Genomic DNA, 57,671 nt, shown 5'->3' on the forward strand with positions numbered 1-57,671 from the left:
TTGGGCTAAAGGCAGTCGAATTATAAAATGAGCACCGTTATCATTTCTCGCCTCTATGGTGCCATTATGAGCGGTTATATATTGTTTAACAATGGCCAATCCCAATCCGGTGCCGTTGCTTTTGCCAGAAGTTACAAAGGCATCAAAAAGTGTCGCGAGGATTTGATTTGGTATACCAGGTCCATTATCCTTAATAATTAACACACCATACTGACCTTCTTTTTCGACAGTAATCTCCACCACAGGATTTTGAACTTTGTTATCCTTGAGCGCTTCTAAAGCATTATTTATAAGATTCATGATAACGCGCCTGAGCTTTCCTTTGTCGCCCATAACCATTAATCCAGGCGCTATATTTTCATGAAAAGAAACTTCTTTAGCTTCTAACGCCTGATCAACAAGTGTTATACAATCCTTAATGAGATGATCGACAGCAACCGGTTGCAGACTTAAAGGTGCGTCTCTCAAAAAATCCATAAAATCATCAAATATATCAGACGCCTGAGTTCCGCAAGTGTCGATCATATCTAACCAATCGCTGCTGAATCCTTCATCGCGTATGTAGGCCGTTAATAGCGGGATATTTTTTATCGGTGTTCTTAAGTCGTGAATTAACATACCCACTGCTTTTCCCACAGCCGACAATTTTTCTTTCTGCAAAAGCTCTTCGTTAAGTTCTTTATTTTTGATAGCCTTTGCCGCATTTTGAACAAAGAGCTTTAATAAATATAACTTCTCTGTCTTCAGCTGAACGTCATCACTCACTACTGCAAAAATGGTATAGCCATCCAGTCTGATGAAAACAACCTCAGCGATTTGTTCTACTTCCTGCAGGTTGAATTTGGAGGAAGATATGATTTCGGTTATCTTATCAACATCAACTTCTTTTTCAGAATTACCGGTCGAAAATAATTTTTGATATTCATTGTTTTTAAGCAGTTTGCCCATCAAAGCAGTCTCGCTGCCAATGTACATGGATAATTGATCTAATATGTTCTGTAAAAGGGAATTAAGATGAGCTTCTGACAGATTAATATTGGCGATCAGTTCGATCAATCGTTCGAGATTTCTTAATTTACTGTAATTATTTACAGCCTTGGTGGCTAACTGTAAGATCTCTTCAGCCGCGTATGGCTTACAGTGGTAACCTACATTTTGCCCCGCTTTAGCCACGATCTCTTCAATAGAATGGTCAGTAAATGCCGTTACGATAATAATCTCTGCTTTTATATCGACCTCCCTGATCCTTAACGCGGTCTCCAGTCCATCCCATCCCGGCATTCTCATATCCAAAAAAATAACAGCATAAGGATTGTTATCCGCGATGGCTGTCCTTATTTTTTTCAGGCCATCCATGCCGTTCACGGCTTTGTTTACCGTAAATACAGGTATTTGACTATTTTTAACAGCGCTGATAATGCCTATCGCATCTTCTTCATCATCAAAAAGTATATTAGAGGCGCTTGCAACTTTTCCGCTGGGATGTAAAACAGGCGGAGCCAGAATTTCCTCCATGTTATCCCTTACAATCTCTTCATCATCGATAATCAGTACCCGGGTATTCATTGTTTCCTGCTGCATGTTCTTGTTAGTTATGTTTATAAATGGAAAAGTACCGTGGCGGTTGCGCCTTTGTCTTCTCCATCACTGACGAGGCCAATTTCACCATTATGCGCTTCAATAATACTTTTGCAATTGGCCAGTCCTAATCCAGTGCCTTCTGCCTTGGTTGTATAGCCCCGGTTGAATAAGTTTAACCCCATTGCTGAATTAAAGCCTTTACCGTTATCGGTAATCTCAACTATAATAGCGTACTTGTTTGCTGTAAGACGAGCTGTGATTTTTTTATCCGGCCGTGTAACGGCTTCAACAGAATCAACGGAGTTTTTGAAAAGATTGAGAAACACCTGCATCAATTTTGTCCGGTCCCCTTTGATCTGAGGTATGGTTGCCGGCGCATCAAAGTTAAAGGCGATGTCTTTCTTATCAAGGCTCCCAAATAACATCGAGATAGAGTCATTAACAACTGCACGGAGATTGACGGGTTCCCGCTCCGAACTTTGCCCTTTCATATACTGTCGTTGAATATTCAGTATTTCCTGTATGTGCGAAATAATTTTCATCTGGTCTGATAAAGAACCTTTTATTGCAAGGAGTTGATCTTCCTGATTCATAATAATACCGCTTATGAACTCCAACATCGCATACGCTTTTTGCTCACCGATCGCCGTAATAAATGAAGGCAGATTTTTGTGCACCAATTTTTGAAGTTTCTGCAGTGCAGCAATGTCATTTTGTTCTGCTGAACGTTTGATCTTGATCATATAAGAGCCGAAACCCACTACGGCATTGCCGATATCATGCAATACCCCTGATGCTGTTTCAAACTTGCTTTGTTCAACTGCTTTGTCAAGCTGTATTTGGCTCAACTGTTTTTCTTTATAATACAGTTCTGTAATATCATCAAAGATGTACATCAATGTACCAGCATCCAACTTGTTTACCGTGAACAAGTAATGAAGGATAGCCGGTTCTGCATTTTTTCGTTCCTGGCGGATCTCCTGTCTCAATTGGTTAACTATACAACCCGACTCTGGAGTAAACCCTTTGACTATCACTAAGAGCCCCGGTGCTATGATGGCCAGTAACTCAGTAATATTATCTCCTTGCAATCCGTGGCTATAAAACAAGGGCATAAGCAATTGAACACTCTTGGCATTCATTTGCTTGATGCCACCTGCTATATTCGCCTCGATCAATCCTATTGGGACCTGATGAATGATGGCAAGCATCTTTTGCAACTGGCTATCCCCAGCAAGCTTAGCCATATTAAGCTTTATGAGCTAACAGATACTGGTTGCCATTTTTTGCTTTGATCAGGCGAAGTTCTACTTTTGTGGGCTTGGTAACATAGGTGAACATATAAGGTATCACTTCATCGAGTTCCTCTTCTTTATACCTCTCCGCCACCATGAAATTATTGGTACAAGGGGCGACCTGAGTAAAAAAGTGCTTCCCTATTGCATTTTCTTTGGTAACGCCGCTTAAAGCAGATTCTGCACTGTTGTATGCTGTTATTATTCCCCTATAATCCATTCTTACTATACCAAAGTCTAGATCATCATACGCTTCGTCAGTATTGGCATCAAGCCAAGTCGGTAATCCATTATCACTAATTTTCATATGCTATAGGTTGAAACCTGACTTTTTTCGGAAGAGCCAAATTATTTGAATGTTAGAGTTGTATATAAAGTTAGTCATTATAAAATGGCAAACCTTTTATAATTGAATTAATTCGTGAAGCTTCCTGATGGGCCTTAACAGTATTTCATGTTTTGTTGATCTACCATTTAAACTCTGTATTTGATTTTAAGCAGGACGAATATCATTGTTAAACAAGGAAAATATTATGGAAGATTAGAAACATTGAAGAAACTTAAATCTACATTTAAAAACTTGAAGGAAGAATCACTGTTGACATGATAAAAAGGACACAACAAATCATTAACAGTTGACGAGGAGGATTTGCTAAAGAAAGCTGATGAGCAATTATCAAAGTTGTCCATTGAAATCGAGAATTTGTCAGGTAAATATGCTATTGAATATTCAGGCCAACTTTATGATTGGAAAACAAATACTTTTTACGACAGCAAACCGTCTACTGAGTGTCTAATTTTAGATACCATCTGCGTTATCGATACACAGAACGGAGTGTATTCAGATATGAGTGAAGATAGAATTAAATTATATCATGAAATATACGATTACCTATATCTTACCAAGTATTCAAGATTTAAAATCCTTCGAATAAAGAATATCAAGTAAGATATTTCTAATTTGAAATATGTTATTAAGCTATGAGATAAGAACGATTTAAAGCCCTTCACTTTCTAAGTCAAGTCATAATTGCAAATAAGATAGGGTTTGATATGCAGCCGAATACTGAGTATTCTGGTTCGTGGGGTGCATCTAATAATCTCAAAACAAAACTATTTGGTACAATGTCACATAGAAGTTTATTACATTTTAATTCAAAGTTTATTTTGAAGGATTACAAAAAAAAACTATCTTTGAAGCATCAAATAAGCAGTTATTTATACTCTACTATCGGACGATAGTTTGAAAAAATGTTTTGAGCTGATTTGATTTGAAATGAATTATGCCCTAATCTACTCCCTGATGTTTAAATAGGAGGTAAGTGGTTGTAAATTAGATATATATAACGTTGGTTTGGCATCCTGCCACCCCGACGAAAAAAGCCTTTAAATCTATGATTTAAAGGCTTTTTTGTTTTATGGCCTATTCTACACTCTGTTTTAGTGATATGATTCAAAGAGCCATAACATTTATCTTCAAAATAATTATTTTCCTGTTTCCATATGCGAGGCATCTACTGGTTTGGATTCCGGGGATCCTTTCTGCCTGAGGTATATGGTTAAAAAGACAATTGAAGCAACCGATAGAAATTCGCTTTGCCAGTTTTGAAAGGTTTCGAACCAAAATTCTGGCTCGCCCAAGTAGTCTATTACGCTTTCCTCAGGCAATTGCTTAGTCATTTGCTCTATGTTGTGCGCTTTCCAGCTTCCATATAGGTGCATTGCCCAGCTGAAAAAAAACAAAATACCAAAACAGATAGATAGTGAATTGCTATAAACTTTTAATACCCATCCCCCTTTTTTTACTGCCCATGGAGTATTTTTAGATGGTTTTGGCTCTCTATCGACTTCTTCTGCAATGTCTAACTTTTTGGATTCGGCTGAACCAATTTGGCGTAACGATACAGTAAGTAAAACATACAGCGTCATTTGCAGGAATTCACTTTCGAAATTTTCAAATGTAGCTGAAATAAAATGCCCACTTTGTAGGTAAGTCCCTATTCCAATTTCAGAGGATTTATCTTCTTTTAGTTCCTGGTTGTGCTGCTTCCAGCCCGTAAGGGCTTGCGCGGCAAGGGTGAAGATAAACAAACTCATGAAAACAATTGTAAGTCCATTTCTGTAAAAATAACTGTATTGTTTTGGATCAGGTTTCATGAGTTTGTAATTTCCGGCTAGGCATTTGCAAGTTTTAGATTAAATAATTTAAGTGCCAGACCTCAACCAAAGGCCTGGCACTGTTTAGGCCCTGCGGATCACACCCAAGACAACCGCTATGATAGCGATCACAATAAGGATATGAATGATTCCGCCTGTATAGTAACCACCCAAAAAGCTGATAGCCCAGATGATGACTAAAATGACTGCAATAGTATAAAGTAGATTTCCCATGACACTTATTTTAATTATGTTAAGCTTTTTGATTAAAACGTAATGGCAGCTACTTTTGTTTTTGCTAATTTCCAAGTAAGTAAAATAATACCTTAATAATTTATTCGCTATGTTGCTTGTAAATTGTTAAAAACAATAGATCTGCTTGTCTGTTCCATTGTTGATGCTTCCGATAAGTGATACCTCAGTTTATTATTCAGGCACAAGCGGTTTGTTGCTACCTGTGCCTAATAAATTGTATTACCCTGAAGAATTTATAGATAAAAGTCGGCTTTGTTTCTATGCTTCTATGATGAACAGCATTGAAATTAATAGTTCATTTTATAATTTGCCCATGTCCTCAACTGTGGCGAAATGGGCGAATGATGTGCCGGAAGAGTTCAGATTTACCTTTAAGCTTTCCAAACAAATAACACATAATAGAGGCCTGGCATTTAACCCGGAGTTGGTAACCAGCTTCATAGAAGTGATAGGCGAGGTTGATAATAAAAAGGGTTGCCTGCTAGTGCAGTTTCCGCCCAGTGTGCGGATCGTTCAGTTTAAACAGCTGGCTTTGCTGATGAAAGCATTACGAGATGCAGATCCGAATGCTGATTGGAATATTGCTTTGGAATTTAGACATATTTCCCTCTACCATGATGAGGTATATAAATTGATTGAGGAGCATCGGATGGGGATGGTGATACATGACAAGTCACCTGCATCTACTCCCATTAGGGATACTGAACTTCCCTTTGTTTATCTCCGCTTTCACGGCCCGGGGGGGAGTTATAGAGGTAGTTATGAAAACGAGATACTTTACGAGTATGCTTGTTATATCCGAGAATGGATAAAGGAGGGTAAAACGATCTACACTTATTTTAACAATACGATGGGTAGCGCTATAACCAATTTGTTCACACTCAGGGATATGGTAATGGGTATGGTTTGATCAGAATAAGCAATTCCTTATAAGTATGTATCTTGTAAAAATATTTATCATCACATCTAGCTATGGACAGTTACAACTCGTTAAATGATAAGATCGGTAGCCACAAGCTTAAGGAAATTGAACTGAATGGAAATATCCGGCAACAAGAACTCCTCATAGAAGCAATGCGGCTTGCTGAGGAAAAAAGTGCGATTCTTAATGCCATCATTGAGTCTACGGATGATGCCATCATTAGTAAAGATTTAAATGGCACAATTACCAGCTGGAATAATTCGGCTGAAAGAATATTCGGTTATACTGCTGAAGAAATGATTGGGCAGTCTATATTAAAGCTGATTCCTGCTGATCGCCAACAGGAAGAACCCTTAATTCTCAATCAGCTAAAAAGAGGGCAAAGGGTTGATCATTTTGAAACCAAAAGGAGAACGAAAAATGGATGTTTTATTGATGTTTCCTTAACTATATCACCAGTTAAAGATAAAGCCGGAAATATTATTGGTTTGTCTAAGATTGCGCGAGACATTACCGACAAAAAAATGGCTGAACAACGCAAAAATGATTTTGTAGCCATCGTGAGTCATGAACTAAAAACTCCGCTGACTAGCATGAAATCTTATATCCAATTGGCTTTAGGCAAAATAAAGGAATCAAATGAGAGTTTTATTGAAAGTGTTCTGACACGCGCGCACACTCAGACACAGAAAATGACAATGATGATCAATGATTTTTTAAATCTTTCTCGCATTGAGGAAGGGAAAATGCCTTTGAACAGGTCGAGGTTTGTCTTATCTGAGCTGATTGACGAGGTTGTTGAGGAAGGCTGCATTTTAGCGCCAAATCACCTCATCGAATACCAACGCTGCTCACGATTTATAGTTGATGCAGATAAGGATAAGCTCTGTCAAGTAATGAATAACCTTTTGAGTAATGCCGTTAAATATTCTGACCCAGGCACAGTAATAAGCATTTGCTGCAAAATTGAAATGGATGTGGTAGTGGTTAGTTTTTCTGACCATGGGTTAGGAATTTCAGCCGAAGATCAAAAACGATTGTTTGAAAGGTTCTACAGGGTCTCGGATGAACGGGCAAAAAATGTTTCTGGTTTTGGTATTGGTCTGTATCTTGTGGCCGAAATTCTGAAGTTACATGGTAGCAAGATTACCGTTAGTAGTGAAATAGGAAAAGGTTCTGTATTTTCATTTTGCTTACCAATTGAATCCAAAGAGTTGATTTGAAGGTTAATGAGTTAATTATGATTCCTAAATCTCAGCTGAAAGTCTAATTAGTAAATCGTTAGGGAGTCCTGCAATTTAAAATAAGAAATTTTATGAAACATTCTTAATCTAAGACTGTTAATTTATTCTGCTGAAGGTTACTTTGGACGTTACGCTATGCTATGCCTACCGGGGATGAAATAAGTTGCGTTGCAGCAGAAGATATAAACCTATTAATTTACTACTATGGCAAAAGATAAACCTACGAAGAAACCGGGGATTCAACCAGAAAATGAAAAGACCGAAGCCTTGCAGTTACATACTACTGATGCAAATGGTGAATTGATGACAACGGACCATGGAGTGCGGATTAATGATGACCAAAATTCACTTAAAGCGGGAGAACGTGGGGCGACTTTACTTGAGGATTTTATCCTTCGGGAGAAGATTACTCACTTTGATCATGAACGTATTCCCGAAAGAGTTGTACATGCTAGAGGATCAGGAGCCCATGGGGTTTTTAAGTTGTACAAATCACTCGACAAGGTAACGAAAGCCGCCTTTCTTAATGATACAGAAACGGAAACACCTGTATTTGTGCGCTTCTCTACTGTTGCCGGATCTAAGGGGTCTACAGATTTAGCCAGAGATGTGAGGGGTTTTGCAGTGAAATTCTACACCCAACAAGGTAATTTTGATCTGGTAGGTAATAATATGCCGATATTTTTTATCCAAGATGCGATGAAATTTCCCGATCTGGTTCATGCCGTTAAACCAGAACCTGACAATGAAATGCCACAGGCGGCCTCAGCGCATGATACTTTTTGGGACTTTATATCATTAATGCCAGAATCTACCCACATGGTCATGTGGCTAATGAGTGACCGCGCCATTCCTCGAAGCTTGCGCATGATGGAGGGTTTTGGTGTGCACACGTTTCGGTTCATTAATCGAAACGGTGAGGCTTGTTTCGTGAAGTTTCATTGGAAACCTTTGCTTGGTGTGCATTCAGTTGCATGGGATGAGGCACAAAATATTTCGGGTAAAGATCCTGATTTTCACCGAAGAGACCTATGGGAGGCAATTGATAGTGGTGCATTTCCTGAGTGGGAGCTGGGCGTACAAATTGTGCCTGAAGCGGATGAGTTTAAATTTGAATTTGATTTACTGGATCCTACCAAGCTGATACCCGAAGAATTGGTGCCGGTACAGCGTATTGGTAAAATGACGCTTAATCGTAATCCTGATAATTTCTTTGCTGAAACTGAACAAGTGGCTTTCCATGTTGGGCATATTGTACCCGGTATAGATTTTACCAACGATCCACTTATGCAAGGAAGATTGTTTTCATATACAGACACGCAATTGATCCGTTTGGGAGGCCCTAATTTCCACGAGATTCCAATAAATCGACCAGTAGTTCCTGTTCATAATAACCAGAGGGACGGTTTTATGCGTCAAACCATTAACAAAGGGAAAACTAGTTATGGGCCTAATTCTTTGGGAAATAATGCCCCACAACAGGTGAAGGCGGCAGATGGTGGTTTCACTTCCTATCAGGAAAGGATTGATGCCAAAAAAGTTAGGGCAAGGAGTAAAAGTTTTTTTGATCATTTCAGTCAGGCAACATTGTTCTTTAACAGCCAGTCTGATCCTGAAAAGAAACATTTGGTTGATGCTTTAAGTTTCGAGCTGGGTAAAGTGAAAACAGTTGCCATCCGTCAGCGGATGGTTGGAATTTTGTCGCTTGTTGATCAAGGGCTCGCCACTGAGGTAGCATTTGCACTTGGGTTAAAAGTTCCTGCCAAACCGCAACAACCGATAAACCATAGCGTTCCGGCAGATGGTGATCCGTTGGATTATCAGCCTTTAAAGGTAGAAGGGAAGCTCTATAAGTCTACTGCGTTAAGCATGGCTGGGACTTTAAAGGATACCATTAAAACCCGTAAGATTGCCATACTTGCCGCGGATGGTGTTGATGCAAAAACATTAAATACGGTTAAATCTGCAATTCTTGCTGAGGGTGGGGTAGTTCAGGTGATCGCTCCTAAATTGGGCGTCGTAGTTGCTGCTGATAAATCCGAGGTAGCTGTAGATGAGAGTTTTTTAACTGCTGCATCGGTACTATATGATGCGGTATATGTTCCAGGAGGATTAAAGAGTATAGCCACTTTGGAAGCGGAAGCAAATGCGATTCATTTTTTAAATGAAGCTTTTAAGCATTGTAAGGCAATTGCTGCCGATGATCAGGCTAAACAGGTACTAGAATCGACTTATTTTTCTAAAAAGCTGCCTAAAGATTTTTCGGATGAGACTGTATTTAAAGAAGGTATTGTAATAGGTGCTGATGCGGCGAAACTGGCCAAACAATTCATTAAAGCCATTGCTCAACATAGGTTTTGGGATCGAGAAAAAAAACGACAGGTTCCAGCTTAATATAATTCAAAAAAAATACCCGGAAATGCCGGGTATTTTTTTGTGCCATTCATATTTAATTTTGGAGTATATCCAGAGCTTTTTCATTTCCTTGTTGAGCGGCCAAATCAAATACAGAAAGACCGCGCACATCCAGTATCGTCTTATTGGCACCGTGAGTCAGCAAAAGTTGTAATACATCATTTCTGCCAAACATGGCCGCAAACATTAAGGCTGTTCCACCATTGCCGTGTTGAAGGTCTAAATTAGCTCCATAATTGATTAATAATTCCACAATATCCAAATAACCTTTAAATGCTACCCCCATTAATGCGGTATTACCCCCATGATCTTGAGCATTTACCTCTGCACCGGAGTCCAATAATAATTTGGCAGCTTGATATTGATTATTGTAGCAGGCGATAATCAAAGGGGTATATCCTTTTTCATCTTTTGCATTAAGATCAGCTTTCTGTCTGATCAATTCCTGAATGACTTCAATGTTGCCAAGTCTTGCTGCGTGAATTATAATCTGGGTCGGTTGTGTCATAAATTATATGTTTCTGATGAGGTAAGTATGCTTTTTTGTGTTCTTTCAATGTCTAACAGCTGTAGAGGAATAACAGCCGAAGCGAATTATGGTTCTGATTTTTTCATAACTTCCAAAATCCTTTTTTATGCGTTTCAGCAGCAACAGAATTAACAGGTAGTAAACTTACCCCGCCTAAGATGACCGAGGTTTTTAAAAACTCATCTCTTTTCATTACAAAAGTGTTTTAAGTATGATTCCAATTATAGCTGATGCCAATATGAGATGTGGTTCTTTTATTTTTTTTAGGTAGATCAAAGCAAGCATACTAAATATAGCGATTAAGGCAGTCGGAATATCTACAATTGCCCGTATAGCGATAATAATTACAGCGCCTACAAGCGCACCAATCACCACTGCTGTAATGCCATCCACAAATGCTTTGATACTGGTGTTTTTTGCAATCTTTTTAAAGGAAGGGGCCAGTGCTACCGTAAAAATATAACAAGGTAAAAAGGTAGCGAGCGCGGCTACACAGGCTCCGGGAAAACCAGCTACCAGATAACCGATAAATCCAACAGTGATCACGACAGGCCCAGGAGTGATCATTGCTACAGCTACAGAATCCAAAAACTCATGTTCGGTAAGCCAGCCAAATTCCTGAACCACTCCTCCATGTAAAAAGGGAACAATAGCCAAACCACTGCCAAATACGAATGCACCCGCTTTTAGAAAGAACCAACCAATTTCCTGAAGGGTCTTTCCATCATAATGCCAAAATCCAATGCCAAGTAATATTATTGATGGCGCAGCAGTAGGGCGTTTGATCCATTTTGGAGGTGACTTAACTACCATATAGATCAGGCCACAGCCTGCAAAAAGCAAAACATCTTCTTTTTCAGTAATCACCGTGACAGCAATTCCAACCAAATAAAAAATCCATAAGAGCCATTTAGATTTGATGGCTGCAAAGTCAAGGCTACTCACTGATTTAATGGTCAGTTTATAGGCACTAATGGCAATGATGCCAATTACAGCAGCACTTACTCCATAAAACACGGCCAGCATCCCTGGCAATCCGCTATAAAGCTTATATGCAATACCTAATAGCACTACCATGATAAAAGAAGGGAGTACAAAAGCGAGCCCAGCTAAAGTCGCACCTATTAATCCATAGTGGACAAAGCCAACGTAAATACCTAGTTGAGCGGCCAATGGCCCTGGTGCCAGTTGAGCAAGTGCCAGCCCCTCTTTATATTCCTCTTCCGTAATCCATTTTTTGTTTTCTACCAAATCACGATGCATGTAGCCGACAAGTGCCACAGGGCCACCAAATCCCCAGGTACCTAATTTTAAAAAATATGTAGTAAGCTCAATCTTTGAATAAGCAGGTTTTATGATCAGTTCTTTTTCCATGTCTATATATTTAAAATGAAATGCCAAACTGGAAACCAATACCAAAAGAGGAGGGAAGGTCATTCCCAAAACGGGCGGGCAAAGGAAGAGCAATGAAATAACTACTGCCTTTGTTTTTCTTCAGAACTTTATTAAAAACAGGAGTTAGACCATACCTGCCAGATGTTTCAAAAGCAGCTCTGCCTGCAAAAGTAAAACCATTTCCAAGGGCAACAAGTACACCGGGATGGAACAATACATTGTTTACTTTGCTTCCGCTACTTGTAGCTTTTACAAATGGTACAATTTCACTGCTGAAACCAATTTTTGCACTCTTCCAGATGTTTATCCCTATTGGCATCCCAACAACATAGCTGTCTTTAAAATTTGTATGGGTTCCATCCGAACTAAAAGTAACAATGGGATGGACAATTCCAACATACCCGGCAATTTTGGGATAAGTTTGAATAGGCGTTTGTTGGGAATAGCCAGTAATTGAAATCAAGAGGCTACCCATTAACAAGATAGCGAAGCAGGTTTTATAGATTATCGTTTGCATAGCACAAGGCTACGGACGTTATAGAGGATAAAATAGAATGGTTTTAACTATTAGGACGTATTTTACCTTTTTGATTGTTCTTTTTGTATGCAGAAGGTGTTAAACCTGTTTCCAGTTTAAAAATGCGTGCGAAATGACTTTGGTCGGAAAAACCTGTCAGATAGGCAATTTCGGAAAAGGAATAATCAGAAGTTTCAATGAATACGATAGCCTTATCTATCCGAAGTTTTCTAATGTATTCGCCAAATGACAGGTTATCAAAATATTTGGAAAACTCTCTGGAAACATAGGCCGGATTTACATTTAGTTCTTGTGAAATCCCTGTTAAGCTCAGTGCAAGGTTAGTATCAATCTGATCCTGTATAATGGTTTTTAGTTCGGTTGCCCAACTAGGTATTTTTCCAGTAGTGCCTTTTTTCAGAAATTTTTGGTAAACATCAACCAATAACTGTTCTACGGGGCTTTCTGTGTGTTTTACATTTTGTAGATGTTTTGCCCAAGTGTAAAGCGCATCATAGATCACTTTTCCAGCTTCTAATAACTCTAAATCATCTTTAATATTATAAGCCATACCAGCAGCAATCGCCCACAGTCCGGCGCATTGGCTTGATAGATGATGTTGGTCTGTATCTGCACCTCTTACAATGGGAGCCATTACATCGAGCGCCGGGTCATTTAATTTATACTTTTTAATCAGTGCATCAAAAGTACATTGATCATTTTGATGTGTGAGTTCAACACCCGGAACATCAAATGGAATTGCATCCAATTGTTTAGCTAACTCAATAACCTGATCGAATGGTACATAAAAAAAGACTGCATTTTTATCAATGAAATTCTTGATCAGCCAGGGGCAGGCGATACGGTCTATTTTTGGTCTTTCACGGGTGATCCAGTTCATTTTTATCTTTAACTATATATCAAACTTATGATTATTTTTCGATCATTAAATAGTATCCAGTTTTAATCAAGGGAAGGCCAATGTTATCTTTCGATTTCCTGGCGAACATGCCTATAGACATTGTACACGGCGATGGCTCGGACGTCAATGCTGTAGAAGGTTAATCTAAAATTGATGCATGAATTATTCTTCTGGTAACCTATGTATAATATGGCCCCTGCATTTTTGTATTAAATGTTGATCCAAATTAAACAATGCCCCATATATTTTGGGCTGCTTTCATTGATGTTAGTAGTCTTGGCAGTTTACTGTTGCTTGTTTTCCAAGTTGGATATATTTATAGCATTAAACAGTTTCCATTGGATTGGTCTGGATTACTTTTTTAGATTCTATACTTACCTCGGAGATGGAATATGCTCTATGTTCGTTATACTATTATTTGCTGGGCTGAAAAAAAAGCGAATTGTTGGTGCATTATTGTTCGCATTTATAGTTACAGGCATTCTGGTATATGTAATGAAATCAGTTTTTTCAGCACCAAGACCAAATCTTTATTTTCAGGAAATTTCTTTTGCTTATCATCATTTTGTAGCAGGTGTTTCGCTTTACAATTCGGGTTCTTTTCCTTCTGGTCATACAGCTACCGCTTTTGCTATGGCTACTGTATTGACGCTCTTCAGTCGAAAACAAAAAAGAACTTTTTTGTTTTTTCTTGCTGCATTATTGGTAGGTTATTCCAGAATCTATCTTGCACAACATTTTTTATTAGATGTAATCGTAGGAATGATGTTAGGAGCGTTGATCGGAATGTTCAGCTTTTACATGATAGTGAATAAGAAGTTTAATATTCGTTTTAATAGAAATTTCCATAAACGGCAAAATGCAATTCTCAGATCATAACAAAATAGTCAGAATAGATCATTTTTTTTCAAAATCGAAAGTAACACAATTGATCAAATTCGGGATTGTTGGTTGTTCGGGCTTGGTTATAGATTTTGCTATTACCTATTTTTTTAAGGAATATTTGGGCTTAAACAGATTTATAGCAAATGCGTTGGGCTTTGGTGCAGCAGTAACCAATAATTACTTCATCCATAGATTCTGGACCTTTAAGAACAACGAAAAACGCGTAGCCCAGCAGTTCCTTAAATTTCTGATGGTCTCAATTATCGGATTAGGTTTAAATACTTTGTGTATCTATACCATTCAACAATGGGGGCATTTGTCATTTTATGTGGCAAAATTTATAGCCATCGTGTTGGTTTTTATATGGAACTATACCGTAAATGCTCAAATTACATTCAAAAAAAATGAAGTTTAGGATAGATAAAATCTGGTTACTTATTCTATTCACAACATTTATAAGGATATTTATAGCATTAACGCTGGATTTTGGAAATGATGAGGTTTATTATTGGACTTATGCCCGGCATCTTGACTGGAATTATTTCGATCATCCGCCTGTTGTAGCCTGGCTGATTAGGCTCACTACGCTGAATCTTTCTCTGCATAACGAATTGTCAGCAAGATTTGGCGCGATCCTTTCTTCTGCGATCTGTACATTTATCATTTATAAAACAGGTGTGTTAATCCATAACAAGAGGTCCGGCTGGTATGCCGCTCTTCTGTATTCTGCTTCTTTCTATTGCAGTATAATAGCTGGTGCCTTTATTCTCCCGGATAGCCCACAAATGGTCTTTTGGTTATTGGGTTTATTAATTTTGATTAAAATTGATAAGTCAACAATAAATGAATCAAAGAATAGTCTGCTCTGGATTTGTTTTGGTATAGTGACTGGGCTCTGTATCATGTGCAAGGTACATGGTGTTTTTTTATGGTTGGCCGTTGCGCTATATGCGGTTATCTGGAGTCCTGCTTGGTGGAGAAATCCATGGATGTACCTTTCCGGGATCATAACATTGCTGATCATTTCTCCAATTGTGATCTGGAATTTTCAAAATCATTTCATTACTTATGCTTATCATGGAGCCAGGGTAGCACCAACAAGTGGATTTAATCCTATCGCTTTTTTTAGGGAAATATTTGGTGAGTTATTTTATAACAATCCTTTTGTGTTCTTACTGGCCTGGGGAGCTGTATGGAGTTGGCATAAAAGTAGATTGGTTATTGCTAAAAAGGAACTTGGTCTATTGATCTGTTACAGTTTGCCATTAATTGTTACCCTGTTTTTTCTGGCCTCATTCAGAACTACATTGCCTCACTGGTCCGGACCAGCATACAGTGTACTCATACTAATTATAGCTGTAAAATTGACTAATTATACAAATAGAAAAGCAAATAGAATTGTGATCTGTTCATTAGGGTTCTATCTGGTTATCGTAGTTGCAGGTCTTTTAATGGTTAATTTTTATCCTGGAACGCTTAGCCCTTCCAATGATCCAAAAATTGTTGGCAAAGGTGATGTAACACTCGATCTGTATGGATGGGAAGATGCGGGGCAACAATTTGAAAAGTTGTATCAAAATGATATCAAAAAAGGCAGGATACTTGGTCACGAACCAATTATCATCAATAAGTGGTTTCCGGCGGCACATATTGATTTTTATTTAGCAAGTATGACCAAGCAGCAAACCTATGGCATCGGACCGATCTTTGATCTTCATCAATATTATTTTTATAATAAATACCACCAAAAACCGATAAAAGGGGCTGATGCATATTATATTACAAGTTCAAATATGTTCTCACAACAAGATATTGATTTCAATAAGGCCTATTTCGAAAAAATAGAAGATCCTGTATTTCTCCCAATAAAGAGAAATGGCAAAATATGCAAAAATTTAGTGATTTATAAATTGAGAAGATTTAAAGGCTTCTAAGAAAGCAATTACGAATGTTATGTTAAAGGCATGTTAAAAATTATTTAACACAATGGTTTTATTTACGTAAAACTAATTGAAGATCTTCATCTTATTTTTGGGGTTTAAATCTACAATGATGTCTGACAGAAGAGAGTTTATAAAGGCTAGTGTAGCAAGCTTAATGCTAGCAGGAATATCTGCTCCGGTAATTGCCCTGACGCGGAACGAAGAATATCCAACATCCGGACCGGAAAAGAAAAACAGGTTGCGCTTTGCTATTGCGTCGGATGGACATTACGGTCAGCCCAATGTAGATTTTAAAAAAGATCATGAAAATATCGTGCGCTGGTTAAATGAAGCTCATGCTCAAAAACCACTAGATTTCGTCATCATCAATGGTGATCTGGTTCATGACAGACCTGATCTGCTGGCCGTTGTTAAGAAAGAACACTACGACCATTTGAAAGTACCCTTTTTCGCAGTTCCCGGAAATCATGACATGGCCGATACGGCGCTCTGGAAATCGGTGTTTGGTTATGAAGACAATTTTTCATTTATCAAAAACCAGGTAGGCTTTGTGCTGGCTAATACTTCCAATACAAAAGGAAAATACCTCTGCCCGAATAATGATTTTTTGAAGACAGAACTCGACAAGCTGACTGCTTTAAAGACAGTCTTTGTTATTCTGCATATTCCGCCGCATTTTTGGGTTCCCGAATCTCCTTTTATCGAATGTCCGGATACTATTAGTCTGCTGCACAGCTACCCAAATGTAAAAGCCGTTTTTCATGGTCACGATCATAGTCTGGATTCGGTATTCTATACCGGCAAGTTGCCGCACTTTTTTGACGCGCACATTGGAGGAAACTGGGGTACATCCTACAAAGGTTACCGCATTGTGGAAGTAGATGAAAATGAAAAGATCTGCACCTTCCAGGTCAATGCAAGCGCAAGTCCCATGCTAAACGAAACTAAATTTTAACTATTTGTCCCTTATTGATATGAAAAAACTACTACTTATTAGCCTGTTGTTTCTGAGTGTTAACTGTGTTGCGCAAACTACCGCACAGCCCTTTCTATTTAATGTAAATACCTTGACTGGTGATAAGCCATATTGGAATCTGCAATATTCTGGAAGCTATGGTGAGCGTGCCACGGGGCAGTTCGGCTATGACGGATTGGGGCAGCAGTTTGGCTTAAAAAGCTACCTGGGTAATCGTTTTACCTTATACGCTACAGCAGCTGTTGGGTTTGCTAATGGGGGTGGGGTGAGTTCAGCACAGCAGGCCGAAGTATTAAGGGACTTTATTGGAGGCAAAAAGGCCGAAGGTTTTAGACTTGGTGCGGGATTGGGTGCGAGTAGGGATTGGTCTAATGTCAAATCGGCGATTAGCAGGATAGCGCTCTCTTTTGATCAGCAAAAATGGCGCGCTGCAGGAAACCTACGTTTTGAAAAAGCATTTGACAGCAGTAGGGATAAACTGGATTTTATCAGCAGTCTTGGCTTTCAATACCGCCTTGCACCCGCATTGTTTTTGGGCTTTGAAGCAGTAGGGCAAGACCTTGAAGGGTTTTGGGATAAAGAAGAAGCTGAAGGGGGCGCAAAACTCATGGTTGGCCCTTCTATCAATTTGAAGCCGCAAAATTCCAGACTCTCCTTCTCAATTGCTGGCGGACCGGTATTTTATGCTACAAGAAGCAATATTATTCCCTCAGAAGCGATCCGTGAGTTAGGTGCTTCGGCCAATGGCTACTCTCTCCGGGCTTTGATTAATTTTGAACTGTATAAATAACAACGACACATGAAGAAGATTTTATATATACTGTTACTCGTTGTTTTTGCACAATCGAGCTACGCCCAATGGCCAGGTAAAACCGGCAAAAGCAACCAAATTCTACTGCCTAATGGCTGGAAGCTTAGCCCTGCCGGGCGCTCAGTTCAGCTCGGTGATCTGCCGCTCAATATGCAACTGAGTTCATCCGGAAAATTTCTGGCCATCACGAACAACGGACAAAGTACACAATCGCTGCAACTCGTCGACCCAAAAACTGAGCAGATACTAGACGAGCGCGTATTGAGCAAGTCATGGTATGGACTAGCGTTCAGTAAAGATGAGCAGCATTTGTATGTGTCTGGAGGAAACGACAACTGGATCCTTGACTTTAAGATAAAAGGCAACAAACTGGGCAATAGTGATACAATCACACTGGGGCCTGTATGGCCAAAAGGTAAGATCTGTCCTGCAGGAATTGTAGTCAATAAAGCCAATAACCGGTTATACACTGTCACGAAAGAAGACAGTACCCTTTATATAATTCATCCCGCTGAAAAGAAAATCCTTCGAAAAATTCAGCTTCCCGCAATCGCTTACAGTTGCACGCTTTCGGCAGATGAAACCAAATTGTACGTATCCTTATGGGGTGGAAAAAGCATAGCGGTGGTTAATCTTGCTGAAGAGAGAATCGCACAGATCGTTCCTGTCGGAGATCACCCCAATGAATTATTGCTAAACAGAAAAGGGACGATCCTATTTGTCGCCAATGCCAGCGACAATACCGTATCTGTGATCAATACGCTTTCAGGTAAGGTCATTGAAACCATAGCAACAACTTTGTACGCTACACAGTTGACCGGCTCTACCACCAATGGATTGGCATTGAGTGTTAACGAGAAAACGCTGTACATCGCCAACGCGGACAACAATTGTCTGGCTGTATTTGATGTAAGCAAGCCCGGAATCAGCCAAAGTCAGGGTTTTATCCCAGTGGGCTGGTACCCAACAAGTGTAAAAGTACTTGGCAACAAGATATTGGTCACAAATGGAAAAGGAAATACCTCGTTGGCCAATCCGCAGGGGCCACAGCCCATTTCCAAAGTGGACGATAGTGGATATCATATGGGTAGCACAGCAAACAGAAGACTGCAATATATTGCCGGTCTGTTTAAAGGTAGCCTGTCTTTCATTGACGCACCTAAAACCGAGCAGCTGAAGAACTACACCAAGGAAGTGTACGCCAATACCCCATTTAGTGACAAAAAAACGATTCTGGCAGATGGGGAGGCCGGAAACCCGATCCCCAGAAAATTGGGAGAAGAATCCCCAATAAAGCATGTATTTTACATTATTAAAGAAAACCGTACTTATGATCAGGTATTAAGTGATATTCCAAAAGGCAACGGCGACTCTTCTCTTTGTCTGTTTGGAAGAAAGATTACGCCAAACCAGCACGCTCTTGCAGAGAATTATGTATTGCTTGACAATTTTTATGTAGATGCTGAGGTGAGTGCCGATGGACATAACTGGAGCATGGCAGCATATGCAACTGATATAGTAGAAAAGACCTGGCCAACGAGTTATGGAGCGCGCGGTGGATCCACCAGTTTTGAAGGAGGCAGACCAGTTACCTATCCGAAAGGCGGGTTTATATGGGATTATTGCCAGCGTGCAGGTGTTTCCTACCGTAGCTACGGAGAATTTGGTAGCTATGCAAAAGCCAATATCAAATCGCTACAGGGGCACATGTGTCCAAACTCTCCAGGATTTGATATGGATATTACGGATCAGGTTAGGGCAGATACCTGGCAGCATGATTTTGACTCTTTGCTCAATGCAGGTAGTGTTCCACAATTCAGTACCTTGAGGATATCAAACGACCATACCAGCGGACAGAAAAAAGGAAAAGTTTCTCCTCAGGCAGCAGTCGCCGATAATGACCTTGCTGTTGGCCGCATCATCGAACACTTGTCTCACAGCCCGATCTGGAAAGAGTCTGTGGTGTTTATCCTTGAGGACGATGCCCAAAATGGCCCTGACCATGTGGATGCGCACCGCTCACCAGCTTATGTGGTGGGACCTTATGTGAAGCGAAATACAGCTATCCATACCATGTATTCAACTTCAGGTTTCCTGCGTACCATGGAACTCATTTTAGGGCTGCCACCAATGAGCCAATACGATGCAGCAGCGATGCCCCTTTACGAATGTTTTACCAGCCAACCGGATCTAACACCTTATACTGTGATTCAACCTTTAATTAGCCTGGATACCCGGAACGTGGCCAACAATGGAAGTAGCAGGCGCTCTGAGCTCTTTAATTTTGCCAAAGAAGATTCTGCACCAGATTTAGATCTGAACGAGGTGGTCTGGAAGTCGGTAAAAGGAGAAAATTCCATCATGCCTGCCCCAAAAAGGAGCGCTTTTGTAATCTTGGAAAAGAAAAAGAAGGATGATGACGACTATTGACCGAATTATAGGAGTTAAAGAAGTGGATTTGTGATGATTTTCAGCTTCGATCAATGGCTGGTCGAGCCCCTTACAACAAGTGTAGAAGGAATCATAAAATCTTCCTTTATTAAACTAAAGTTTCTATTTTCCAAAGCTCTAAATAAGAGCGTAGCAGCCGTTTTTCCCATTTCGAAAGCAGGCTGTGTAATCGTAGTGAGTGATGGATTAAGAATAGCCGCTGTTTCCAGGTTAGAGAAACAAACAATTTTTACATCTTTGGGTACTTTCAATTTCAATGCTTCACAGGCCATATAAACAGGCGTTGTTAATTTTTCAACCGACGCTATGATACCGTTTGGTTTATTTTTTTGTTGCAGTAACTTTTTAATTAACAGATAATTTTGTTCTGCATCATTGCTGCAATGAATGATATATTTTGGATCTGCTTTTATTTGATAATCGTTCAATGCCTGTAGGTATCCCTCCAATCTTTTATTACTGATGGATAAGCTTTTTGAAATACTTAAAAAAGCAATTTGATCACAATTTTGTTGTATCAGATGTGCTGTGGCTTTATAAGCACTTTCAAAATCGTCGGTAGTAATCTTTGCTGTTTCTACATTGTCGCAAGCGCGATCAAAAAAAACCAGAGGTAGACCATTTGCAATTAAATCGCTGATATGATTGCATTGTGTGGTTTCCCTCGAAACTGACAATAGCACGCCATCTACTCTTCCCCCTTGAAATTCCTTTAGAATAGTTCTTTCATTTTCAAAACTTTCATGCGTTAAACAGATCAATACATGATAGCCTTTTTCTTTGGCTACTGATTCGATGCCATTAATGGCCAGTGAAAAAAAACTATCTGCGACTTCGGGTATCACCACGCCAATATTTTTACTTTTCCTGCCCCGTAAGCTGCTGGCATAAGGATTAGGAACATAGTTGAGTCTTGCTGCTGTTTCCAGTACGCGCCGCTTGGTTTCTTCACTTATTTCATAGCTGTCATTTAAAGCCTTTGAGACAGTAGAAACTGAAAGGTTTAGCTCAAGCGCAAGTTCTCTAATATTGATATTCTTCATTGAATGGACATTGTTAATACAACCTACAAAATTTCTTTGATAATTGATGATTTATAGCGAATACGGTTTCGTAAATAAAGCTAATCCGTTATGCAATAAGTGAGTTAAAAAAACTCCAAATTAGAATAACCAAATATGATGTAGTGATGGGAACAAATCAAAACAACCTCAGCTCAAAGGAAGCTAATCCTTTAACCAATCTCGATGAATGGGAGGACGATTTATTGAGACGTTATCCTGAACCGGACAGTATCGCCACTGCGAAAACAACAGAAGAATATCGTAATTACGATGAGCCTGCCAGAGATACGGTTAAAGAATTTTATAGGATAAACCATACTTATCAAACTTATGAGTTTGTAAAGGAAAAACGAAACAACTATTTAAAATTTGATAAAAAGGAAATGCCCATTTGGGATGCTTTCCAATTTTTAAATCAATTGGTAGATGATTCGGATCCCGATACAGACTTAGATCAGTTTCAGCATTTACTGCAAACATCTGAAGCCATTCGTCGCGATGGCCATCCCGACTGGATGGTGCTGGTAGGGCTAATGCACGACATGGGGAAAGTACTTTGTCTATTTGACGAACCACAATGGGCTGTAGTTGGTGATACGTTCCCAGTAGGCTGCGCCTTTTCAGATAAAATTGTATATCCCGAATTTTTCAAAAACAATCCTGACTATTCCAATCCCGAATACCAAACCCAATATGGGATCTATAAAAAAGGCTGTGGTTTGCGCAATGTAACCATGTCATGGGGGCATGATGAATACGTTTACCAGATGCTTAAAGATTATATCCCCGAAGGCGGCCTTTACATGCTCCGTTATCACTCCTTTTATTCATGGCATCGTGAGGGCCAATATGAATACTTACTTGATGATAAGGATAGAGAGATGTTAAAATGGGTGCAACTGTTTAACCCTTATGACCTATATTCAAAAAATCCTGTGCCACCAGATTGGAACAAACTAAAATCCTATTATGAAGACCTTGTTGCAAAATACTTACCTGCAACTTTAAAATTTTAGAATATATCTTCCTTTAACAAATTGGTGTGATTCTAATAACAGAGAGTTAACCTGTTTGCTCTAACTTGTCAATAAGTAATTTCAAAACAATCTAAATTATTTCATATGAGGAAAATTTACTTTTATTATTTACCGCGGTGTCTAAAATTATTTTCTGCTGCGCTAATTATCTGTTTTTGTGTTTTCACACCAGGAAATACTTTCGCAAAAATAGATATTTTAAGTGTTATGAGGCAAAAAACGGTTTCTGGAAAAATCGTAGATGCTGAGGACGGGAAAGCTCTGCCAGGAGCAAGTATCGCAGTTAAAGGGGGGACCCAGGTTACAAGCGCCGATGCAAATGGGGCTTTTACCATTACTGTTCCCGATGACAATTCAATTCTGATCATTAAGTATATTGGCTATGCTACCCAAGAAATTATCGTTGGCAACAGAACCCGAATACAAGTATCCCTAAAAGCTAGTACATCCGATTTATCTCAGGTAGTGGTTGTAGGGTATGGCTCCCAAAACAAAAAAGACGTAACTGGAGCTATAAAATCATTAAAGAGCGAAGAATTTAATAAGGGTATCATTAACTCTCCACAGCAATTGCTACAGGGCAAAGTATCAGGTGTAAATGTAACTTCTGCCAGTGGCGAACCTGGCGGTCCTACCGGGATTAGTGTTAGGGGACCGGGTGGAATAAGATCGGGTAATTCACCTCTTTTTGTAGTAGATGGTTTGCCTTTGGACAATTCAATTACGGGCAGCGGGGATCCATTGAGCTTTATTAATCCGCAGGATATAGAATCGATCGACGTGCTAAAAGATGCATCTGCAACGGCTATTTATGGTTCTCGTGGGGCAAATGGGGTAATCATCATTACCACTAAAAAGGGCAAAGGAGGTGCCTCAACGCTTGCAGCTTCTGCTAGCCTGGGAATTTCATCTCTTGCAAGAGCTTTACCAGTTTTAACAGCAGACGAATTCCGTATTGAAGTACCCAAAGCGGGCGGTGTTCTTGATGACAAAGGCGGTTCTACCGACTGGCAAAAAGAAATAACCAGAGTTGCCAAAACTCAGAACTATAATATTACCATGAGTGGAGGAGGAGATAAACTGGCCTATTTTTCTTCGGTAGGGGTACAAAAACAAGAAGGTATTATCAAGAAAAATGACCTCAATCGGTATTCAGGAAGGTTTAATGCGACCCAGAAATTTTTAGAAGATAGATTAGTGGTTGATATCAATCTGAATGCCAGCAATACCAAACAGCAAAAGCCTCCCATTACGAGTATAATAGGCGATGCGCTCATTAATAACCCAACTTATCCGGCTAATGACGCGAACGGAAGACCTATACTCTATCAGAATATCAACAATCCATCCTTATTTTTTGACTTAGATAAAGAAACCACCACCACAAACCGGGTAATTGGTAACATTTCTCCTTCTATGAAAATTATTAAGGGGCTTGTTTATAAAGTGAATTTAGGTGTTGATAATTCTACTGCAACACGCGATGTGTTGAACTTACCAAATGCAGTTCCCTTACGTGATGGAAGATTAGAGACTTTTTATAACACCAACACAAATACGTTAATTGAAAATTACCTTACTTATAATTGGAGTAACACCAAGCATAATTTATCAGCACTAGGGGGACATTCCTACCAAAGAATCTTTGTACAGCAAAGAAATAATAGCATCAACAAATTTCTAGTGGGTGGGGTAGATCCAATTTATAACCCCGGTGTAGGACAGGAATTAACCTTAGGTAGCAATAGGCCCGGAGGATTTGCATTAATCAATGAGCTGCAATCATTTTTTGGAAGAGTCACTTACCAGTACAACGAAAAGTATTTGTTTACCGCTAATTTTAGAGCAGATGGTTCTACTAAATTTGGAGCCAACAATAAATACGGATATTTCCCATCTTTCTCTTTAGGATGGAAGATTTCGGAAGAGGATTTTATGAAGAATTCGATTTTTAGTAATTTGAAATTAAGAGCTGGTTATGGTATAACGGGTAATCAGGAAATTCCACCTAAAATTACACAGGCCTTATTTGTATCTAATGCAACTGGAAGCTATCCGCTTTATCCAACTGGGGCTTATCCGGCCGGAACAACTTATGCTCGATTTGCAAACCCAGATATCCAATGGGAAACTTCAAAACAGACAGATATAGGCTTAGACTTTGGTTTGTTTAAAGGAGCGCTAACAGGAACAATAGATGTGTTTAACAAAGTTTCGAAGAATATTTTGCTACTGGTAATTCCAGCAGATCCAGTTCAGCCGGCACAAGAAGTATGGTCTAATGTAAAAGATATGACCATCACGAATAAGGGTATAGAATTTGAATTGGATTATCGACATAAATCGGAGTATGGCATAACTTATAATATTGGTGGTAACCTAACTTACATCAAAAACAAGGTGCAACATTCTCCATATTCTTTGATTCCTGCCGGGTCGGTTTCTGGTGCTGGTATTACCTCATCAACCATCAATGGATATGTAAATGATCAGCCTTTGGGAACGTTCTTTTTAAAGGAATTTACAGGCTTTGATGCTGCGGGCTTAAGTACTTACCGCGATACAGACGGGGATGGTCTTGTTACTGATAAAGACAGGATTTCGGCTGGTACAGCTTTACCTAGCACGATGTATAATTTTTATGCCAGTGCTGCATTCAAAGGATTCGATCTCAGTATCAATTTTAATGGTGTGTCTGGAAATAAAATCTATGATTATACACAGAATGTAAGTTTTTCTAAATTAAGGCTCGCAAAAAATGCGAATGCGACCAGAGAAGCTATTGCTAATCCGACAGAGTCGTTAAACAATCCAACTCCTGTATCTACGAGGTACCTTAAAAATGGCGCCTACCTAAGACTGAACAATGTTTCGCTGGGCTATAGTTTCAATACCAAAGATTTAGGGGTAAATAAATGGTTTTCTAACATCCATCTATCTGTAACAGGTCAAAATCTTTTTGTAATCACTGATTATACTGGTTATGACCCTGAGGTAAACAGCGACAGAGCAATCGATGGCGTTTCTTCTTATGGAATTGACTTTTTAAGTTACCCGAAAGCTAGATCCATTGTTTTTGGTTTAAACTTCTCATTTTAATAATTATACAGATGAAAAAGAAAATATTAATGCTGTTACTTGCTTTTATAAGTATGACAGTAATTTACAGCTGTTCCAAGCTAGATGAAAATGTACTCGACGAAAAATCTGTTGCCGGACTTACTAATAAACAACAGGCTGAAGGCATAATAGCACCCGTATATGCAAAATTGGAAGATATCTTTATCCATACCAATTATTTTGCGCTTCAGGAAATTTCAACAGATGAGGCCATTTTACCATTCCGTGGTGGAACCGATTGGGGTGATAATGGTATTTATCTTCAATTACATCAACACCAAAACATAAGTTCAGATGCGAATGTGAGAAATACCTGGAATCATATACTCATAGGGTTATCTAGAAGTGTAACCGCCATTATTGCGCTTTCGACCAATCCAGATCCGAGTGCCAAGCTGTTTTTGGCTGAAGCAAGGGGGATGAGAGCTTATTATTCATTACTTACACTTGATCTTTTTGGATTGGTATTCGTTAAAAATGATGTCAATGAAACCTCGAAAATTTTAAGGGGCGAAGCCGCGATTGAATACATCAAATCAGAATTACTAGCGATAGAGCCTATAGTGGAGAATACCACGGGGCCTGGTAGGATCACCAAAGGAGCGGTGTGGGGCTTGCTCGCCCGTCTATATTTAAATGCAGCAGTTTATAGAGATGTTTATGCGCCAAGCTTTACCTTTAAAGCCGAAGATATGGACAAAGCGATAGAGTATTGCACTAAGATTATTGGTTCGGGTCAATACAATTTAGCCGCCGATTATTTTTCGCTTTTCAATGATAATAACCACACGAATAAAGAATTGATTTTCGCAGTAGATCAGCGTGCCGATTTGAACGGGCATAATCGAATGGCCTATTTCTCTATATCTGGAGATCAATTTCCATTGCCTGCTTATACAGGTGCTAACGGAACTGATGGTCCGGGTATTACGTCTGATTTTTATCGTACTTGGGTAAATGCGTATGCTCCTGTAGATCCTGCAGTTGCAGATCCTCGCTTTTATAAGCAGAATTTGCCTCCGGCTGCAGCCTGCATTGATGCGGCTAGTTTCAACATCAATCGGGGCATATTGCGTGGACAACAATATGGCTTAATTAGAACAAATGGAGTGTTTGAAAAATGTCAGGATGGAAAAATGAGGGTAGATAAACTTTTTTATAACACGCGTAGTAAGCCTACTTTAGCTGTGGATTTTACTGAAAATATTGACTATACTATTGCTGGAAGTAATTACAATACTGGTTTCAGAGTGGAAAAATATGAGTTCAGTAAAACTTCGGTAAGTGGAAGGAATTTTGGAGAACATGACATTATAATCCTGCGTCTTGCAGATATTTATTTAATGCGTGCAGAAGCAAAACTTAGAAAAAACGATGCAACTGCCTTGGCTGATGTAAACATCGTTAGAGCTTCCAGAACAGCTACCACTCCGGCTGCACCACTTCCTGCTATCACGCTTGATCTTTTGTTTCGTGAAAGAGGGTTTGAATTTTATTGGGAAATGGTTAGACGTACGGATATGATCCGTTTTGGGAAATATGAAGGTACATGGACTGAAAAAACGAATACTGACGTCCGAAAAAGAATTTTCCCTATTCCTCAAACGGCAATAGATGGAGCTTCTAATTTGCCTGGGTATTTAATACAGAATTTAGGGTATTAAAGAAATTGTTGTGTTAATGGCTGAATAATTTAATTTGCGAAGCAAATGATTATTCAGCCATTTTTTTTACAACAATCATTATCTTAACTATTCTATTGCTACCTTTTAATTAAGCGAAATACACCAAAATAAAAAACCAAATAATGAACCAATTACAAACCGCAGACTATATCGTCTTTTTTATTTATTTTATTGCCGTATCATCATATGGCTATTATATCTATCATAAAAAGAAGTCGAAAAATATAAGTTCTAAAGATTTTTTTTTAGCCGAAGGATCGCTTACCTGGTGGGCAATTGGCGCTTCATTAATTGCTTCTAACATTTCTGCTGAGCACTTTATCGGCATGTCTGGCTCGGGTTTCGCCCTAGGCTTAGCCATTGCTTCATATGAATGGATGGCAGCTGCTACGCTCATTATTGTGGCCATTTTTATCATCCCGGTATATCTTAAAAATAAGATTTTTACCATGCCGCAGTTCCTTGCCAAGCGATATAATGATAAGGTTAGTACAATTATGGCGGTTTTTTGGCTATTGGTGTATGTATTTGTAAACCTTACTTCTATCATTTATCTCGGTGCATTAGCCATCTCCTCAATCTCTAACATTAGTTTCGAGTGGAGTATTGTTGGGCTAAGCATTTTTTCGATGATTGTAACCTTAGGCGGGATGAAAGTAATTGGTTATACCGATGTTATTCAAGTTTTGGTATTGATTATAGGTGGGCTAATTACCACTTATTTAGCACTTTCTTTGCTTTCTAATGAATATGGTTTTGGAAATGATATTTTTAAAGGTCTTTCTGTGCTACGTAAAGAAGCACCGAGCCACTTCCACATGATTTTTAATTCGTCTGATAAATATTATAAAGAATTACCGGGCCTCTCAGTACTTTTTGGTGGTATGTTAATTAACAACCTGGCTTATTGGGGATGCAACCAGTATATCGTACAACGTGCTTTGGGGGCCGATCTAAATACGGCGCGTAAAGGGATTTTATTCGCCGCATTTTTAAAGTTACTCGTACCTGTTATTGCCGTGCTTCCGGGTATTGTAATGTATGTATTGCACAGCAAAGGTTTGTTCCAGGCAGAAATGGCACACGATGGGGTACTTAAACCAGATCATGCCTACCCTACTTTAATGAACTTATTGCCTCCAGGATTAAAAGGAATTGCCTTCGCTGCACTTACTGCAGCCATTGTGGCTTCTTTAGCGGGTAAGGCAAATAGTATCGCAACTATTTTTTCATTGGATATTTATAGGAAAATTTTCAACAAAGAAGCCTCAGACCGTAAAATGGTTATGGTCGGTCGTTGGGCAGTAGCCATTTCATTGACCATTGCGGCTATTGTAACTCCTGCATTAAAATCATTAGATCAGGCTTATCAATTTATTCAAGAATATGTGGGCTTTATTTCCCCCGGGGTACTTGCTATTTTCTTGCTGGGCTTTTATTGGAAACGTACAACCGCGGCCGCTGCAATGACAGGTGCATTGATTACCATTCCGCTCTCCACCGTGTTAAAATTTTTACCCGTGTGGACAAATGGTGCATTCCCAGATTATCCTTTCTTAGATCGAATGGCAATTGATTTTGTAGTAATTGTGCTGTTAATGATTGGTATTAGTTTAAGCAAACCGCAAACCTTGGCGAATGAACAGGCGATAGAGGTTGATACGTCGATGTTTAAGATCAGCACCAGTTTTGCTATCGGCTCTCTTTTAATTATGGGTATCCTTACCGCTTTATACACCATTTTTTGGTAAATGATTTAATTGTTTATGCCAACCCATCAATTGAAGGAAAGGATTGTAACTTTTTTTATTTTGTTATCTCTAATCTTAAATCAGATAAAAAAATATACGATATGGGATTATTTTCAGCCTTAATGGGCAATGCAGGTGCGGTAAGTCAGGATGATTTAAGAAAAAATTACGGGACACTACTTACGGATAATGAAGAGATTGAATTGGGCTTTAAATTGATTAGGGATACTTTTATTTTTACTAACAAGCGGCTGATCATTGTTGATGTTCAGGGATTGACAGGCAGCAAGACTGAGTATGTTTCTATTACTTATAAGGCGATTTCCAGATTTAGTGTAGAAACAGCAGGCACTTTTGACTTGGATGCGGAATTAAAGATCTGGGTCTCTAGTGAAACTATTCCAAGTATCCGGAAAAAGTTCAATAAATCGGTAAATGTATTTGAGGTACAGAAAGTTCTTGCACACCATGTGCTTGGATAGTATATATTAAAGCAGAAAGGCCAACCAAATTATGGTTGGCCTCAAATATCGTTTTATTACTTATTGCGAAGTTTAAATCTTCGGTAGGAGATGAAGGCTAATACAAAAATCAACCCGACTGTTACATACACCCATGATGGGATGGGAACAGGATCACCCTGCGCATAAGAATGCAATCCGGTTAAGTAGTAATTCACTCCAAAATAAGTCATAATAATCGTTGAAAAACTCAACAGTGATAATAAATTAAATAGATATTTAGTTCTTAAACCTGGGATCAAACGAACATGTAAAACAAAGGCATAAACGATTACGGAGATAAATGCCCAGGTTTCTTTAGGGTCCCAGCTCCAATAGCGTCCCCAGCTTTCATTGGCCCAGATACCACCTAAGAAAGTACCTACGGTTAGTAAGAACAGTCCCACAGTTAAGGCCATCTCGTTCACAATCGTTAATTCTGTGATGGAAGACTTTACTTTAGTACTGATCTTATTGTTGTCCATGATGTATAAAATTAAAACTACAGTTCCCATCAAAGCACTTAGTCCGAAGAAACCATAACTAGAAGTGATAATCGCTACGTGAATCATCAGCCAGTAAGATTTTAGTACAGGAACCAATGGCGTAATCTGCGGGTTCATCTGGGATCCACCATGTGCAAATCCCATTAAAATCACAGCGATTAAACAACCTGCGGCAGGGATAAAAGCATTACTGTTTCTATACATACCAAGGCCAGATAATACCCCGATCCAGCTGATAAACAATACGGCCTCATAACCATTACTCCATGGCTCATGACCAGAAATGTACCATCTTGTAGCTAAACCAAAACCTTGGAGGAAGGCGGCAATGCTGATTAAAATCAAGACAAAAGTCACCAGTTTATCCAGCATTTTGGAATTCTTAAACAATTTAAAGAATGCCAATCCAAGAATTACTGCGCCTAACAATGCATAAGTAATCATCAGGTTTAGGAAAATATTCCATGAGTTATAACTCACTTCCCAGAACACTTTTGTGTCTGAAGGCATCACGTCTTTACCAAATTTTAACTGAATATCTTTGATCTTATCTAAAGCGGTATTCGCTGCATCCCAATTTCCAGACTGCTGGCCATCTTTAATGCTTTTCGCGTAGCGATCAATTGGATTTAACTCTCCAACTAAAGCGGATCCGGGAACAGCAGAAGGCATAGCAATCCAGGTATTGTTTGCATCACCTGCAACTGGAAATATGCGCAAATATTGCCCGTTGATCAAAGCCTGCATCGCCTGCAACTTGTCATTCAGGTCGATAATTTCTTTATCGTAGTTATTTTGCTCTGCTGGTTTTTTAGCAAAAGCTTTGGAATAATCGTCTTTTAAGATAAATTGCAGGGTTCCATCATCACCTACCTTTAACAGATTGATCATGGAAGTATAACCTTCTTCATTTGCTTTAACCACTTTTAATAAATCCGGACCACCTTTAACTCCAATTTTTATCAAGGGAACATTTACCCAAAGGAAAGGAGTTGTGGAAACAGAAAGGAAAAACTGGTTAGCGTTTAAACCATGGAAACGATCTTTACGATGTAGTTTTCTTAGAATTTCCAGCGCCATTGTATTGATTGGCTCTACTCTTCCGTCGATATTTTGCACAGGCAAATGACCGAATTTATCTGCATGTGCCAGGTCGATTTTTATAGTGGAAGCAAACTGTACAGGATCTACCGATTTTGCAGAAAGCAACATTTGCATTTCTGCCTTTGTTGGTTGGGCATGATTGTGTGCCTGAGTGGTTACAGCATTTTGATCTCCGGAATGATCGTGACCATCACCAGGAGCATGGTTATGCCCATCGTCTACAGGCATCGATGCCTGAGGTTTGACAAGTCCCGGGATTGCAGTCGAGCCATTTTTACCGTGCATGTCGATCTTTTGACTAAATGCGGCTCCTAAAGGCAGGAATAGCAGGGCTAGCAAAAGAGATTTTGATTTTGCAGATTTAGAAATGGTTCTCAATTGTTCGTTTAGTTTAGAGAAATGCGTGCCTTTCCAGAATAAAGTAACAAACATGCCCAGGAATAATAAAGTATAACCGATATAAGTCACGTTTGTACCCAGCTCATCATGATTTACAGAAAGGACTGTTCCTTTTTCATCGTCATCAAAACTGGCCTGGAATAAACGGTAACCTGCTTTATCCAACACGTGGTTCATGTATATTTTGTATGGGGTATCTTGTCCACCGTCCTGAATTAACACGTCAGAGGAGTAAGATGCAGGGCTGTTACTACCCGGATATTTCTCCATTTTGAAGTCTGTCAGTTTAACTGAGAATGGAGTTTTGTAAATTTTAGAGCCGTAGGCCATAGAGATTCTAAGTCCACCGATTTCACTTTGATGTTGGAAATTAGTGATTCCTTTTCCTCCATAGAAGGAAACTGTATCTACTGAATTTGCTGTAGTTACTTGTACTTTAACCAGGTCAAGATCGTGTTCATTCTTAGTTTTATCGCCTTCGAAATACATGATATCACCTGGAATAGCTGGCTCAGGAATTACAAAAGCTAAGTTTCCAAAGGTATATAAGCTTCTTAAATTAAAAGGTTGTGCCGGACTGTCAGCTAGTACTGGTTTCTTTTCCTGAGTAGCCATAATCATATAATCACCAGTAAATGGAGTGGCAATTTGTAAAGCACCATTCGCTGCATCTGAGATATTAATCGCTCCAGGTGTTTCCTTATTATAGCTGACCAACATATTTGACATCAACTCCACTTTGCCGGACGGTACATACTTATTTACGCGCTTTCCATTTTCTAAAACCACCAAATGTAAGGTCGGTTTACCCGTTGAGGTACGCACTAGAGAGTCCTGAGCTCTGGCATAAAAGTCGATGACTTTTACCTTCACTCTTTGTCCCTGGTAGTCATACTCACCTTTAAAAGTCTTTTTGAAAGGCTTTAAATAGGTTGGAATGCGGTTAGAGATTAAAATTGCCGGTTGATCATCATAAGCTAATGCCTGATCATCTTTTCCGATCTGCATTTTAAAGAATGTAGCATCAGAAATGATTTCATCGCTAGATTCCCCTTCTCTAATGTGCATAGAACCTTCAAAACTTACATATCTCGTGATGTAACCACCAATAAAGATGATCACAAAGGCAAGGTGAAACACTAATAGTGGCCATTTTTTACGTTCTGTAAGCTGGTACCTACCAATATTACCAATAAAGTTGAGCACCAGGATCACCATCACTAGTTCAAACCACCAGCAGTTGTATATCAATGCTTTCGCAACTGCAGTTCCATAGTCATTTTCAACAAAGGTGGCCATGGCCATGGAGAAAGCGTATAATAGTAACATAGCACCCATCGTTCGGGTGGAAAAGAGGATTTTGCCTAACCTTGTAATCATTCGTGTGTTGTTCTTTTTCTTTTGTACCGGTTTATTCACCGGCATAAGTACCTTTCTTATCAATCGTGGCAAAGATGACCCGAGAAAATCAGAAAACTGACACTTAATAATTTTATGGCAGAAAAAAGACGAAAGGAGATAGGACCTGAATGTTTTTAGATTGATTGCACTTTAAGGTAATATAATTCACCATTTATTAACGGGTGTTACGCGGATGTTAAGCGGACACTACTCGGCTCCACCCAAGTAGTGTCCGGGTAATGTCCGAGTAATGTCCGGGTAATGTCCGGGTAAATAGGGGTTGCAGACTAGCTTTATGTGGTTAACTGAAACGAAAATTTGGTAATAGGTAAAGTATCGATCATCTCAGTTATATTTGCAAAGTATGCGCATACAATCATATGATATTATCCCTGTTTTGCAGCCGTATGTAAAACTGATATGTACAATGGAGTGTGACGATGGTGCCGACACCAGTTATATTCGGGTGCTGCCTGATGCTTGTGTAGAATTGTTTTTTAACTATACAAGTACACCCCTTGCTATCATTAATGATGAATTGCATAAGCGCAGTATCGCCACTTTTCGGATGAGCCGACCAATGGATGTCCAAATGCGGAAAGGGGCAGGGGTTGTTGCCATTTGTTTCCACCCCGGTATGGCGCATAAGTTTATTCAAGTCCCAATGCATACATTATCCAACACAACTATTGACCTTACTGATATATGGGGCTGTACGGCGGCAGAGATAGAAGATAAAATGGCAGGATGTAGCAATAACGAAGAGCGTGTAGGCCTGGTACAAAAGCATCTGTTTAAAAAGCTTGTCAATAGTAAAGATGATTTGCAGTTAGCATATTGTCTAAAGCAGGCACAGTTGTCAGGGAGACTGATTCCTGTTGGAAGACTAGTCAGTAATACTGGGCTCAGCCAACGTCATCTTTCCAGAAAGTTTCAGGATTATGTTGGTTTGTCTCCTAAAGAATATCTACGTGTTTCCAGATTCATACTTTCATTGGATCATCTGAAAAGATATCCTGTATTTTCCCTTACTGAAGTTGCCTACAAAAGTGGTTATTACGACCAAGCTCACTTTATCCGGGATTACAAGGATTATACGGGCTGCACTCCGCGTGAGGTAGTACGGGCCCGGCATATTTTATATTGATGTCCGTTTTGTACAATTAATCGTAATTGAGTCTAGGTATTTTTGCAATATAAATATGAACAGTATGCGAAAACTAATATTGGGATTGGCCATCACATTGGATGGATACATTGAAGGGCCTAATGGTGAGTACGACTGGTGTTTTACAGACCAGGACTACGGATTAAACGAATTTTTTGAGCGGATTGATGCGATCTTTATTGGCCGTAAGAGTTACGAAATGATGCAAAAGCAGAGCGACAGTAGTAACGGAGAGGCTATACCAGGGATGCCTGCGTTGACAGAATACGTGTTTTCTAAAACGTTGACATCTGTCAAAGAAGGTGCTGTACTGATATCGGGAGATAGTATGGCTGAAGCACGAAGAATAAAAAATCTGCCTGGCAAAGATATCTGGCTATTTGGCGGTGCTTCACTATATGATGCCCTGATGAAGGAAGGGTTAGTGGATGAATTGTGGATGTCGGTACACCCCATACTATTAGGTACTGGTAAGCGGTTATTTCGGGAGCAAAGCGATCGCAGGCAGCTTACCCTTCTGGATAGTAAAATTTATGAAACAGGTTTGGTGTCGGTCCGTTACAGCATAGTTTAACTATCGTATCTTCTTGATATAAATTCATATTCAATGCCATTATCGTCCAAATCTGCAATTTTAAAGAAATTCAGGTGTTCGAGAACCTTTATGGCGCGCTCGTTGTCTTGAGTTGTTTCGGCCCAAATACGTCTTAGTCCGATATTATTTATTCCAAATTCTATTGCTAAGGCGATTGCGGCTGTCATAAAACCTTGTCCACGATGTTGATGCAATAAAACGAACCCAAGTTCTCCAGCTCCTTTGTCTAATCCACGATAGTAACCGCAAGTCCCAACAATTTTATCTGTTACATTATCTGCAATGCCCCAATGAATTGAATTACCATCAGTATAATCCTTGTTAATCTTACCTTGCATTTCTATAGCCTGTTCCACTGTCGTTGCCTGAATAGCATTATAATATGATATTTCAATAATGTCATCGACCTCAGTAGGTTGAATTTGTCGCAAAGAGACTTTGTCGCCAATAATATTTGGAAAAATGCTGTAGGGCGGTAAATTCATTTTTGTTATCCTGTTGTGTGCCATTAAATGAAACAAGGATACAATTTAAATTTTAAGTTATGTGCTCTTTGCGACAGCCTAGTTCTAATAGGGCTTAATGATCTGCCCTGTGTTGGCGCCAAAAACGCTTTTTCGAAAGCCATATTCCAGCTGCAGCATGGTAACTGGGATGTCGCCCTGAAAGTAGGGGAAGTACTGTGGAGAATTCTCTATCACCGTTGGGCTGACCGCATTGATACGGATTCCATGCTCAAGTTCGATAGCAGCTGCCCTAACAAATCCTTCTATAGCGCCGTTCGCAGCTGATGCATTGGCGAACATAGGTACGGGTTCATTGCTAAGTGCCCCGGTAATAAGGGTAAAAGATCCTTTCGGATTGATGTAATGCTGACCGATGAGTACCAGGTTTACCTGTCCCATAAGTTTGCCTTCCAGTCCGGTACGGAAATCATTTGGTGTCATTTTGTTCCAAGGTCCCACATGGGTAGGCCCTGCGGTGCAGATCAATGCATCAAATGGCCCAGCCTTTTTGAACATTGCCTCAACTGATTCCACGGAAGTGATGTCTACCTGAAGGTCACCGCCTTTGGAACCTGTGGCTCTGATGATTTCATTCTCTTTTTCAAATGCGCTTGACAGGCATTTGCCCATGGTGCCGCTAGCACCGACTATGATGATTTTCATTATATGTGTGTGTTAATGTGTCTATAAGTGTTTTAATTGTCTATTAGCTTTCTCTTTGTTTTTCCTTCTCTAAAACTATTTTGATCAGCGCATCCACCAAAGGGACACCGATGAACACCATCCAGGGTACCAAAACCAGCGTGAGTAAAAACGTTTTGAGGTAGAGCGGAATTTCCATACTCGATTTGCTGAGCAGGTGAAGGGCAAAGGTAATCGAGGGATAGATGACCACCCATATTTTTAGGGATGCGATCAGTTTCATTTTGGTTTTCATGCCATTTTTCTTTTTTTGAATAATTATTCATCAAAGATAATTTCGTTTTAAGCCAGAAGGATAGGACACAAATGAAATTGAATGGGACTTATTTGAAGTTCTGTCTGAAACTATCAGGTGTATGGCCAGTGTGCTTTTTGAAAAACCGAATAAAATAGGAAACATCCTCATATCCGAGACGATAGGCGGTCTGGTTGATCTGGATCGATGTGGCCAGTATGCATCGTTTTGCCTCCAGGATAATTTGTTCGTTTATAACCGCAGAACAAGTCTTACCAAGGGCTGCATTCACTATGGAGTTGAGCTGGTAAACGGATAGGTTCAGCATGTCGGCATATTGGGATACCTGTTTGTGCTTGAAGATGTTTTTTTCCAGCAGTCCCATGAAAACTTCAAGTTTTTCCTGGGTATGTAGATTGACTTTTTCTGGCGCTGATGTCTGATTCCTTATTAGTTCGATTAACAGTAAGTCCATATTGGACTTGATGACCACGTTGTAGGCCTCTTTTTTTGAGGAAAACTCCTGTTGTATGCTTTCCAATGTCGATGTGATTTTTCCAAAGCTTTCCTTGTTGAGCTGATAATGGTTGATAGTACTTGCTTTGCGCAAAAGACTTAATCCCCCTTTGTCCTGCGGGAAATAGAATTCAGTGCTGAACTGCATCAGGTAACCGGTACTTTTCGATTTGAGCTGCAGTTCGTGTACTTGCCCAGGACGCATGAAGAAAACACTATATCTGCCTACGTGGTGTGGGATAAAATCAATAGCGTGATGCCCATTTCCTCTTTCCAATGCCAGGAGATAAAAAAAATCGTGGCGGTGGAGATCCTGTACCATATCTTTTCCTGCAAGTAGATTTTGGAGGTCACGGATGCTGAAATTGCCTAGCAGGTCAGGTTCCTTCTGTGTTGAGGCAATATGTCTAATGGTTATCTTTTCCAATCGATAGATCCCTTTTTCGTGCAATGTTGTTGTTGGGTTCAAATGTATACAATTGCTGATAGAAATCGTATTTTTACGATGATGGCTTATTGGTTTTCCTGAAATTGGAGGGTGAAGTGCCGATTTTTTTTCCGAACAACCTGATGAAGTATTTATAATCTTCATACCCCAGCTCAAAGGCTATTTCTTTGATACTTTTATCGGTATAAAACAATAGCCTTTGAGCTTCTGTGAATAGCTCATTTTGTATAAACCATGTAGAGGGAAATCCTGTAACTAACTTTAGTGTATCGTTCAGGTAACTTACAGTGATGCTCATCATTGAAGCATAATCAGCGGGTTTCTTAAGCAACAGAAAGTGTGCTTTTACCAACTGGCGAAATTGCTTTGTAATCTCAATGCCCCGTAAAGAATATGCTTTGATGCGTTCCTCTTCCTGTGCTTGAAAAAGGATTGCAGCTTTGTAAAAAAAGGCATTAATTAAAGATTTTATGATTTCAGTATGCAGGTTGGAAGGTTGTTTTTCGCTTGCTGCAGCATACATCAATTCAATGAGACCAACGATCCATTTTTTTTCATCCTCATCTAACCGTAACAATACTAAATTTGAAAGTGATTGTTCAATCAGCATACGCGCATTTTGATCTACAATGCTTGTGTCGAATGCCAGAAACCATCCTTTGATATCTTTGGTAAAGCCTAATTGATGTACTTGTCCGGGACGGGATATCACAAGCGAAGAATGCCGTATGTCAAAATTTTGGAAATCGAAATTGAAGTTCGCATGTCCGCTTTCTAAAAAGAAACAGGTATAGTGATCGTGACGATGAGGAGAGAACACTTTTTCTCTCCTATCTCCTAATGTGGTATGATCAGATGTAGGAATAATTTCAATCCCGATCTGATTTTTCGTCAATTGAACGATTTCTATATCTGCCTTCTTCATACAATAATTTTAGGACCAAAACCCATGAGCATAAATTTTAGCTTGTATCCCAGAATGAACTTTAAGCTTTTTCCGCAAAGCTGTAACCATGGGGATGTTTCCCACAATATAAATAGAAGTATAGATACTTAGATCTTTTGTACTGCACCATTCCGCTAGTGTAGCGAAGCGATCTGCACCAGGTTTCATGGTAAATGTGTATTCTGAATGGTTTTCAGTGAGCAAAGGCGGTAACTGATAATGATCATGTAATAGAATGGCCGCATCCATTGGATAGTTGCCATTTTTCGTGAGTTGCTTAAGGGCTAAAAAATGTCCCAACGCGCTACCATCCCCTATACACAATATCCTGCCTTCTTTAGCCGGTAATTGTGCGGCATGTGCGTCTCCGAAAAGGACTTCGTCGCCAACTTTCAGTTGTCTTGCCCAGTGGCTTCCTGCTCCGTCATGTCCGGCTTCTATATAAATTGTGCAAACTCTTTTTTCTGCATCCCAGAGTGCCGGGGTATAATCCCTGTATTCAAGTTCCCCCACTTTGCATTTCAAACGTTTTATAGTATTCCATTTTTCCATATTTACATTTGGTAGATGTAAATCTATCTCATACATACTAGAAGACTGGGATGATCTTAGGCACAAAACCTTCGACGGATTTAGAACCTGGTCTAACAATCCACCTATTGCTTTTTTTAAAATATTTGACATTTTTCAGCTTTATTTCTTATCACAAAGGTAGATAGGAAGAAGCTGCTGTTTGTCCTACAAATGGCAGGGATGAGTGGACAAATCACATATGTTTTAACTAGAGTCCTGCCTTAATTTTTCCTATAACTTCTGCATATTCAGCATCAGAAAGCGAAACTTTTTGTGGGTTCATTTCAAAAACACTACCGAATCCATATCCATCTTTATATTTAGGAACAATGTGCATGTGTAAATGAGATAAGGTATCGGCATATGCTCCATAGTTGATTTTATCCGGATTAAAAGCAGCAGCAATAGCTTTTCCTACTTTAGCCACATCTCTCATAAATGCATTACGTTGCTCCTCGCTCAATTCATGAAACTCAACCCCATGGTCTTTATAGACCACATTGCAGCGGCCTGGATGTGATTGCTCTTTAAATAAAAACAGTTGAGAGACTTCTAAATCTCCGATTTTAATCATTAAACGATGTAAGGTCTCATTGTTTTGGCAATACAAGCATTCTGAAATAGGTGTGGGCATAATATGATTTTAAATAAATAACTAATTTTAGTTTAGGTGATTACCAAATTTAGAAATACTAAGGATAGTTAGCGTAGTTAAAAATATATTTCTTCTCAATGCAGTATCATTAAAATGTACTCCTTCTGATCAGATTAAATTCACAGTGGATTTGCTTGAAGTTTTTATCCAATATCATTTGCGCTGCTAAATGCCCCATCTGTTTAAAATTAGTAGAAAAAACGGTCAGCCCATTCAATATAATTTCATTAATTGGAGATTCATTGTAAGAAATAACTCCAATATCGGTTCCGAATTTGTAATTTTTTTCTTTTGCAATGCCAGCCAACTCAATCAGTTCTAAATCAAGCTGGCTATTTAAAATTAAAAAGACTTCGCCCGATTTTATTTTGGCTCTGTCAATCGTATGGTGTATTTCATAATTTATACCATTTTCAATACAAAATGTTTCTATACCTTTTTTTATCAAGGGAGCATACAAACTGCCCGGCATTGAAATAACATTAAGCTTTTTAAAACTACTTAGAATGTCAATACCCGATGAAAGACCATTGTAAATATCCTTTTCAAAGTCTTGATAGACGGCTCCGAATTTGCCATTTAAGCCCTCGATATTTCTGTCGACCAGCAAAAGCTTTCTGTTTGGTATTTTGCTGAGAATTTTTACAACTTTCTTTTGAATTGTTTGCTGTAAAGGGAAGTGGGGTGCTACTATATAATAATCGTAATTATCCAGATTCCCCTCAACAAAATGTTGAAAAAGCGCTATGTCTTGATTATGCAGCAGAATGGTGATTTCTGATAAATCACCCAAGGCAGATACAAACGAGTTGTATAAAACCTGCTTATAGGTACTGAGCTTGTCAAAGATCAACAGGATTTTTATTTTGTGCTCTGTATTGGTTTTTACATAAAATCCTTTTCCGTGTGACGAATCTATAAGTCCTTTTTCCCGGAGGATGGAATAAGTTTTTTTTACTGTTTCTTTTGAGATTTGTAATTCATCTGACAGCCCATTCATAGAGGGTAAAAATGCTCCCTCAGTCAACTCACCGGATGCAATCAAATTTTGAATCGCTGTGATAAGCTGTTTGTAAACAGGTGTTTTGGAGGAAGAATCAATCTTTATTTTCGATTCCATAGAGCTTATTTGGCTGCCATATATTTTTATACTGAGTTGTAGTGTGGTGCAAAAGTAATATATTTTTAGGTATAGTCCATTATATATGAATATAGTCTTGAATTTATTTGGATAATTCATTTTAATAGTTAGATTTGCACCACACTACACTACACCACACGACTATTCGTTAAAGTGTTGTGATATTGAACAGTATCAATACTTTATTAACCAGATAAAACCAAATATGAACATGAAAAAAGTAACTCTTAAGCATTTAGTATGCTCGATTATGCTACTTGGAAGCATCAGTGCAAGTGCACAGCATATCACAGAAGGCGCAAAATTAACAGGTGAATTCCCAAGTAGTAATCCCGTTGAAAATGTTTCAAAGCTGGTTGATAATAATTTATCCACTAAATTCTGCATACGTAATGTTTCGGCGATGTGGTTTAAATATGAACTCGCAGCTCCTGTTATGGTGACAAAATATACAATTTCTTCGGCCAATGACATGCCAGACAGGGATCCAAAAGCCTGGATATTGCAGGGCTCTAATGATGAATTGAAGTGGAAAGATCTTGATGTTAAAAAAGAAGAGAAATTTAGTAGCAGGAGAGTTACCAATACCTATGAGTTTCCGAATACTGTAGCTTATAAATTTTACAGATTAAATGTAACTGAATCTAATGGCGCATCATTTCTCCAGTTCTCTGAGTGGAACTTAATCAAATAGCTAACCTCCTTAACCAATTATTGTGATGACTTCAATAAACAGATCGCTTACAATACTAAAATATGCACTACTTGTGCTGTTGATTAATATTTTAACCTCACTTTGTTTAAAAGCGCAAAATGAAATGGCTTTTGCAGCCGGAAAAACATACGAAGCGCCTAAGGATGAGAAGGTAAAGAAAAAGATTGCAGAATGGCAGGACCTTAAGTTTGGTTTGTTTATGCACTGGGGGACTTATAGTATCTGGGGAATAGTAGAATCATGGTCTCTGTGTCCTGAAGATCGTAGTTTTACCCAACGTACTGGGCCTTATGCTGACAGCTACTATGGTTATAAGAATGCATACGAAAATTTGCAAACCCAGTTTAATCCAACCTTGTTTAATCCAGAAAAATGGGCGCTGGCAGCAAAGAATGCTGGTATGAAATATATGGTGTTTACAACTAAACATCATGATGGATTTTGCATGTTTGATACAAAATATACCGACTACAAAGTCACTAGCGCTAAAACTCCATTTTCATCCAATCCTAGAAGTAACATTACGAAAGAGGTCTTTGATTCCTTTCGTAAGCAGGATTTCATGCTGGGGGCCTATTTCTCTAAACCGGATTGGCATAGTGAAGATTTTTGGTGGTCTTATTTCCCTGTAAAAGACAGGGGAGTAAATTATGACATTACAAAATACCCAGACCGCTGGAAACGATTTAACGATTATACTTATAACCAGGTTGAAGAGTTGATGACTGGTTATGGAAAACTAGATGTACTTTGGTTTGATGGCCAGCCAAAAATGGAAATGTCGTCCATCGTTGAAATGGCCCGTAAAGATCAGCCAGGGATTATTGTGGTAAACAGATATGGAAAACCAGAATACATAAATTACCTGACGCCTGAACAAACTATACCTGAAAAATACATCCCTTATCCATGGGAAACCTGCATGACTATGGGGCGTGCATGGTCTTATAATAGGCAAGAAAAATTTAAGCCGACACGAAAACTCATACAAATGCTGGTTGACATCGTTGCAAAAAATGGTAATCTGCTGCTTAATATAGGACCAGGGCCTGATGGCGAATGGCACAAAGAGGCATATGAAAGACTAGAGGAAATCGGTAAGTGGATAAAAGTGAATGGCGAATCTATATATGGTACTAAGCCTGTATTGCCATATAGGCAAGATAAATGGGCCTTTACCGGTAAGGATAAAGCTCAATATGTATCCTATCTGCCTGATGAAGACGAACGCGATTTATCGGCAAAAATGACGATCCCCATGTCTTCAATAAACAAAAATGCAAAAATCAGCTTGCTAGGGTCTGATAAATTGCTGAAATGGACAAAATCAGACAATCAAATACTTGTGGATGTGCCAAAAGAAACGATAACCCGACTTTCAGGGCAGCCTGTGTGGGTATTCAAAATTATTTAAAAATGCTTTATCCAATACAATAGGAATAACCAGCCTGGAAAAACAAAAGCTAATCGAATAACCAAATATTAACCTAACATTCTAATGTGTAAGATTTCTACTGCATGTATATACCGGTCTTATTTCTGCAATCCGGCTAAATTTCTGCTCTCAGCGAAATTGATCTTCATGATTTGGATAGTGGCTTTCATTCAAGTCGCTGCTTCTGATCATGCACAAGCGATGAAGCGGACTGCCGATGTCGTAATTATAGGAAAAGTAACTGATGAGAAGAACGTACCGTTAAGGGATGTTAATGTCAAAGTTAAAAATACAAATGTATCGACCAGGACTAATGATGAAGGGCAATATAAAATTTCAGTAGCTGATGAAAATGCCATTCTGGTATTTTCATCTATTGGCTACGGAACCAGGGAAATTACCGTTACAAAACGAACGGTAATCAATATGGTCTTAAAGCAACAGAACACCGGACTAAATGAAATTGTAGTGATTGGCTACGGTAGTATAAATAGAAAAGATATTACCGGATCGATCGGCTCTGTAAATCTAAATGAGGTACAAAAAGCTCCGGTTACAAACATTATTGATGCCCTTGCCGGACGTGTTGCAGGTGTTCAGGTAAATAGTTCAGACGGGCAACCTGGTAATGTGGCTAATATTGTTATCCGCGGGGCCAATTCCCTAAGCCAAAGCAATGCCCCTTTATATGTGGTGGATGGTTTTTCACTGGAAGACGCTTCAGTAAACTCCATTAATCCAGCCGATATCGAATCAATGGATATCTTAAAGGATGCTTCAGCAACGGCTATTTATGGCGCAAGGGGCTCAAATGGTGTAATTGTTATTACAACAAAAAAGGGTAAAATTGGGCCGTCTGTAGTTTCATTCAATACCTATTATGGTTTGCAGAAGAATACAAAACGCATGGCGATGCTCGACGCTTACAATTTTGTTAAGCTTCAACTGGAAACAAATCCGGGTACCACTACACCGATTTTTATTTACCCAGCACATCCTGATCTGGAATCTTACAGGAATGAGCCAACTGTGGATTTACAGAACAGACTTTATCAAAATGGACGCATTGGAAACTATGATCTGGCAGTAAGAGGGGGGACCGACAAAACGCGTTATTCTATTTCAGGAAACTATATAGATCAAAAAGGAATTATCATCACTTCAGCTTTTAAGCGTTATCAAGCACGTATTACCCTCGATCAGACGATAACTGATAAAATTAAAGTAGGTATTACTGCGAATTACGCTTATTCTAATGCTTCCGGATCGCCGATAGCAAAGCAGGGGGTAGCGACCGGCCTGACTAGTTCTAATGGTTCTGCGGGGATATTATATGGTGTATGGTCTTGGCCTGCAACACCCGGAAACTATATTGGATTGCAGGATCAGGGTGATGACGGTTACGATCAGCAATTACCGAATGATACGAGGCTGAATCCTATTATTGATCTTCAAAATCAATTGAGGCAAAGTCCTACTACTAATTTATTCGCAAATGCCTATCTCGAATATAAAATTGCGAAAAAATTGACTTTTAAGACTACCGGTGGCTATACCACCAATAACACCGAAGCAGATGCATTTTATAACTCTAAAACTTATTATGGCCGGGACACGATACCCGGCAGGGCTACTGTGGGTAATGGTGTTAGTGGTTCGATTAATTATGGAAATTCAACTGTCCTCTCAAATGAGAATACACTGGTTTATGATACCAGGATCAACACCAAACACCGTCTGACGATTTTGGGTGGTGCCACGTTTTTGCAGACAAAAACAAGTATTCGTGGTTTTGCGACAACGCACATTCCTACAGATTATGAGGGATTGGGTTTAAACTCGTTGAATCTGGCCCCAACTTTATGGTCCAGCACAGGAGCGAGCTATAGTGTTACGGCAGCCAGTTCTTCCATCTCTACCCAGGCCTCTTTTTTGAGTAGAGTAAATTATGCTTATCAGGACAGATATCTTTTAACGGGGTCTTTTCGTACGGATGGCTCTTCTAAATTCTCTCCCGGCAATAAATGGGGATATTTCTCATCAGGAGCATTTGCCTGGCGGATCATAAATGAGAATTTTATGAAAAACATCAAGACCATTTCAGATGCTAAATTTAGAGTAGGTTATGGTGAGACGGGAAATAACCGGGTTGGCGATTTCGATTATCTGCCGCGTTTGGGCTTTGCCTCCGCAACTAGTTTTACAGGTTATACCTACAACAATCAGGCTGGCGGATCGGGCGCAACGATTGCGAACATCGGTAATCCGGATTTAAAATGGGAAACTACTGCTATGTCGAATGTTGGGATAGACTTAGGCCTATTTGAACAGCGCATTCAGGTTACTGCAGATTGGTATAAAAAAACAACGCGTAATTTATTATTGAACGCTAACGTACCGCTTACACTTGGCGTTTCCAATGCCATTCAAAATGTTGGAAAAATGCAGAATACTGGCGTAGAGTTTACCGTTACCACTGCAAATATTAACGGGCCTAAATTCTCCTGGTCTAGTTCGTTGAACATTAGCTTCAACCGTAATAAATTACTAGCGCTTACTCAGGGAGCTTCTTATTTAACCCTTCCATCCCAAACCATTGTAGGTCTGGGGCAACTTAATACTTACAATAGTTTGTCGCCGTATATTTCTGTAGTGGGGCAGCCTGTTGGACAAATGTATGGTGTAGTATTCGATGGTTTATATCAGTATGCTGATTTTGATAAAATGCCAAATGGAACTTATAAGCTAAAGCCTGGAATACCTTACTATACATCGGCCGCAACACCACAACCTGGTTGGGGGAAGTATAAAGATTTGAATAATGATGGGGTGATCGACCCTAAGGATTATACAATTATAGGACGTGGACTACCTATTCATACAGGCGGTTTTACCAACAATTTCAAATATCAGAATTTTGATTTAAATGTGTTCCTGCAATGGTCATATGGTAATGACTTAATCAATGCGAACCGGATCGTTTTTGAAGCGCCAGCAGATGGTACTTATAAGTTGATTAATCTAATGGCCTCTATGGTGAACCGCTGGTCGCCAACAAATCAGCATACCGATATCCCTGTAGGAGTAGGTACTAACTATGCCGGCTACAATTCAAGAGTGATTGAAGATGGTTCGTATTTACGACTAAAAACAGTATCGATGGGCTATAATCTGTCTGCTAATTGGTTGAAAAGTATAAAGATATCGGCGTTCAGGTTATATGTTACTGCTCAAAACTTATATACATGGACAAAATACAGCGGTGCTGATCCTGATGTATCAGTAAGAAATACTGTTCAATCGCCTGGGTTTGACTATATGGCTTACCCAATGCCAAAAACTGTTGTATTTGGATTTAACGCGACCTTTTAACTACTAAAATTGATTATTATGAAACTAAAATATGTAATTCTCATTCTGGTTATGGCGGGGTTAACATCTTGCAAGGATTTTTTAGATACCAAACCAACCAGCTTTATTACTCCTGGAAATTATTATTCAACAGGTACCCAATTACAAACGGCCCTTAACAGCGTTTATGATGTGATTACAAATGGCGGAGCACTGTATGGTTTTAATGCTGATATGCTTTTTAGGTGGGCATATACTTGCGATGAAAGTACAGCCCGCCTTTATCCTGAAAATACATTTTCCTATGACGCTGGCTCCAATAGTGCCAGATTGGCCTGGCAGGCATTGTACGCCGGAATTGAAAGGGCCAATTTGTTGCTTGCAAATTTAGATAATGCTAGTGTAGACCAAGGGCAAAAGAACATCATAAAAGGGCAAGCCCTGTTTTTACGTGGTTACTTTTATTATTTGTTGGTGGTTTGTTATGGCGATGTGCCCTTAATTATCGATCCAACACAGTCTGTAACAGGTGATGTAAGCGTGGCCAGAACTCCTGTTAAGGCAGTTTATGCACAAATATTAAGTGACATGGCTAAAGCAGAGGACTTACTTGGCAAGGCGAATTTTACAGCCAAATCATTGGGATATGCTGAAAAAGTTACTGTAGATGCTGTACAGGGATTTTTAGCAAAAGTTTGTTTGACTATGGCAAGTCCTGGTGCATCAGGAATACCTGTAGATGTTTCAAAATATGAAGACGCGATAACCTGGGCCGACAAACTCATCACATCACCTGATCATACACTTATTACGGATTACAAACAGGTATTTATCAATTTAATGCAGGATAAATACGATGTAAGAGAATCGATCTGGGAGGCCGGTTTATATGGTACAAGCAGTACTGAAGGAAGTAACTATACCATGCTTATTGGCATAACGAATAGTCCTGGTGGCGGACAAGCAGCCTACGTCACAAAAAAACTTGTAGACTCCTATGCGGTATGGGATTCTGTTAGGTCAAATTGGAATTGCCCGAAGTTCTTTTACAAAGCCGTTCCGGTCAATTTTTCACCAGTAACTACCCCTGTAACTAGTCCTTGGTACATTCAAGCTGGAAAGTTCCGCAGAATGTACGAAAGCACTTTTGTGGGATTAGGTGGAAGTGGTCAAAGTGCTTACAATTCTACTAATATCCCGTTATTAAGACTCGCAGATGTTTACTTAATGAAAGCGGAAGCCGAAAATCAGGTAAACGGAGCAACGAAAGCTGCTTATGATGCGATCAATGCCGTAAGAAGAAGGGCATTTAAAGTACCTATAAATCTACCGAATGCGGTCTGTGATCTGAGCCCCAACTTAGATAAAAATGCATTTATGGACTCCTTAAAAGTAGAAAGAATGAGGGAACTCTGTTTTGAAGGCATCAGAAAATGGGACCAGGTACGCTGGGGCAGCTTTGTAACGGATATGCAAAATCTATTGGTGCAGGCAAACGCAACCTTTCCTTCTGGTACACCGACAGGGTTAAATCCAAATATGATCAGGACTATACTTCCTGCAGTAAGTCAAAAACACTTTTTACTACCGATACCCAGTCTTGAATTGCAGTTAAATAATAAACTAATACAGAATCCCGGTTGGTAAGCAACACATTTAATAAATAAAAGAGATGAAATATATTTTTTATGCACTCCTGTGCTGCTTGCTTTTGAATGCCTGCAGCAAAAAGATAGAAGTAGATAATCCTGAAAGTTTGACCATTTCCGTAGATCCTGCGTATTTAAAGAACGATACGCTTTATTATAAGGTTGGTGATACGGCTAAGTTCTTCATGAGCGGAAACTCCGGACATATTTTATTTTACAGTGGTGAGATTGGACGTAATTATCTGTATGCTAATCGCACAGTTGCTCAAGGCGTTCCACAACTCGTATTTACGTCAAATGCGCAGACTGGTACACAAGCAAACACCCTCCAGGTTTTGGCGACAAATAAATTGGCCAAGCTTGACGCTGAAAATATTGTTGCTGCCAACTGGACGAATATTACGAGCCGGGCCACACTTTCAATTGGCAGTGGGGCAGTTGCGAGCGGAACCATCAATATGGCCGATTTAATTACCGGTACATCCGATTCACTATTTATTGCTTTTAAATATACTGGGCTTACGGGAACCGCTCAAAGAACATGGACCATCACTAATTTAACGGTGAATAATGTTTTGCCTGATGGCAATATTGTACCACAAGTTACGCTTGCTGCAGATTTAAACTACTGGACAAAACTTAAAATAGGTAGCTCTACGGCAAATTGGGTGCCCACAGCAACACAATTGCAAGTTGTTGGTGGTACTGCCACTGCACCTAATAATATATCCTGGGTAGTCAGCAAGCCTATATATGTAAGCAGAATTAATCCCGATGTGCCGGTAGTTGTAAAACCATTGGCTGGTGAAATTCCTGTATACACCATCGCCGGTAAAACTTATAGTGGCTATAATTATCAATACAATACCAAAGGGACATATACCGCTACGATAGTTGTGTACAACAATTCTATTGATGAACAAAAGACGATGATCAAACAGTTTATCATTAAAGTGCTTTAGGGCCTGTTTTTTAAGAATTTAATTACTCAACTCATGAAGTACATATTTTATACCTTATTTATGCTGTTCTCCTTACTAGGATCTGCAGTTGCCCAGTCGGGTAAAATCCCTTCAAAGGCGGCACCTTTCGGGATCAATCTGGCAGGTGCTGAATTTGGAAAATCTAATGGGGTCTATAATAATGATTATGCCTATCCTACAACAAAAAGCATGGACCAGGTAAAGTCTCAAGGGTTCAAATTGATCCGGATTCCGTTTGTATGGGAGAGAATACAGCCTGTTTTAGCTGGAGATCTAGATCTTCAGGAAGTAGAGAAAATCAAGAAAGTTATAGTTGAAGCACAGGAAAGAGGTTTACTTGTGATCCTGGATATGCACAACTATTGTCGCAGAAATATAAAAGGAGAATTGAAACTGATCAATTCTCCGGGATTCCCCATTGAAAATATTGCAGATGCCTGGATGAAAATCGCTGAAAAATTTAAACAACAGCGAAATATATGGGGGTATGGAATCATGAATGAACCTCATGATATGCTTTCAAAAACAGATTGGTTTGATATCGCCCAAGCTGTGATCACTAAGATTCGGAAGGTGGATGTTAAAACGCCTATTTTAATCGGTGGTGATAGCTGGAGCTCGGCCGAGCGATGGGTTCAATACAGTGATAACTTAAAGAAATTAATAGATCCTGCTCAACGTATTATTTATGAGGCGCATGTGTATTTTGACCGGGATGCATCAGGTAAATATAAAGGTACTTATGATGAGGAAAAGGCTAGCCCGGAGACTGGTGTTTTACTTGTTGCTCCATTTGTAAAATGGTTAAAGGAAAATAAGCTCAGGGGTTTTTTAGGTGAATATGGTGTGCCGGATGACGATCCAAGGTGGTTGGTGACGCTGGATAATTTTTTAGGCTACCTGAAACAAAATCGTATCAACGGCACCTATTGGGCCGCCGGTGCAAGATGGGGGACCTATAGATTATCCGTAGCACCCCGGAATGGTATAGAAAGGCCTCAGATGAAGGTTTTGTCGAAGTACTTGTTTGCTGATAAATAGAATATACTTATGAAGATGATTAGGTTAACGTTTTTTAATATCATTGCTTTTGTATGGATTTTGACAACAGGTCAGGTTCAAGCGGCCATCGTATTGCCCCAGCTGGTGGGCGATAATATGATCATTCAAAGAGACATTAAAATACCCATTTGGGGTTGGGCTGCTGCAGGCGAGAAGATCTCCGTAAATTTTAAAAATGAAAGTTACAGTGCTGTAGCGGGAGCCGATGGTAAATGGGCTGTAACGTTAAAGGAGAGCCTACATGGAGGACCTTATCTGATGACTATTGAAGGTGCTGCCGAGGTACTTAAGATCAAGAATATCTTGATTGGGGATGTTTGGATCTGCTCGGGACAATCCAATATGGCTTTCAACTTTAACGCCCTTAAATCGTTGTACCCTGATGATGCAGCGATTAGAAATAGTTATGATCAGGAAATAGCAGCGTCTGCAAATGACAATATTCGCCAGATTATAGTGAATCGCAACTATAGTGCTGCGCCCCAAAGTACAGTAAAAATGACAGGATGGAAGATTGCAGGGCCAAATACTATCATGTCATTTAGTTCCGTAGCTTATTTCTTTGCAAAGCATTTGTATGAAAAATATAATGTCCCAATCGGATTGATCAACGCTAGTTATGGTGGAACTCCTGCAGAAGCGTGGATGAGTGCAGATGCATTGAAAAAGTTTCCTCAATTTTCGAAAACAATCCGTTTTTTGAAGGATACGGCTGCCCTAACAAGTAAAGTGATTTTATATAAGGAGCGGATGGCGGCCTGGGACAGTAAAACAGACAAAAAAGAGAATGAGGTAAGACCCAGAGCATATGAGGCAGCTGTGTTACCGACCGTATTGTTCAATGCGATGATCAATCCGATTATCTCTTATGGAATTAAGGGTGTTGTATGGTACCAGGGCGAAAATAATCAACTTCGGGGGTATGAATATCGCGATCTTTTTCCTGCATTAATCAACGATTGGCGATCGAGATGGGGACAAGGTAACTTCCCTTTTGTTTATCAACAACTGGTTAATTTTAAAGAGGTATCAAAAGTACCAGCGGAGGCTTATTGGGCTGAGTTAAGGGAAGCCCAATTGATGAGTTTGTCGAAACAGGCTAATACTGCCATGGCTGTAGGTATCGACCTGGGGATTGCCAATAATATTCATCCGCCAAATAAAAAGGATGTAGGCGAACGTTTGGCGCTTGCTGCAATGAAAATTGCCTATAAAGAAACCGATTTGGTGACTTCTGGTCCTTTGTATCGATCGATGCGCGTCGATAACGATAAAATCATCATTAGTTTCAGCAATATTGGTCAGGGCTTAGCTGCCAAGGGGGGAGGTGCTTTAAAGTACTTTTCGATAGCCGGTGCGGATAAGAAATTTGTTTGGGCTTCAGCAGTAATCAAGGGTAACCAGGTGATTGTATCCAGCGAGCAGATACCTGATCCGGTAGCGGTAAGATATGCCTGGGCAAACAATCCTGAGGGCTGTAACCTGACTAATATAGAAGGTTTACCGGCATCGCCATTTCGTACAGATAACTGGCCAGGACTTTCGGCCAAAACAGTATATGTAAATAATGATATTCCATAATTTTTCAATTGAAAACACACATAAAATTACCAGAATAGAGCATGTCAAAGCAAAATATTAAATATAAAGGTTGGGATGTTATTGCCTTGAAAAACAAATGGATGACTGTTTGTGTGGCGCCTAATTTGGGCGGAAGGATTATCCAATTGGGATTGATGGAAGAGGAATTGCTTTTCAATAATGTAAATCTTCATGGAGTCGATATTGCTTCGGCTGGGTTTAAAGAAAAAACCAATTGGCTAAACTTTGGCGGAGAAAAAATATGGCCGGCTCCCCAGGGATGGGATTCCGAGCAGCAGTGGCCAGGGCCACCTGATGTTATTTTGGATGGCGGTTTTTATAGTGTTTCTACAGATAGTTCCGATTCTACAGCAGGAGATCAAGTGAGTTTAAAGAGTGACGTTGACCCTTATACCGGTTTGCAAATCCTTAAAGATATTACGCTTTCCGAGGATTCTTCCAAAATTTTGGTTAAAGCAACTTTTATTAATAAAAGCAATAAAGCTAAAGTATGGTCTATATGGCCGGTTATTCAATTGGATACTCCTGATATCACTACCATAGATAGATATAAGATCATCTGCCCGTTAAATCCAAAAAGTAAGTTCAAAGATGGATTTCAGGTCATGCATGGATTGGTGAACAACCCACAATACAAGGTTAACAGTTCGGGTAATTTTCAAGTAACTAATCAGTATTTGGTTGGGAAAGTAGGTTTGGACACTGATGCAAACTGGGTTGCATTTTGTGATAAGAAAAGGGGCAATGTGTTGATTGCAACATTTGAATATGATAAGAAAGCTATTTATCCTGAGGATACTTCTGTTCAGATATGGGTACAGGGTAAAGGACTGGTGTACTCCAGAAATAGGGTTAATGAATATTTCGAAGATCCCAGTAAGAATTTTCCATATATGGAAATAGAATTATTGTCTCCACTATTTGAAATGCAACCTGATAGTCAGATGACGTTCGAATATCAAATGCTCTTGTGCAAGATTCCGGAAGAAACTGAGGTCGTCACAAAGAACGATGTCGGAGTAATCAGCTCATTTATGACGATCGATGTAAGTGGCAGTTGCATTCAGATTAAAGGTAAATATGGAGTTTTTAAGGAAGGTGTTTTGAAACTGTTTTTAAATAATGATAATGCAGATACCATGTTGGGGAGGGAACCATTGATAGAACTAAAGGTGTCTCCAGCAAACGGTATCCACTTAGCTGTCGAACTTTCTGAAGCGCTTGGTTTTGATGGAAATGAAGCGAGTTTGTCATTGCAGTTTTTTGATTTAAATAACACCTATTGTGGCGATTTAGATCAATGTACGCTGTTGAGCAGGAATAAAGAAATCAAAAACAATAAGGAAAAGACATATGAAAAGTAACACAAATTTTTATAAATGGGAATTGCTGATCTGGTTGTGGCTGGCTTTTTTCTTTAATCAGGCAGATCGGCAGATCTTTAATATCTTATTGCCATTGATTAAAATTGATCTACAGTTAACTGACGTTCAATTAGGGCTGATCAGTTCACTCTTCATACTGGTGATTGGTATTTTTATTCCAATAGCAGGCGTAGTGGGGGATATGTTTAGTAAGAAAAGGATTATCTGGATCAGTGTGCTATTCTGGAGTATCGCCACCTTATTGACCGGGGCAAGTACTGGTTTGATTCATTTGATCTTATTCAGGAGCATTGCAGTAGGCGGGGGTGAAGCTTTTTATGCGCCCTCAGCAAATGCATTAATTGGGGAATATCATAAAAAAACAAGGGCATTGGCCATGTCCGTTCATCAGACTTCATTGTATGCTGGTGTTATTTTGAGCGGTACCCTGGGTGGTTTGATTGCGCAATGGTATGGTTGGAAATTTGCATTTTATATTTTTGGTGGGACGGGAATTGTATTGGCTGCCTTACTGGCCTGGAGAATAAAATCAGTCCAGCTTATCAACACCGTTTCCACAAATCATGTCGGTGCTGGTTTTATAAAAGAAGCGGTTTTAGCATTGTTCAAAAAACCGACAGCTATATTATTGGGGATCGCATTCGCTTGTCTTGTATTTGTAAATGTTGCTTACTTAACCTGGATGCCTACCTTTTTACACGAGAAATTTAAGCTATCTATTGTGGAAGCCGGTTTTTCCTCCATGTTTTACCATCATATATTTGCCTTTGCAGGTGTTATTTTTGGCGGATGGTGCTCTGATAAATTCGCACTAAAATCAAGTGGTAACCGGTTAATTATTCAATCAGTTGGTCTGCTACTGGGAGCGCCTTTTATATTCGCAATGGGGCAAGCCCAAAGTGCATCTTATACCTACGTCATGCTTGCTGCTTTTGGCTTTTGCAGAGGTATTTATGAAGCCAATACTTACACCACCTTATTTTCAGTAATTGAGCCTCAATATAGATCAACATCTGTTGGCATCATATCTATGTTCGCTTTTATTACTGGCGCAATTGCCCCGGTACTTTTAGGTTATTTAAAACCGGGCATGGGACTCTCCAATGGGTTGTCTTCTTTATCTACTGCCTATTTAATTGGTGGAGTACTGATTTTAGTTGCCTTGATTAAGTTTTATAAACGAGATGTAATCTCAACTAATCCTCAGGAATTATGAAAGTAATATATAATGAAATTTATAAACAAGAAAATAACAATATGAATATGTTTAAGATTAAAATAATTGCACTTGTATTAATGAGCTTTTCCTTCGTTTTTGAGGGGTACACGCAAGACAATAAACCATTTAAAGGCACTGGCGAAGGTGAAAGCCAACTTCCTTCAGGTAAAAACTGGAAACTGGTCTGGAGTGATGAGTTTGATGGAAAAAAACTGGATCGGAGTAAATGGGATTTCCGTTTACATATTATGCAAACGCGACATGAAACCTGGACCGATGATGCGGTGGAGCTTGACGGAAAAGGACATTTGATGATGAAATTGTATGAAAAGAATGGTCAGTACTTTTCATCTCAGATACAAACTGGACGCAACTTTATGGATGTGCCGGGTAATCAATATGGAAAAACGAAACTGGCCTGGCCCATTGCTGAGCTGGAACCTGCTAAGTTTTTACACAAATACGGATACTATGAAGTCCGTTGTAAGTTGCCTACTCAGGAAGGTTGGTGGGCAGCCTTTTGGTTACAATCACCCGTTATAGGCAGTACATTGGATCCTGCTGATTCTGGAGTTGAAGTTGACATTATGGAGAACTTTACGCGGGATGGAATTATTAGTCAAAACGTTCATTGGAATGGCTACGGTAAAAACCATAAGCACAAGGGAACCGGCAAATTGAAAATGAAACCTAGTGATAACGAGTTTCATACATTTGGGGTCCACTGGAGTCCAGAAGGTTATATATTTTATATGGATGGTAAAGAATCATGGAGAGTTTCAGATCCAGTTTCACACCGTGAACAGTTTATTTTGCTATCAACAGAATGTAATGGATACCGTGAAGGTGCACCTGCTGATATACTTAAAAAGGCGCTGCTTCCAGATTATTTTATTGTGGATTATGTTAGGGTTTATGACGAAGTAAAATAAAGAAATGGATGCTATGTATTGGCACTGAATTAATAGCTAATGGTGTTTGGTGAGTTTTATTTGATTATTGATACAGTATTCCCAAAGGTGAAAATTCGTAACTTTAATTATGATGAAACCACTGATCACCTCGTTATTTTTTCTTTTGATCTTTATCACTTGTTCTGCTAATGCCCAGCACTTAAAAATACCTCAACGCCCTGTAAATGCTTTAAGGGGTTCTGCATTTGTCGCTACAATCCGTGACTCCATGCTTTCTCCTGTCGAGCGCGAAAGGTTGATGCTAAAAGAGGTGGGACAGGGAAATGTGCCAGATTTTTACCGTAACTTTTTGCCTGTCATAGCTACCGCTACTATTGAAGGAAAGCTGTTTACCATTAAATATTTTGTAGCCCCAGATTACCTGGTTATTGGTTCCGATGATGATTATTTTTATTCGCCATTAACAGCGGCAGCAGCACAAAAGATAGCGGACAAGCTGAACTGTAGTCTTCCAACCCGAAAAATGTCTAACCGGATTTACCAGTCTGCCATTTTTAAATTAACACCCGAGCCTATTCCACCTTCAATGCGTATGATCACTGTTCCAGTGTTCGAAGATCACAATGGGCTGGTACATCAACAGCTGGATAGGATAGGAGCAAAGCCAGGTAGTCTTGTTGCTGGAAATAAAAAGGACGTAGTCATATCGAATAAAATTACAGCTGCGGATGGGAGCTTAAGCGTAGTTATTTACGGCTGGCATAAGCCAGACGGTAAGGCTATTCAGCCTCTGTATAACGGCCATAAATATGATTGGGTGGATTACAGCCATGGCATCAGATTAGTACAGAATCAGGTTTACTTGAATGGACGTAAAACCACCATCAAAAAAATATTGAAGTCAAAAACGCTTCATGTGCTGCTATCTGATGAAGGTGTTATTCGTATGCCAAAGTATCCGGTTAACTAACCATAATTGTTAATTCCACTCCGGTTAAGCAGTAAAAAAGATTTTGAAGTTGGTGAACGTATTCTAACTTATAATCTAACATGGCAATTTCGCCGTCCATAGGTTGAAAATCTTCACTTAATACAAACTGATGCCCATTTTTCTTCTCCAGAACATAAGTAGTCTCCATACCTTCATCGTATTCAAACTCGAATTTCTCAAAGCCAAATTTACTTAGCCATTCTTCAGATAACCGTATTGGTTCCATTAATCCAGAAGAATCAATGTCAGATCCATAAGGTATTTGCTCTGGGTGTCCATGGTCTAATGTATAATTCCCTATTCGTAGTTCGCTCGAGTCCATATTCAATTATTTCTGCGCAAAAATAGGATAATATTCCTTATGGCCAGCGATAAAGCGAGCCGGCTCGAAAAACCCATTCTGGGGTCTTCAATTCAGTTCCGAATTTATGACTATACCAAGGGCTGATGGATAGGGGATTTTTGAGTATATGAATGTTTTGAGCAGGCATATAGCTCTGTGCTAAAAGGAAACGCTTCTCTCCAGCAGCATTTATAGCTAGATCCATTACGATCACCGCATGACCAGGAGAACCTCCTTGCAGAAACACATCACCAGCAACAATATCATCCGGATGTGTTACCGGCTTCAATTGTTTACTTAAGGATAAAGTGCCGGCAAAGCTAAATACAGTTTGTAGATAGTTGTCAAAAGCAGCTCGATCATCAGAAACGCCTGTAGATTTCAGCTTCTGCAATTTTTGTTGTCGCAGTACAAAACGGTAACCTTGTCGCCAGGAAGTATAATCCATAGGCGTACCATCTGTTGCCAGGAAAACAATCTTTGCATATTGCTTTTTAGCATATAGCCATTCCGCGTAAAGGCGCATAACAGCATCAGCACATTGCTGTAAGTCCCTTTTTCCAATACTAATGTCTAACACGGCGTATTGTGCTTGCTGATTCCGCTTTTTCTCGCCATTAAAAAGGTACACTGTATTGTCTTTTTTAAGCTTCGTATGCCGCAACCAGTAAGAAAATGAACCAGCTGTTGCATTCACCCGCTTAAAATGTGCCGGACTGGGGATATTCCCGATCTGCTGAGCAAAGCCTTGCAGAAACAGAAAAGTTAGCATATAGCTGAGGGATAGTGCTTTCATATTATTACCGAAAGTTAAGATTTTATTCTGTTAAAACTTATATTCGCTAAACATGATGAAACCTATATTTTTAGCCTTTTTATTTACACTCGCCGCAAGCTTTTTTAACAATGTCGAAGCTCAATCTGATGTGGTATTCCATACAATATTACAACGGGTTCACCAAGAGCAAATAGATGAAGTGCAAGATGTCAAGCAACTAGATCAACAAGTCAAGGATAACCTTTCAGATTTGAATTTAGAGACTGGAAAATACGAATCATTAGATTATACTGATCATAAACGAATCAATCCAAGTTGGGTACCTGTATTGGAAAAAATAAGAACCATGACCTTGGCCTACTCACATGTTAAAAGCGGCTATTATGGAGATAAAAAGGTTTGGGAAGCCATCAATAAAAGCCTGAAATATTTTACAAGCCATAAACCCTTGCCGTATTGTGACAACTGGTATCAACAAGGCATTACACGTCCACAATCTTTAGCGCTGAGCTTAATCAATATGAAGTTTGCTGCGTTACCTTTAGATAGTCTGGTCGCAAAAAAAACACTTGCAGTGATTTGTAAGGATACTGCGATCACGAGCAATGGCCGAAATAATCCCATGCACAAATTTAACTTTGGAGCCAATAAAACGCAGATCGCCATGGGCTGGATCTTTATGGGCGCGCTATCAGGGAATGAAAAAATGGTGGAGTTAGGCGCTAAGGAAGCCTATTTGCCTATTCAGTGTACAACCGGAGAGGGGATTCAATATGATCTTTCCTATGATATGCATTATGGGTATTTATATAATGGCGGTTATGGGACAGAGTTTATGACTTGTGTGACTAAGTCAGCTGCTTATACTTTGGGAACAAAGTATGCGCTACAAGG

49 protein-coding genes (2 of these 49 cut by a window edge) are annotated in these 57,671 nt (G+C 39.4%); 28 read left to right on the top strand and 21 right to left on the bottom strand.

Annotated features, from left to right (window positions below; genetic code table 11):
* The 5 genes from FBD94_RS04175 to FBD94_RS04195 form a co-directional block, all read right to left on the bottom strand.
* Positions 1–1,581 carry the 5' portion of a hybrid sensor histidine kinase/response regulator gene (locus tag FBD94_RS04175; RefSeq protein ID WP_136879235.1) on the bottom strand. 3 nt of this gene lie to the left of the window's left edge, so the window shows 1,581 of its 1,584 coding nt (coding positions 1–1,581); the start codon lies at positions 1,579–1,581; its stop codon lies off the left edge, out of view.
* A 17-nt stretch (positions 1,582–1,598) separates the two neighbouring features.
* Positions 1,599–2,828 carry a sensor histidine kinase gene (locus tag FBD94_RS04180; protein WP_136879236.1) on the bottom strand — a complete coding sequence of 410 codons (1,230 nt, stop codon included), beginning with the start codon at positions 2,826–2,828 and terminating at the stop codon, positions 1,599–1,601.
* A 1-nt stretch (position 2,829) separates the two neighbouring features.
* Positions 2,830–3,183 (bottom strand): photoactive yellow protein, encoded by a 354-nt coding sequence (locus tag FBD94_RS04185; protein WP_136879237.1) that lies wholly within the window; start codon positions 3,181–3,183, stop codon positions 2,830–2,832.
* 1,178 nt (positions 3,184–4,361) lie between these two features.
* Positions 4,362–5,033 (bottom strand): DUF6766 family protein, encoded by a 672-nt coding sequence (locus FBD94_RS04190; protein ID WP_136879238.1) that lies wholly within the window; start codon positions 5,031–5,033, stop codon positions 4,362–4,364.
* Positions 5,034–5,117: 84 nt separating this feature from the next.
* Positions 5,118–5,267 (bottom strand): lmo0937 family membrane protein, encoded by a 150-nt coding sequence (locus FBD94_RS04195; protein WP_131607045.1) that lies wholly within the window; start codon positions 5,265–5,267, stop codon positions 5,118–5,120.
* 145 nt (positions 5,268–5,412) lie between these two features.
* Between FBD94_RS04195 and FBD94_RS04200 the strand changes: the two genes are divergently transcribed.
* The 3 genes from FBD94_RS04200 to FBD94_RS04210 all read left to right on the top strand — a co-directional run bounded on the left by FBD94_RS04200 (position 5,413) and on the right by FBD94_RS04210 (position 9,848).
* Entirely contained in the window at positions 5,413–6,198 is a 786-nt protein-coding gene (locus tag FBD94_RS04200) for a DUF72 domain-containing protein (protein ID WP_225874613.1), read from the top strand.
* A gap of 62 nt (positions 6,199–6,260) precedes the next feature.
* Positions 6,261–7,433: a sensor histidine kinase gene (locus FBD94_RS04205; protein ID WP_136879239.1), complete on the top strand. Its 1,173-nt coding sequence runs from the start codon at positions 6,261–6,263 to the stop codon at positions 7,431–7,433.
* Positions 7,434–7,658: 225 nt separating this feature from the next.
* Positions 7,659–9,848, top strand: a complete 2,190-nt coding sequence (locus tag FBD94_RS04210) for a catalase (protein WP_136879240.1) — start codon at positions 7,659–7,661, stop codon at positions 9,846–9,848.
* Positions 9,849–9,903: 55 nt separating this feature from the next.
* On the opposite strand, the gene FBD94_RS04215 is transcribed toward FBD94_RS04210, so the two are convergent.
* The 4 genes from FBD94_RS04215 to FBD94_RS04230 all read right to left on the bottom strand — a co-directional run bounded on the left by FBD94_RS04215 (position 9,904) and on the right by FBD94_RS04230 (position 13,211).
* Entirely contained in the window at positions 9,904–10,377 is a 474-nt protein-coding gene (locus FBD94_RS04215; protein WP_136879241.1) for an ankyrin repeat domain-containing protein, read from the bottom strand.
* Between the two features lie 213 nt (positions 10,378–10,590).
* Positions 10,591–11,772 (bottom strand): chromate transporter, encoded by a 1,182-nt coding sequence (locus tag FBD94_RS04220; protein WP_136879242.1) that lies wholly within the window; start codon positions 11,770–11,772, stop codon positions 10,591–10,593.
* Positions 11,773–11,782: 10 nt separating this feature from the next.
* Complete coding sequence (locus tag FBD94_RS04225) at positions 11,783–12,310, bottom strand: hypothetical protein (protein WP_235884367.1); 528 nt, start codon at positions 12,308–12,310, stop codon at positions 11,783–11,785.
* A gap of 43 nt (positions 12,311–12,353) precedes the next feature.
* On the bottom strand, positions 12,354–13,211 hold the full coding sequence (locus FBD94_RS04230; RefSeq protein ID WP_136879243.1) for a chromate resistance protein ChrB domain-containing protein: 858 nt from the start codon (positions 13,209–13,211) through the stop codon (positions 12,354–12,356).
* Between the two features lie 420 nt (positions 13,212–13,631).
* On the opposite strand from FBD94_RS04230, the gene FBD94_RS04235 reads away from it, so the two are divergent.
* The 6 genes from FBD94_RS04235 (at position 13,632) to FBD94_RS04260 (ending at position 20,277) form a co-directional block, all read left to right on the top strand.
* A complete protein-coding gene (locus tag FBD94_RS04235; protein ID WP_169472210.1) occupies positions 13,632–14,111 on the top strand; it encodes a phosphatase PAP2 family protein in 480 nt (159 codons plus the stop codon).
* The gene (locus tag FBD94_RS04240) at positions 14,092–14,532 is read left to right on the top strand and encodes a GtrA family protein (protein ID WP_136879245.1); all 441 of its coding nucleotides are present in this window, start codon (positions 14,092–14,094) and stop codon (positions 14,530–14,532) included. The genes FBD94_RS04235 and FBD94_RS04240 overlap by 20 nt, the downstream gene beginning before the upstream one ends.
* Positions 14,522–16,051, top strand: coding sequence for an ArnT family glycosyltransferase (locus FBD94_RS04245; RefSeq protein ID WP_169472211.1), 1,530 nt, complete (start codon positions 14,522–14,524; stop codon positions 16,049–16,051). The genes FBD94_RS04240 and FBD94_RS04245 overlap by 11 nt, the downstream gene beginning before the upstream one ends.
* A gap of 115 nt (positions 16,052–16,166) precedes the next feature.
* Positions 16,167–17,015, top strand: coding sequence for a metallophosphoesterase family protein (locus FBD94_RS04250; protein WP_235884368.1), 849 nt, complete (start codon positions 16,167–16,169; stop codon positions 17,013–17,015).
* A gap of 19 nt (positions 17,016–17,034) precedes the next feature.
* Complete coding sequence (locus tag FBD94_RS04255; RefSeq protein ID WP_136879247.1) at positions 17,035–17,826, top strand: hypothetical protein; 792 nt, start codon at positions 17,035–17,037, stop codon at positions 17,824–17,826.
* Positions 17,827–17,835: 9 nt separating this feature from the next.
* Positions 17,836–20,277, top strand: coding sequence for a bifunctional YncE family protein/alkaline phosphatase family protein (locus tag FBD94_RS04260; RefSeq protein ID WP_136879248.1), 2,442 nt, complete (start codon positions 17,836–17,838; stop codon positions 20,275–20,277).
* A gap of 50 nt (positions 20,278–20,327) precedes the next feature.
* On the opposite strand, the gene FBD94_RS04265 is transcribed toward FBD94_RS04260, so the two are convergent.
* Positions 20,328–21,341 carry a LacI family DNA-binding transcriptional regulator gene (locus FBD94_RS04265; protein ID WP_136879249.1) on the bottom strand — a complete coding sequence of 338 codons (1,014 nt, stop codon included), beginning with the start codon at positions 21,339–21,341 and terminating at the stop codon, positions 20,328–20,330.
* Positions 21,342–21,487: 146 nt separating this feature from the next.
* Between FBD94_RS04265 and FBD94_RS04270 the strand changes: the two genes are divergently transcribed.
* The 5 genes from FBD94_RS04270 (at position 21,488) to FBD94_RS04290 (ending at position 29,437) form a co-directional block, all read left to right on the top strand.
* Entirely contained in the window at positions 21,488–22,378 is an 891-nt protein-coding gene (locus FBD94_RS04270; RefSeq protein WP_136879250.1) for an inositol oxygenase family protein, read from the top strand.
* Positions 22,379–22,606: 228 nt separating this feature from the next.
* The gene (locus FBD94_RS04275) at positions 22,607–25,498 is read left to right on the top strand and encodes a SusC/RagA family TonB-linked outer membrane protein (RefSeq protein ID WP_205945832.1); all 2,892 of its coding nucleotides are present in this window, start codon (positions 22,607–22,609) and stop codon (positions 25,496–25,498) included.
* 11 nt (positions 25,499–25,509) lie between these two features.
* On the top strand, positions 25,510–27,183 hold the full coding sequence (locus FBD94_RS04280) for a RagB/SusD family nutrient uptake outer membrane protein (protein ID WP_136879252.1): 1,674 nt from the start codon (positions 25,510–25,512) through the stop codon (positions 27,181–27,183).
* A gap of 143 nt (positions 27,184–27,326) precedes the next feature.
* Positions 27,327–28,955 carry a sodium:solute symporter family transporter gene (locus FBD94_RS04285; protein ID WP_136879253.1) on the top strand — a complete coding sequence of 543 codons (1,629 nt, stop codon included), beginning with the start codon at positions 27,327–27,329 and terminating at the stop codon, positions 28,953–28,955.
* Positions 28,956–29,056: 101 nt separating this feature from the next.
* Entirely contained in the window at positions 29,057–29,437 is a 381-nt protein-coding gene (locus tag FBD94_RS04290) for a PH domain-containing protein (RefSeq protein ID WP_136879254.1), read from the top strand.
* Between the two features lie 56 nt (positions 29,438–29,493).
* On the opposite strand, the gene ccsA is transcribed toward FBD94_RS04290, so the two are convergent.
* A complete protein-coding gene (gene ccsA / locus FBD94_RS04295) occupies positions 29,494–32,793 on the bottom strand; it encodes a cytochrome c biogenesis protein (RefSeq protein WP_235884369.1) in 3,300 nt (1,099 codons plus the stop codon).
* 436 nt (positions 32,794–33,229) lie between these two features.
* On the opposite strand from ccsA, the gene FBD94_RS04300 reads away from it, so the two are divergent.
* Together FBD94_RS04300 and FBD94_RS04305 are read left to right on the top strand one after the other, a co-directional pair.
* Positions 33,230–34,012, top strand: a complete 783-nt coding sequence (locus FBD94_RS04300) for an AraC family transcriptional regulator (protein WP_136879255.1) — start codon at positions 33,230–33,232, stop codon at positions 34,010–34,012.
* A gap of 64 nt (positions 34,013–34,076) precedes the next feature.
* Positions 34,077–34,607: a dihydrofolate reductase family protein gene (locus tag FBD94_RS04305; protein ID WP_136879256.1), complete on the top strand. Its 531-nt coding sequence runs from the start codon at positions 34,077–34,079 to the stop codon at positions 34,605–34,607.
* Here the strand turns inward: FBD94_RS04305 and FBD94_RS04310 are convergent.
* From FBD94_RS04310 to FBD94_RS04345, 8 genes are all read right to left on the bottom strand, one after another.
* Positions 34,604–35,137, bottom strand: coding sequence for a GNAT family N-acetyltransferase (locus tag FBD94_RS04310; protein WP_205945833.1), 534 nt, complete (start codon positions 35,135–35,137; stop codon positions 34,604–34,606). The genes FBD94_RS04305 and FBD94_RS04310 overlap by 4 nt on opposite strands.
* 60 nt (positions 35,138–35,197) lie before the next feature.
* Positions 35,198–35,797, bottom strand: coding sequence for a short chain dehydrogenase (locus FBD94_RS04315; RefSeq protein WP_136879258.1), 600 nt, complete (start codon positions 35,795–35,797; stop codon positions 35,198–35,200).
* Positions 35,798–35,829: 32 nt separating this feature from the next.
* Positions 35,830–36,102 carry a hypothetical protein gene (locus FBD94_RS04320; protein WP_169472212.1) on the bottom strand — a complete coding sequence of 91 codons (273 nt, stop codon included), beginning with the start codon at positions 36,100–36,102 and terminating at the stop codon, positions 35,830–35,832.
* Between the two features lie 57 nt (positions 36,103–36,159).
* Entirely contained in the window at positions 36,160–37,056 is an 897-nt protein-coding gene (locus FBD94_RS04325; protein WP_205945834.1) for a helix-turn-helix domain-containing protein, read from the bottom strand.
* A gap of 31 nt (positions 37,057–37,087) precedes the next feature.
* The gene (locus FBD94_RS04330) at positions 37,088–37,960 is read right to left on the bottom strand and encodes a helix-turn-helix domain-containing protein (protein WP_136879261.1); all 873 of its coding nucleotides are present in this window, start codon (positions 37,958–37,960) and stop codon (positions 37,088–37,090) included.
* Positions 37,961–37,969: 9 nt separating this feature from the next.
* On the bottom strand, positions 37,970–38,569 hold the full coding sequence (locus FBD94_RS04335) for an SIP domain-containing protein (protein ID WP_205945835.1): 600 nt from the start codon (positions 38,567–38,569) through the stop codon (positions 37,970–37,972).
* A gap of 193 nt (positions 38,570–38,762) precedes the next feature.
* Positions 38,763–39,188 carry an HIT family protein gene (locus tag FBD94_RS04340; RefSeq protein WP_136879263.1) on the bottom strand — a complete coding sequence of 142 codons (426 nt, stop codon included), beginning with the start codon at positions 39,186–39,188 and terminating at the stop codon, positions 38,763–38,765.
* A gap of 109 nt (positions 39,189–39,297) precedes the next feature.
* A complete protein-coding gene (locus tag FBD94_RS04345; RefSeq protein ID WP_205945836.1) occupies positions 39,298–40,449 on the bottom strand; it encodes a GntR family transcriptional regulator in 1,152 nt (383 codons plus the stop codon).
* A gap of 112 nt (positions 40,450–40,561) precedes the next feature.
* On the opposite strand from FBD94_RS04345, the gene FBD94_RS04350 reads away from it, so the two are divergent.
* From FBD94_RS04350 to FBD94_RS04400, 11 genes are all read left to right on the top strand, one after another.
* Positions 40,562–41,044, top strand: a complete 483-nt coding sequence (locus tag FBD94_RS04350; RefSeq protein WP_169472213.1) for a discoidin domain-containing protein — start codon at positions 40,562–40,564, stop codon at positions 41,042–41,044.
* Between the two features lie 25 nt (positions 41,045–41,069).
* The gene (locus FBD94_RS04355; RefSeq protein WP_169472214.1) at positions 41,070–42,479 is read left to right on the top strand and encodes an alpha-L-fucosidase; all 1,410 of its coding nucleotides are present in this window, start codon (positions 41,070–41,072) and stop codon (positions 42,477–42,479) included.
* Positions 42,480–42,647: 168 nt separating this feature from the next.
* Complete coding sequence (locus FBD94_RS04360) at positions 42,648–45,872, top strand: SusC/RagA family TonB-linked outer membrane protein (RefSeq protein WP_235884370.1); 3,225 nt, start codon at positions 42,648–42,650, stop codon at positions 45,870–45,872.
* An 18-nt stretch (positions 45,873–45,890) separates the two neighbouring features.
* Positions 45,891–47,498: a RagB/SusD family nutrient uptake outer membrane protein gene (locus FBD94_RS04365; protein ID WP_136879266.1), complete on the top strand. Its 1,608-nt coding sequence runs from the start codon at positions 45,891–45,893 to the stop codon at positions 47,496–47,498.
* A gap of 25 nt (positions 47,499–47,523) precedes the next feature.
* Positions 47,524–48,462, top strand: a complete 939-nt coding sequence (locus FBD94_RS04370; RefSeq protein ID WP_136879267.1) for a DUF5017 domain-containing protein — start codon at positions 47,524–47,526, stop codon at positions 48,460–48,462.
* A 33-nt stretch (positions 48,463–48,495) separates the two neighbouring features.
* Positions 48,496–49,524, top strand: coding sequence for a glycoside hydrolase family 5 protein (locus FBD94_RS04375; RefSeq protein WP_136879268.1), 1,029 nt, complete (start codon positions 48,496–48,498; stop codon positions 49,522–49,524).
* A gap of 9 nt (positions 49,525–49,533) precedes the next feature.
* Positions 49,534–51,126, top strand: a complete 1,593-nt coding sequence (locus FBD94_RS04380; RefSeq protein ID WP_131606975.1) for a sialate O-acetylesterase — start codon at positions 49,534–49,536, stop codon at positions 51,124–51,126.
* Positions 51,127–51,167: 41 nt separating this feature from the next.
* Complete coding sequence (locus FBD94_RS04385; RefSeq protein ID WP_131606973.1) at positions 51,168–52,511, top strand: DUF4380 domain-containing protein; 1,344 nt, start codon at positions 51,168–51,170, stop codon at positions 52,509–52,511.
* Complete coding sequence (locus FBD94_RS04390) at positions 52,501–53,748, top strand: MFS transporter (RefSeq protein WP_131606971.1); 1,248 nt, start codon at positions 52,501–52,503, stop codon at positions 53,746–53,748. The genes FBD94_RS04385 and FBD94_RS04390 overlap by 11 nt, the downstream gene beginning before the upstream one ends.
* The gene (locus FBD94_RS04395; protein ID WP_131606969.1) at positions 53,745–54,683 is read left to right on the top strand and encodes a glycoside hydrolase family 16 protein; all 939 of its coding nucleotides are present in this window, start codon (positions 53,745–53,747) and stop codon (positions 54,681–54,683) included. Before FBD94_RS04390 ends, FBD94_RS04395 begins: the two co-directional genes overlap by 4 nt.
* A gap of 109 nt (positions 54,684–54,792) precedes the next feature.
* Complete coding sequence (locus tag FBD94_RS04400; protein ID WP_136879269.1) at positions 54,793–55,635, top strand: hypothetical protein; 843 nt, start codon at positions 54,793–54,795, stop codon at positions 55,633–55,635.
* On the opposite strand, the gene FBD94_RS04405 is transcribed toward FBD94_RS04400, so the two are convergent.
* Both FBD94_RS04405 and FBD94_RS04410 read right to left on the bottom strand, forming a co-directional pair.
* Entirely contained in the window at positions 55,628–55,978 is a 351-nt protein-coding gene (locus FBD94_RS04405) for a hypothetical protein (protein ID WP_136879270.1), read from the bottom strand. The genes FBD94_RS04400 and FBD94_RS04405 overlap by 8 nt on opposite strands.
* A 37-nt stretch (positions 55,979–56,015) precedes the next feature.
* Positions 56,016–56,795, bottom strand: coding sequence for a DUF4846 domain-containing protein (locus FBD94_RS04410; protein ID WP_136879271.1), 780 nt, complete (start codon positions 56,793–56,795; stop codon positions 56,016–56,018).
* Between the two features lie 52 nt (positions 56,796–56,847).
* Between FBD94_RS04410 and FBD94_RS04415 the strand changes: the two genes are divergently transcribed.
* A protein-coding gene (locus FBD94_RS04415; protein ID WP_235884371.1) for a polysaccharide lyase family 8 super-sandwich domain-containing protein crosses the window boundary here: on the top strand, positions 56,848–57,671 show its start. 1,372 nt of this gene lie beyond the right edge of the window; 824 of the gene's 2,196 nt are visible here — the first part of the coding sequence; its start codon is at positions 56,848–56,850; its stop codon lies off the right edge, out of view.

The organism is Pedobacter hiemivivus (assembly GCF_005144565.1).
Lineage (GTDB): Bacteria > Bacteroidota > Bacteroidia > Sphingobacteriales > Sphingobacteriaceae > Pedobacter > Pedobacter hiemivivus.

Bases quoted from the DNA above. Each gene is read 5' to 3' on its own strand.
- FBD94_RS04210 (WP_136879240.1), top strand. From the start codon at position 7,659: ATGGCAAAAGATAAACCTACGAAGAAACCGGGGATTCAACCAGAAAAT.
- FBD94_RS04380 (WP_131606975.1), top strand. From the start codon at position 49,534: ATGAAGATGATTAGGTTAACGTTTTTTAATATCATTGCTTTTGTATGG.
- FBD94_RS04255 (WP_136879247.1), top strand. From the start codon at position 17,035: ATGAAAAAACTACTACTTATTAGCCTGTTGTTTCTGAGTGTTAACTGT.
- FBD94_RS04280 (WP_136879252.1), top strand. From the start codon at position 25,510: ATGAAAAAGAAAATATTAATGCTGTTACTTGCTTTTATAAGTATGACA.
- FBD94_RS04300 (WP_136879255.1), top strand. From the start codon at position 33,230: ATGCGCATACAATCATATGATATTATCCCTGTTTTGCAGCCGTATGTA.
- FBD94_RS04260 (WP_136879248.1), top strand. From the start codon at position 17,836: ATGAAGAAGATTTTATATATACTGTTACTCGTTGTTTTTGCACAATCG.
- FBD94_RS04330 (WP_136879261.1), bottom strand. From the start codon at position 37,960: ATGAAGAAGGCAGATATAGAAATCGTTCAATTGACGAAAAATCAGATC.
- FBD94_RS04240 (WP_136879245.1), top strand. From the start codon at position 14,092: ATGCAATTCTCAGATCATAACAAAATAGTCAGAATAGATCATTTTTTT.
- FBD94_RS04230 (WP_136879243.1), bottom strand. From the start codon at position 13,211: ATGAACTGGATCACCCGTGAAAGACCAAAAATAGACCGTATCGCCTGC.
- FBD94_RS04185 (WP_136879237.1), bottom strand. From the start codon at position 3,183: ATGAAAATTAGTGATAATGGATTACCGACTTGGCTTGATGCCAATACT.
- FBD94_RS04410 (WP_136879271.1), bottom strand. From the start codon at position 56,795: ATGAAAGCACTATCCCTCAGCTATATGCTAACTTTTCTGTTTCTGCAA.
- FBD94_RS04250 (WP_235884368.1), top strand. From the start codon at position 16,167: ATGATGTCTGACAGAAGAGAGTTTATAAAGGCTAGTGTAGCAAGCTTA.
- FBD94_RS04335 (WP_205945835.1), bottom strand. From the start codon at position 38,569: ATGTATGAGATAGATTTACATCTACCAAATGTAAATATGGAAAAATGG.
- FBD94_RS04265 (WP_136879249.1), bottom strand. From the start codon at position 21,341: ATGAAGAATATCAATATTAGAGAACTTGCGCTTGAGCTAAACCTTTCA.
- FBD94_RS04275 (WP_205945832.1), top strand. From the start codon at position 22,607: ATGAGGCAAAAAACGGTTTCTGGAAAAATCGTAGATGCTGAGGACGGG.
- FBD94_RS04370 (WP_136879267.1), top strand. From the start codon at position 47,524: ATGAAATATATTTTTTATGCACTCCTGTGCTGCTTGCTTTTGAATGCC.
- FBD94_RS04180 (WP_136879236.1), bottom strand. From the start codon at position 2,828: ATGGCTAAGCTTGCTGGGGATAGCCAGTTGCAAAAGATGCTTGCCATC.
- FBD94_RS04360 (WP_235884370.1), top strand. From the start codon at position 42,648: ATGATTTGGATAGTGGCTTTCATTCAAGTCGCTGCTTCTGATCATGCA.
- FBD94_RS04205 (WP_136879239.1), top strand. From the start codon at position 6,261: ATGGACAGTTACAACTCGTTAAATGATAAGATCGGTAGCCACAAGCTT.
- FBD94_RS04355 (WP_169472214.1), top strand. From the start codon at position 41,070: ATGACTTCAATAAACAGATCGCTTACAATACTAAAATATGCACTACTT.
- FBD94_RS04305 (WP_136879256.1), top strand. From the start codon at position 34,077: ATGCGAAAACTAATATTGGGATTGGCCATCACATTGGATGGATACATT.
- FBD94_RS04315 (WP_136879258.1), bottom strand. From the start codon at position 35,797: ATGAAAATCATCATAGTCGGTGCTAGCGGCACCATGGGCAAATGCCTG.
- FBD94_RS04235 (WP_169472210.1), top strand. From the start codon at position 13,632: ATGTTCGTTATACTATTATTTGCTGGGCTGAAAAAAAAGCGAATTGTT.
- FBD94_RS04195 (WP_131607045.1), bottom strand. From the start codon at position 5,267: ATGGGAAATCTACTTTATACTATTGCAGTCATTTTAGTCATCATCTGG.
- FBD94_RS04310 (WP_205945833.1), bottom strand. From the start codon at position 35,137: ATGGCACACAACAGGATAACAAAAATGAATTTACCGCCCTACAGCATT.
- ccsA (WP_235884369.1), bottom strand. From the start codon at position 32,793: ATGTTACTATTATACGCTTTCTCCATGGCCATGGCCACCTTTGTTGAA.
- FBD94_RS04375 (WP_136879268.1), top strand. From the start codon at position 48,496: ATGAAGTACATATTTTATACCTTATTTATGCTGTTCTCCTTACTAGGA.
- FBD94_RS04395 (WP_131606969.1), top strand. From the start codon at position 53,745: ATGAAAGTAATATATAATGAAATTTATAAACAAGAAAATAACAATATG.
- FBD94_RS04215 (WP_136879241.1), bottom strand. From the start codon at position 10,377: ATGACACAACCGACCCAGATTATAATTCACGCAGCAAGACTTGGCAAC.
- FBD94_RS04245 (WP_169472211.1), top strand. From the start codon at position 14,522: ATGAAGTTTAGGATAGATAAAATCTGGTTACTTATTCTATTCACAACA.
- FBD94_RS04320 (WP_169472212.1), bottom strand. From the start codon at position 36,102: ATGAATAATTATTCAAAAAAAGAAAAATGGCATGAAAACCAAAATGAA.
- FBD94_RS04385 (WP_131606973.1), top strand. From the start codon at position 51,168: ATGTCAAAGCAAAATATTAAATATAAAGGTTGGGATGTTATTGCCTTG.
- FBD94_RS04390 (WP_131606971.1), top strand. From the start codon at position 52,501: ATGAAAAGTAACACAAATTTTTATAAATGGGAATTGCTGATCTGGTTG.
- FBD94_RS04350 (WP_169472213.1), top strand. From the start codon at position 40,562: ATGAAAAAAGTAACTCTTAAGCATTTAGTATGCTCGATTATGCTACTT.
- FBD94_RS04270 (WP_136879250.1), top strand. From the start codon at position 21,488: ATGGGAACAAATCAAAACAACCTCAGCTCAAAGGAAGCTAATCCTTTA.
- FBD94_RS04400 (WP_136879269.1), top strand. From the start codon at position 54,793: ATGATGAAACCACTGATCACCTCGTTATTTTTTCTTTTGATCTTTATC.
- FBD94_RS04220 (WP_136879242.1), bottom strand. From the start codon at position 11,772: ATGGAAAAAGAACTGATCATAAAACCTGCTTATTCAAAGATTGAGCTT.
- FBD94_RS04285 (WP_136879253.1), top strand. From the start codon at position 27,327: ATGAACCAATTACAAACCGCAGACTATATCGTCTTTTTTATTTATTTT.
- FBD94_RS04190 (WP_136879238.1), bottom strand. From the start codon at position 5,033: ATGAAACCTGATCCAAAACAATACAGTTATTTTTACAGAAATGGACTT.
- FBD94_RS04365 (WP_136879266.1), top strand. From the start codon at position 45,891: ATGAAACTAAAATATGTAATTCTCATTCTGGTTATGGCGGGGTTAACA.
- FBD94_RS04290 (WP_136879254.1), top strand. From the start codon at position 29,057: ATGGGATTATTTTCAGCCTTAATGGGCAATGCAGGTGCGGTAAGTCAG.
- FBD94_RS04340 (WP_136879263.1), bottom strand. From the start codon at position 39,188: ATGCCCACACCTATTTCAGAATGCTTGTATTGCCAAAACAATGAGACC.
- FBD94_RS04345 (WP_205945836.1), bottom strand. From the start codon at position 40,449: ATGAATTATCCAAATAAATTCAAGACTATATTCATATATAATGGACTA.
- FBD94_RS04225 (WP_235884367.1), bottom strand. From the start codon at position 12,310: ATGCAAACGATAATCTATAAAACCTGCTTCGCTATCTTGTTAATGGGT.
- FBD94_RS04405 (WP_136879270.1), bottom strand. From the start codon at position 55,978: ATGGACTCGAGCGAACTACGAATAGGGAATTATACATTAGACCATGGA.